Source organism: Streptomyces sp. NPDC045899, assembly GCF_056431485.1.
Genome location: NZ_JBWKKP010000003.1, coordinates 287250 through 344920 on the forward strand (window position 1 = coordinate 287250; position 57671 = coordinate 344920).

The 57671-nt window shown below is 72.6% G+C and carries 47 protein-coding genes and 1 pseudogene (2 of these 48 cut by a window edge); 23 read left to right on the top strand and 25 right to left on the bottom strand.

Translation table 11 applies throughout. The annotated features are described in order from the left end of the window. On the top strand, nucleotides 1-7 hold the end of the coding sequence (locus tag AC07FT_RS05935) for a LysE family translocator (RefSeq protein WP_479174289.1). 641 nt of this gene lie to the left of the window's left edge; only the last 7 of its 648 coding nucleotides appear in the window; the start codon falls outside the window, past its left edge; it ends in the stop codon at nucleotides 5-7. A 24-nt stretch (nucleotides 8-31) separates the two neighbouring features. Here the strand turns inward: AC07FT_RS05935 and treZ are convergent, their stop codons facing one another. The 4 genes from treZ to AC07FT_RS05955 all read right to left on the bottom strand — a co-directional run bounded on the left by treZ (nucleotide 32) and on the right by AC07FT_RS05955 (nucleotide 5182). Next, nucleotides 32-1807 carry a malto-oligosyltrehalose trehalohydrolase gene (treZ, locus tag AC07FT_RS05940; RefSeq protein ID WP_479174524.1) on the bottom strand — a complete coding sequence of 592 codons (1776 nt, stop codon included), beginning with the start codon at nucleotides 1805-1807 and terminating at the stop codon, nucleotides 32-34. 134 nt (nucleotides 1808-1941) lie between these two features. Beyond that, complete coding sequence (locus AC07FT_RS05945) at nucleotides 1942-2850, bottom strand: GNAT family N-acetyltransferase (RefSeq protein WP_479174291.1); 909 nt, start codon at nucleotides 2848-2850, stop codon at nucleotides 1942-1944. A 218-nt stretch (nucleotides 2851-3068) separates the two neighbouring features. Continuing rightward, complete coding sequence (locus AC07FT_RS05950; protein WP_479174293.1) at nucleotides 3069-3821, bottom strand: response regulator transcription factor; 753 nt, start codon at nucleotides 3819-3821, stop codon at nucleotides 3069-3071. Further along, nucleotides 3818-5182, bottom strand: coding sequence for a sensor histidine kinase (locus AC07FT_RS05955; RefSeq protein ID WP_479174295.1), 1365 nt, complete (start codon nucleotides 5180-5182; stop codon nucleotides 3818-3820). Before AC07FT_RS05955 ends, AC07FT_RS05950 begins: the two co-directional genes overlap by 4 nt. Nucleotides 5183-5306: 124 nt before the next feature. Here AC07FT_RS05955 and AC07FT_RS05960 point away from each other — a divergent pair, with 124 nt between their 5' ends. Next, nucleotides 5307-5567, top strand: coding sequence for a hypothetical protein (locus tag AC07FT_RS05960; RefSeq protein ID WP_479174297.1), 261 nt, complete (start codon nucleotides 5307-5309; stop codon nucleotides 5565-5567). A gap of 59 nt (nucleotides 5568-5626) precedes the next feature. Here AC07FT_RS05960 and AC07FT_RS05965 read toward each other — a convergent pair whose 3' ends face one another. Further along, nucleotides 5627-7126 (bottom strand): dihydrolipoyl dehydrogenase, encoded by a 1500-nt coding sequence (locus AC07FT_RS05965; RefSeq protein WP_479174299.1) that lies wholly within the window; start codon nucleotides 7124-7126, stop codon nucleotides 5627-5629. Nucleotides 7127-7215: 89 nt separating this feature from the next. Between AC07FT_RS05965 and AC07FT_RS05970 the strand changes: the two genes are divergently transcribed. After that, nucleotides 7216-8187, top strand: a complete 972-nt coding sequence (locus tag AC07FT_RS05970; RefSeq protein ID WP_479174526.1) for a LysR family transcriptional regulator — start codon at nucleotides 7216-7218, stop codon at nucleotides 8185-8187. A gap of 420 nt (nucleotides 8188-8607) precedes the next feature. On the opposite strand, the gene treY is transcribed toward AC07FT_RS05970, so the two are convergent. Together treY and glgX are read right to left on the bottom strand one after the other, a co-directional pair. Next, a complete protein-coding gene (treY, locus tag AC07FT_RS05975) occupies nucleotides 8608-11199 on the bottom strand; it encodes a malto-oligosyltrehalose synthase (protein ID WP_479174301.1) in 2592 nt (863 codons plus the stop codon). 115 nt (nucleotides 11200-11314) lie between these two features. Continuing rightward, on the bottom strand, nucleotides 11315-13453 hold the full coding sequence (gene glgX / locus AC07FT_RS05980) for a glycogen debranching protein GlgX (RefSeq protein WP_471193072.1): 2139 nt from the start codon (nucleotides 13451-13453) through the stop codon (nucleotides 11315-11317). A 242-nt stretch (nucleotides 13454-13695) separates the two neighbouring features. On the opposite strand from glgX, the gene AC07FT_RS05985 reads away from it, so the two are divergent. The 7 genes from AC07FT_RS05985 (at nucleotide 13696) to AC07FT_RS06015 (ending at nucleotide 19356) form a co-directional block, all read left to right on the top strand. After that, a complete protein-coding gene (locus AC07FT_RS05985; RefSeq protein WP_471193074.1) occupies nucleotides 13696-14490 on the top strand; it encodes a Tat pathway signal sequence domain protein in 795 nt (264 codons plus the stop codon). A 55-nt stretch (nucleotides 14491-14545) separates the two neighbouring features. Continuing rightward, on the top strand, nucleotides 14546-15868 hold the full coding sequence (locus AC07FT_RS05990; RefSeq protein WP_432586370.1) for a copper amine oxidase: 1323 nt from the start codon (nucleotides 14546-14548) through the stop codon (nucleotides 15866-15868). Nucleotides 15869-15956: 88 nt separating this feature from the next. After that, complete coding sequence (locus tag AC07FT_RS05995; protein WP_479174303.1) at nucleotides 15957-17210, top strand: SAV2148 family HEPN domain-containing protein; 1254 nt, start codon at nucleotides 15957-15959, stop codon at nucleotides 17208-17210. 69 nt (nucleotides 17211-17279) lie between these two features. Further along, entirely contained in the window at nucleotides 17280-17561 is a 282-nt protein-coding gene (locus AC07FT_RS06000; protein WP_479174305.1) for a hypothetical protein, read from the top strand. Nucleotides 17562-17651: 90 nt separating this feature from the next. Beyond that, the gene (locus tag AC07FT_RS06005) at nucleotides 17652-17951 is read left to right on the top strand and encodes a hypothetical protein (RefSeq protein ID WP_479174307.1); all 300 of its coding nucleotides are present in this window, start codon (nucleotides 17652-17654) and stop codon (nucleotides 17949-17951) included. Continuing rightward, nucleotides 17935-18657, top strand: a complete 723-nt coding sequence (locus tag AC07FT_RS06010) for an exonuclease domain-containing protein (protein WP_479174309.1) — start codon at nucleotides 17935-17937, stop codon at nucleotides 18655-18657. The genes AC07FT_RS06005 and AC07FT_RS06010 overlap by 17 nt, the downstream gene beginning before the upstream one ends. A 102-nt stretch (nucleotides 18658-18759) precedes the next feature. Beyond that, nucleotides 18760-19356 (top strand): TIGR03086 family metal-binding protein, encoded by a 597-nt coding sequence (locus AC07FT_RS06015; protein ID WP_479174311.1) that lies wholly within the window; start codon nucleotides 18760-18762, stop codon nucleotides 19354-19356. Between the two features lie 74 nt (nucleotides 19357-19430). Here the strand turns inward: AC07FT_RS06015 and AC07FT_RS06020 are convergent, their stop codons facing one another. Continuing rightward, nucleotides 19431-20342: a phosphotransferase gene (locus tag AC07FT_RS06020; RefSeq protein ID WP_479174313.1), complete on the bottom strand. Its 912-nt coding sequence runs from the start codon at nucleotides 20340-20342 to the stop codon at nucleotides 19431-19433. Nucleotides 20343-20593: 251 nt separating this feature from the next. Between AC07FT_RS06020 and AC07FT_RS06025 the strand changes: the two genes are divergently transcribed. The 5 genes and pseudogenes from AC07FT_RS06025 to AC07FT_RS06045 all read left to right on the top strand — a co-directional run. Further along, nucleotides 20594-21520: a carbohydrate ABC transporter permease gene (locus AC07FT_RS06025; protein WP_479174527.1), complete on the top strand. Its 927-nt coding sequence runs from the start codon at nucleotides 20594-20596 to the stop codon at nucleotides 21518-21520. Beyond that, nucleotides 21517-22386: a carbohydrate ABC transporter permease gene (locus AC07FT_RS06030; protein ID WP_479174315.1), complete on the top strand. Its 870-nt coding sequence runs from the start codon at nucleotides 21517-21519 to the stop codon at nucleotides 22384-22386. The genes AC07FT_RS06025 and AC07FT_RS06030 overlap by 4 nt, the downstream gene beginning before the upstream one ends. Next, the gene (locus AC07FT_RS06035) at nucleotides 22386-23684 is read left to right on the top strand and encodes an ABC transporter substrate-binding protein (protein ID WP_479174317.1); all 1299 of its coding nucleotides are present in this window, start codon (nucleotides 22386-22388) and stop codon (nucleotides 23682-23684) included. Before AC07FT_RS06030 ends, AC07FT_RS06035 begins: the two co-directional genes overlap by 1 nt. 87 nt (nucleotides 23685-23771) lie before the next feature. After that, complete coding sequence (gene mgt / locus AC07FT_RS06040; RefSeq protein WP_479174319.1) at nucleotides 23772-24992, top strand: macrolide-inactivating glycosyltransferase; 1221 nt, start codon at nucleotides 23772-23774, stop codon at nucleotides 24990-24992. 132 nt (nucleotides 24993-25124) lie between these two features. Beyond that, nucleotides 25125-26150, top strand: a pseudogene (locus AC07FT_RS06045) (CDP-alcohol phosphatidyltransferase family protein); the annotation flags it as partial. Here the strand turns inward: AC07FT_RS06045 and erm are convergent. The 3 genes from erm to AC07FT_RS06060 all read right to left on the bottom strand — a co-directional run bounded on the left by erm (nucleotide 26072) and on the right by AC07FT_RS06060 (nucleotide 29897). Further along, the gene (gene erm, locus AC07FT_RS06050) at nucleotides 26072-26989 is read right to left on the bottom strand and encodes an ErmE/ErmH/ErmO/ErmR family 23S rRNA (adenine(2058)-N(6))-methyltransferase (RefSeq protein ID WP_479174321.1); all 918 of its coding nucleotides are present in this window, start codon (nucleotides 26987-26989) and stop codon (nucleotides 26072-26074) included. The pseudogene AC07FT_RS06045 and the gene erm sit on opposite strands and share 79 nt — an antisense overlap. Before the next feature lie 223 nt (nucleotides 26990-27212). Then, nucleotides 27213-27365, bottom strand: a complete 153-nt coding sequence (locus tag AC07FT_RS06055; protein ID WP_471193092.1) for a hypothetical protein — start codon at nucleotides 27363-27365, stop codon at nucleotides 27213-27215. 243 nt (nucleotides 27366-27608) lie between these two features. Then, a complete protein-coding gene (locus AC07FT_RS06060; protein WP_479174323.1) occupies nucleotides 27609-29897 on the bottom strand; it encodes an MMPL family transporter in 2289 nt (762 codons plus the stop codon). 353 nt (nucleotides 29898-30250) lie between these two features. Here AC07FT_RS06060 and AC07FT_RS06065 point away from each other — a divergent pair, with 353 nt between their 5' ends. Next, a complete protein-coding gene (locus AC07FT_RS06065) occupies nucleotides 30251-31471 on the top strand; it encodes a S8 family peptidase (protein ID WP_479174324.1) in 1221 nt (406 codons plus the stop codon). Between the two features lie 93 nt (nucleotides 31472-31564). Here the strand turns inward: AC07FT_RS06065 and AC07FT_RS06070 are convergent, their stop codons facing one another. The 11 genes from AC07FT_RS06070 to AC07FT_RS06120 all read right to left on the bottom strand — a co-directional run bounded on the left by AC07FT_RS06070 (nucleotide 31565) and on the right by AC07FT_RS06120 (nucleotide 41853). Continuing rightward, nucleotides 31565-32323, bottom strand: a complete 759-nt coding sequence (locus tag AC07FT_RS06070; protein WP_479174326.1) for a sirohydrochlorin chelatase — start codon at nucleotides 32321-32323, stop codon at nucleotides 31565-31567. After that, nucleotides 32323-33279: an ABC transporter permease gene (locus AC07FT_RS06075; RefSeq protein ID WP_479174328.1), complete on the bottom strand. Its 957-nt coding sequence runs from the start codon at nucleotides 33277-33279 to the stop codon at nucleotides 32323-32325. The genes AC07FT_RS06070 and AC07FT_RS06075 overlap by 1 nt, the downstream gene beginning before the upstream one ends. After that, complete coding sequence (locus AC07FT_RS06080; RefSeq protein WP_471193101.1) at nucleotides 33266-34075, bottom strand: ABC transporter ATP-binding protein; 810 nt, start codon at nucleotides 34073-34075, stop codon at nucleotides 33266-33268. The genes AC07FT_RS06075 and AC07FT_RS06080 overlap by 14 nt, the downstream gene beginning before the upstream one ends. 43 nt (nucleotides 34076-34118) lie before the next feature. Further along, the gene (locus tag AC07FT_RS06085; RefSeq protein WP_479174330.1) at nucleotides 34119-35276 is read right to left on the bottom strand and encodes an ABC transporter substrate-binding protein; all 1158 of its coding nucleotides are present in this window, start codon (nucleotides 35274-35276) and stop codon (nucleotides 34119-34121) included. A gap of 211 nt (nucleotides 35277-35487) precedes the next feature. Further along, nucleotides 35488-36822: a sulfate adenylyltransferase subunit 1 gene (locus tag AC07FT_RS06090; protein WP_471193106.1), complete on the bottom strand. Its 1335-nt coding sequence runs from the start codon at nucleotides 36820-36822 to the stop codon at nucleotides 35488-35490. Nucleotides 36823-36824: 2 nt separating this feature from the next. Beyond that, entirely contained in the window at nucleotides 36825-37772 is a 948-nt protein-coding gene (gene cysD / locus AC07FT_RS06095; protein WP_479174332.1) for a sulfate adenylyltransferase subunit CysD, read from the bottom strand. Next, nucleotides 37769-38341 (bottom strand): adenylyl-sulfate kinase, encoded by a 573-nt coding sequence (gene cysC, locus AC07FT_RS06100; RefSeq protein ID WP_471193604.1) that lies wholly within the window; start codon nucleotides 38339-38341, stop codon nucleotides 37769-37771. The genes cysD and cysC overlap by 4 nt, the downstream gene beginning before the upstream one ends. Further along, the gene (locus AC07FT_RS06105; RefSeq protein ID WP_479174334.1) at nucleotides 38341-39042 is read right to left on the bottom strand and encodes a phosphoadenylyl-sulfate reductase; all 702 of its coding nucleotides are present in this window, start codon (nucleotides 39040-39042) and stop codon (nucleotides 38341-38343) included. Before AC07FT_RS06105 ends, cysC begins: the two co-directional genes overlap by 1 nt. Further along, nucleotides 39039-39224 (bottom strand): hypothetical protein, encoded by a 186-nt coding sequence (locus AC07FT_RS06110; RefSeq protein WP_254737387.1) that lies wholly within the window; start codon nucleotides 39222-39224, stop codon nucleotides 39039-39041. The genes AC07FT_RS06105 and AC07FT_RS06110 overlap by 4 nt, the downstream gene beginning before the upstream one ends. After that, on the bottom strand, nucleotides 39221-40915 hold the full coding sequence (locus AC07FT_RS06115; RefSeq protein ID WP_471193113.1) for a nitrite/sulfite reductase: 1695 nt from the start codon (nucleotides 40913-40915) through the stop codon (nucleotides 39221-39223). Before AC07FT_RS06115 ends, AC07FT_RS06110 begins: the two co-directional genes overlap by 4 nt. A gap of 404 nt (nucleotides 40916-41319) precedes the next feature. Beyond that, entirely contained in the window at nucleotides 41320-41853 is a 534-nt protein-coding gene (locus AC07FT_RS06120; RefSeq protein ID WP_479174336.1) for a GNAT family N-acetyltransferase, read from the bottom strand. Between the two features lie 252 nt (nucleotides 41854-42105). Between AC07FT_RS06120 and AC07FT_RS06125 the strand changes: the two genes are divergently transcribed. The 5 genes from AC07FT_RS06125 to AC07FT_RS06145 all read left to right on the top strand — a co-directional run bounded on the left by AC07FT_RS06125 (nucleotide 42106) and on the right by AC07FT_RS06145 (nucleotide 48338). Next, complete coding sequence (locus tag AC07FT_RS06125) at nucleotides 42106-42675, top strand: hypothetical protein (RefSeq protein ID WP_479174338.1); 570 nt, start codon at nucleotides 42106-42108, stop codon at nucleotides 42673-42675. Nucleotides 42676-42914: 239 nt separating this feature from the next. Further along, nucleotides 42915-44273, top strand: coding sequence for a YhjD/YihY/BrkB family envelope integrity protein (locus AC07FT_RS06130; RefSeq protein ID WP_479174340.1), 1359 nt, complete (start codon nucleotides 42915-42917; stop codon nucleotides 44271-44273). Nucleotides 44274-44406: 133 nt separating this feature from the next. Next, on the top strand, nucleotides 44407-45291 hold the full coding sequence (locus tag AC07FT_RS06135; RefSeq protein WP_479174342.1) for an SDR family oxidoreductase: 885 nt from the start codon (nucleotides 44407-44409) through the stop codon (nucleotides 45289-45291). Nucleotides 45292-45557: 266 nt separating this feature from the next. Then, on the top strand, nucleotides 45558-46682 hold the full coding sequence (gene rsgA, locus AC07FT_RS06140; RefSeq protein WP_479174344.1) for a ribosome small subunit-dependent GTPase A: 1125 nt from the start codon (nucleotides 45558-45560) through the stop codon (nucleotides 46680-46682). A 216-nt stretch (nucleotides 46683-46898) separates the two neighbouring features. After that, on the top strand, nucleotides 46899-48338 hold the full coding sequence (locus tag AC07FT_RS06145; RefSeq protein WP_471193124.1) for a dihydrolipoyl dehydrogenase family protein: 1440 nt from the start codon (nucleotides 46899-46901) through the stop codon (nucleotides 48336-48338). Between the two features lie 241 nt (nucleotides 48339-48579). On the opposite strand, the gene AC07FT_RS06150 is transcribed toward AC07FT_RS06145, so the two are convergent. Beyond that, on the bottom strand, nucleotides 48580-49062 hold the full coding sequence (locus AC07FT_RS06150; protein ID WP_432038356.1) for a DUF456 domain-containing protein: 483 nt from the start codon (nucleotides 49060-49062) through the stop codon (nucleotides 48580-48582). 1199 nt (nucleotides 49063-50261) lie between these two features. Here AC07FT_RS06150 and AC07FT_RS06155 point away from each other — a divergent pair. Then, complete coding sequence (locus AC07FT_RS06155) at nucleotides 50262-51197, top strand: protein phosphatase 2C domain-containing protein (protein ID WP_479174347.1); 936 nt, start codon at nucleotides 50262-50264, stop codon at nucleotides 51195-51197. A 74-nt stretch (nucleotides 51198-51271) separates the two neighbouring features. Beyond that, entirely contained in the window at nucleotides 51272-53014 is a 1743-nt protein-coding gene (locus tag AC07FT_RS06160) for a pyruvate dehydrogenase (protein WP_479174348.1), read from the top strand. Nucleotides 53015-53032: 18 nt separating this feature from the next. On the opposite strand, the gene AC07FT_RS06165 is transcribed toward AC07FT_RS06160, so the two are convergent. Then, entirely contained in the window at nucleotides 53033-54790 is a 1758-nt protein-coding gene (locus AC07FT_RS06165) for an RNA polymerase sigma factor (RefSeq protein ID WP_479174350.1), read from the bottom strand. 375 nt (nucleotides 54791-55165) lie between these two features. Further along, nucleotides 55166-57671, bottom strand: partial view of an alpha-mannosidase gene (locus AC07FT_RS06170; protein ID WP_479174352.1) — the 3' portion only. Its footprint extends 662 nt past the window's final position; only the last 2506 of its 3168 coding nucleotides appear in the window; its start codon lies off the right edge, out of view; it ends in the stop codon at nucleotides 55166-55168.

The following is a 57671-nucleotide window of genomic DNA, read 5'->3' on the forward strand; positions in this document are numbered from 1 at the left end:
GGGCTGAGAACCCCGGGCCGCGTCCGCGCGGTCAGCCGGTCGCGTGGCGCAGGACGGCCGCCGACCCGGGCGGCAGCCGCAGCACGCCGTCCGCGCCCGGGAGCTCGACCGGCCGCCAGGCGGCCACCACCTCGGTGATCCCGCCGGGTCCGGTGCCCAGCGGGATCTTGGCCGGACGGTCCTGGAGGTTGATGAGCACATGGAGGGGGCCGCGCCGGAAGCCGAACCAGCCGTCGTCCGCCGTGCCCGCCGCCGAGGCGCCGGAGGTCACCGACGTCGGCCAGCCCGGATCGGTGAGCGCCGGTTCCGCGCGGCGCAGCGCGATCAGCCGCCGGTGCCAGTCGAGCAGTTCGGCATGGGGCTCCCGCTCCGGCTCCGACCAGTCGAGACAGGACCGCAGCCGGGTGGCCGGATCCTGCGGGTCGGGGATCTCCGCCTCGGCCCAGCCGTGCGCGGCGAACTCCCGGCGGCGGCCCTGCCGTACCGCCTCGGCGAGCTCCGGGTCCTGGTGGTCGGTGAAGTACTGCCAGGGCGTACCGGCGCCCCACTCCTCGCCCATGAACAGCATCGGGGTGAACGGCGAGCACAGGACGAGGGCCGCCGCGCAGGCCAGCGGACCGGGGGACAGCCGGTGGGAGAGCCGGTCGCCGGTCGCCCGGTTGCCGATCTGGTCATGGGTCTGGGCGTAGCCGAGCAGCCGGTACGCGGGGGCGGTGAGGGTGTTCAGCGGACTGCCGTGCGCCCGGCCCCGGAAGGCCGAATGGCCGCCGTCGTGGAAGAAGCCGCCGGTCAGCGTTTTGGCCAGGGCTCCGGGACCCGCGGCGGCGAAGTCGGCGTAGTAGCCCTGGCGCTCACCCGTGAGCAGGGTGTGCAGGGCGTGATGGAAGTCGTCGTTCCACTGCGCGTGCAGTCCGAGGCCGCCGGACTCGCGCGGTGTGGTGGTGCGCGGATCGTTCAGATCGGACTCGCCGATCAGGAACAGCGGGCGGCCGGTCCGGGCGGCCAGCGCGTCCACGGCGGCGGACAGTTCGGCGAGGAAGTGGCGCGCCCGGGTGTCGTGCAGCGCGTGCACGGCGTCCAGCCGCAGCCCGTCGAGGCGGAAGTCGCGCAGCCAGGCGAGGGCGCTGCCGATGAAGTACGCGCGGACCTCGTCGGAGCCGGGGGCGTCCAGGTTGACCGCGGCGCCCCACGGGGTGTGGTGGGTGTCGGTGAAGTACGGGCCGTAGGCGGGCAGATGGTTGCCGGAGGGGCCCAGGTGGTTGTGGACCACGTCGAGGACCACACCGAGGCCGTGGCCGTGGGCGGCGTCGACGAAGCAGGCCAGGCCCTCCGGTCCGCCGTACGGCTCGTGCACGGCCCACGGTGCCACCCCGTCGTACCCCCAGCCGTGGGTCCCTGGGAACGGGCAGACAGGCATCAGCTGCACATGGCTGACGCCCAACGCGGCCAGGTGCGGCAGCCGTTCGGCCGCCGCGTCGAAGGTGCCCTCGTGGGTGAAGGTGCCGATGTGCAGCTCGTAGAGGACCGCGCCCGGCAGCGGCCGGCCGAACCACTCCCGCTCCCAGGGGAGGCGGGAGTGGTCCACGACGGCGCTCAGCCCCTCGGGGCCGTCCGGCTGGCGGCGCGAGCGCGGATCGGGCAGCGGCGGGCCGCCGTCGAGCGCGAAACCGTAGGCCGACCCGGGTCCGGCCTCGGCCTCGGTCCGCCACCAGCCCTGCCGGACGGGGTCGCGCTCCATGGGGCGCGCTACGCCGTCCACCTGGAGCCCGACCCGCCCGGCCCGCGGCGCCCACACCTCGAACAGCACTGGCGTCTCCCGTCTCACGGCCGCTCACCCCGTGCTCCGGCCCGAGGCTCCTGACCATGCTGGGGGACGCGGGGCCCGACGCGCAGCAGGACAACACCGGTCAACCGGCCGGACGCGCCGACCGGCCCAGCCGGTCACACGAGGTTGATGACCTCCTGGGTGACCGGGTAGCCCGCCCTGGCGAAGTGGGCCGCCATGGGCGCGTTGCCCTGGTCGGTCGCGGCGGCGATCCGGGTGGCGCCCCGTTCCACCAGGTCGTGGGTGCACTCCACCAGCAGGTCGTAGGCATAGCCGTGGCCGCGGTGCTCGGCCACGACCCCGATGTAGCCGACGCAGGGACCGCTCGGATTGTGCGCGGGCACCTGTATGCCGACCACGTTCCCGTCGGCATCGACGGCCAGCCGCCACCACTCGCGCGGTGACGGGCACCAGGACAGGAACTCCATCAGCTCACGGACCGCGGCCTCGGCACCGCCTTCGGCCATGGCCTTCACATCGTGTGCGTCGAGGGTGCCCGGCATGATCCGGCCGAGCACCCCGGCCACCACGGCGTCATCGGGCTCCGGCCGGAACGTCAGTCGTCCCGGCCGCTCGGGCAGCCCGTCGCCGGGCGTCCACTCGTAGCGGAACCGCTCGACCAGCGGGGTCAGACCGCCCGCCACGGCGGCGTCCACCCGGGCCTGTGCCGCGGCCCGCTCCTCGGGGCGGTCGCGCCAGCCCGGCGGGACCATCAGGGTGTACTCGGCGTGGTGGGGTGCGGTGCGCAACAACGCGGCCGCGGCTTCGTCCTCGCCGTCGGCGAAGTCGAACCAGTCCAGTGCGACGGGCTCGATGCCGTCGGGCGCGGCCCACCAGGCGGCGCGGGCCACGACGCGCCCGTCGCGCAGGGCCACCCAGGTCCAGTCGGGGCGGTACTCCCCGCCCTGGCCGATGGTGGCGTAGGTGCGGCCGAAGCGGCCCCGGCCGACGAGCTCGGGGTCCTTCAGGGTGTGGAACAGCTGGGCGTCGCCCTCGGTGAGCGCGCGGATGACCAGGTCGGTCATGTGAATCCTTCCGGAAAAGCGATGCGCTCCCGGGTCGGATACCTGATCAGACGCGGATACGCCCTGCGGACGGGGGGCGGGAGCGCGGAATGGTCGACACGATGTCCATGGCTCTCGCCTCCTTCCTGATCAAGGGCGTGTCCGCACTGTAGAGGCCGTGACGGGGCCGCGTCCAGATGTTTTCCGCGAGCCCGGTGCGGCGGGTGCGGTGTGGTGGGTCAGGGGTCGAGAAGGCCCGCGTCATGGGTCAACAGGGCCACCTGGACCCGGTTGTTGAGGCCCAGTTTGGTGAGGATCCGCGACACATGCGTCTTCACCGTGGGGACGCTCAGGAACAGCGCGGCGGCGATCTCCGCGTTGGACTTGCCCCGGCCCACGGCGACCGCCACCTCCCGCTCCCGGTCGTTCAGCCCGGTCAGCAACTCCTGCGCCCGGCCCCGCCGGGGATCCGGACCGATGCCCGCCACATGCTCGATGAGCTGCTGGGTGACCGCCGGGGACAGCACCGGATCGCCCTCCGCGACCCGCAGCACGGCCGCCACCAGCTCGGCGGGCGGGGTGTCTTTGAGGACGAAGCCCGCCGCCCCGGCGCGCAGGGCGCGCAGCACATGCTCATCCGCGTTGAAGGTGGTGAGGATGATGACCTCGGGGGACTGCGGGCGCCGCCGCAGCTCCTCGGTGGCGGCCAGTCCGTCCATGGTGGGCATCCGGATGTCCATCAGCACGACGTGCGGAGCGTACTGGTCCACCAGGGCGGCGACCTGCGAACCGTCGGACGCCTCGGCCACGATCTCGATTCCGCAGTCCCCGCCGAGCATCAGCCGCAGCCCGGCGCGGACGAGCGCGTCGTCGTCGACGAGCAGCACACGGACGGGGGCGGATCCGGGCCCGCGGCCCGCCGCGCTGGAGGAGGCGGGCGCGGTCGCGGGAGCCGGGGTGGGCGCGGAGGAGTCCGGCGGAGAAGCACTCATGCGGGCCACGGTAGCCATGCGTAGAGGCGGAAGTCGCCGCCTTCGGAGGGGCCGCTCTCCAGCCGCCCGCCGGTCAGCTCCGCGCGCTCGGCGAGCCCGATGAGCCCCCGGCCCGCACCGGGGATCGCACCGGGGGCCGCCGGGGGCGCGGCGCCGGGGCCGGGAGCGGCGAGGCCGGGGGCGGGGATGCCCACGGCGGCCAGTGCGTGTGACGTATCGTCAGATGTCCGCTTCCCGGCGGGTGTGAGCTCGAGGGAGCCGGACGCCGGCTGCGGGATTCCGGCGGCGCCCGGCGCCGATGGCGGGACGTCGGCACGGTGCAGCGGATTGCGGATCTCCACGGTCAGCCCGGCGCCCCTGCTCCCGGCCGTCACCACCGTCACCTCGGCGTACGGGGCGTGCTTACGGGCGTTGGTCAGCCCCTCCTGGACGATACGGTACGCCGTACGGCTCGTGGCGCCCGGCACCGCCTCCGCGCCCGGTGAGCCGTCGATCCGGTCCCGCAGCGTGACCCGCATCCCGGCCTGCCGCGACTCCTCGACCAGCCGCGGCAGATCGGTGAGCGCGGGCTGCGGCCGGTCGGGCGGGGACGCGTCGCCGGACTCGCCGTCCGGGGACCGCAGCACCCCGATCACCTCCCGCAGGTCCTGGAGCGCCTGATGGGCGCTGTCGCGGATCACCCCGGCGGCGCGGGCGACATCGTCGGGGGAGGCGTCCGGGCGGTACTCCAGCGCGCCCGCGTGGACGCTCAGCAGGGAGAGCCGGTGCGCCAGCACGTCGTGCATCTCCCGGGCGATCCGCTCACGGGTCAGCCGCTGGCTCCGCTCGGCGCGCAGCGCCGCCTCCGACTCCGCGCGCAGCGCGCGTTCGCGCAGCGACGCGAGCAACTGGCGGCGGGAGCGCACGAACATGCCCCAGCCGACGACCCCGCCGATCAGCAGCGCGCTCAGCAGCACCGTCTCCAGGTAGCGCAGATCCGGGTCCGGGCGGAGGGCCGGACCGGTCAGCAGATGGGCCACGGCGGCCGCGCCGACGAGCGCGAGGGTGCGCGGGGGACGGTGGACGGCGACGGTGAACAGCGCCACCAGCAACGGCCCCGCGACGTAGAACGAGATGGTGCCGAGGGCCAGCAGCGTCAGCGCGAGCCCCACCGGCCACCGGCGCCGCTGCCACAGCGCGAGGCAGGCCAGCGCCCCGGCGCTGACGTCGGCGAGCAGCGCGTCGTCCGACACCGACGGGTCCTCGGCCACCGACGCGGCGGCGAGGACCGAGAAGAACCCGGCCAGCACGATGACGGCGGGGTCGACGAACCAGTCGCGCAGGGTGCGGCGCGGCGGTTGCGCGGTGGATGAGCTGCCCATACGCACGACGGTAGCGACGGGCGCGAGCGGCGTCGCCGCTTCCGGCCGGGGAAGCGACCAAAGTCGGACGGCCCGATACCTTCGGCCGATCCGCCGTCACCGGTCCGCTGCCTAGCCTCGAGATATGAAGAAGGTACTGGAGGGGGCGGGGTCGCTCCTCGTGTTCTGGGGCCTGGCCGGTCTGGTGCACGAGCTCGTGGGCTGGTTCCGGTTCTGGGGTGTGCTGGGCCGTCTGCCCTTCGTGGACGGCCATGAGTGGGTCGCGAGTGGGGTGATCCTCGTGCTCGGTGTGTTCCTCGTGATGGTGGCCGAGGCGATGGACGGACGGCCCGCGGGCCCGGAGATATCCACGGCGGCGGAGAGCGCCGCGCAGGACAGGGCCTGAGGGGGAGACTGCCGGTCCGCGGCCAGGACCTCGGCCGGGACCGCGGACCGGGCCATCGGTCAGTGCTGGTGGAGACCCCGCCCGGCCAGCGTGAGGTAGGTCTCGCCGACGGCCTCGGAGAGGGTGGGATGCGGATGGATGTGCTGGGCCACATCGGCGGGTTCGGCGTCCCATCCCACGATGAGCTGGCTCTCCGCGATCATCTCCGAGACATGCGGGCCGACGAGATGCACGCCGAGGACCCGCCCGGCCGGAGTCGGTGTCGGTCCCGGTGCTGATACCGCTGCCGCCGATGACGGCTCCGCGGCCTGGGAGGCGGCCGTCCGCTCCGCGACGACCTTCACCATGCCGCCCTGCCCGTGCACCATGCCCTTGGCCACGGCGGTCAGCGGCATGGTGTTGACCACCACCGCGTCGTCGCCCGCGCGGCTGCGGGCCGTTGCCTCCGAGAGACCGACGGAGGCGGTCTGCGGACTGGAGTAGGTCACCCGGGGCACGGCGTCATAGTCCACCGGGCGGGGTGTGCGGCCCGCCAGAGTCTCGGCCACCAACAGGCCCTCAGCGAAGGAGGCATGGGCCAGTCCGAGGGAAGGAGGAGGCAGCAGATCACCGACGACATGGATACCCGGTACCGCGGTCTGAAGGCGCGACCAGTCGGCCGGGGCGAGGAAGCCGCGCTCATCGGTGGTGAGTCCGGCGGCGGCGAGGTCCAGCCCGTCGGTGACCGGGGTCCGGCCGACGGCCATGAGCAGCCGCTCGACGTCCAGGGTCTGGGCGGTGCCACGGGAGGTGAGGACGGTGGCACGCACTCCGGTCTCGTGCGGTTCGGCCGCCTCCAGCCGGGCGCCGGTGAGCACCTCGATACCGCGCCGTTTCAGCCCGCGGGTCAGCTGGCGGCTGACATCGGCGTCCTCCAGGGGCAGCAGCCGGTCCGCCGCCTCGACCAGGGTGACCCGTGCGCCCATGGAGCGGTGCAGCGAGGCGTATTCGACTCCGATGGCGCCTCCGCCCAGCACCAGCACGGAGGCGGGCAATCCGGGGGCGAAGAGGGCGTCATCGCTGGTGACGATGTGTCGGCCGTCCGGTGTCAGCCCTGGGAGGGTGCGCGGCCGGGAGCCGGTGGCCACCACGATGCCGCGGCGTGCGGTCCACTCGACCGGCGCACCCTGCGCGGCGGTCGCCGGGGTGACACGGACCGAGCGGGGGCCGGTCAGGGCGGCGGAGCCGTGCACCACCTGGACACCCGCCCGGGAGAGGGCGCCCGCCACCCCGCGGTGGTTGCGGTCCACGATGTCATCGCGGGTCGCGGTCAGGGCGGGCCAGTCCACCGCGTCCAGGGACGCCTTCACGCCCCAGCGCTCCCGCGCCTCCGCGATGCCGTCGACCAGTTCGGCGGCGTGCAGCATCGCCTTGCTGGGGACGCAGCCGCGGTGCAGACAGGTGCCGCCGATCAGATCGCGCTCGGCGAGCACCACTTCCAGGCCCAGGGCGGCGGCGCGCAGCGCGGTGCTGTAGCCGCCGGTGCCGCCCCCGATGACGATGACGTCGGTCTCATCCATGGGCATAAGCCTCCGCCCGGGATGGACCATGAGTCCAAGGCATAGTTTTTATGATTCCAATGGATTCTCTGCATGACATGGGGGAGCGGATGAGTCTGCGGCAGATGGAATATCTGGTCACGGTGGTCGAAGAGGACTCCTTCACCGCTGCCGCCGAACTTCTGGGGGTCAGTCAGCCGACGCTGTCGCACCAGGTCAAGGCCCTTGAGGCGGAGATCGGCGGTCCTCTGCTCGAACGGCTGTCGCGCGGGGTGCGGCTGACGGCCATGGGCCGCGCCTATCTGCCCCATGCCGAACGGGCGGTGCGCAGTGCCCGGCAGGCGCGGCGCGCGGCACGGGCCGCCGCCGGGACCGAAGGTGGCGAACTGCACATCGCCACTCTGCACGCCCTCGCCGTCGGGGTGCTGCCCGAGGTGTTCGCCCACTGGCGGCGTGAACACCCCGGTGTGCGGCTGGTGGTGCGCGAGTACGCCAACAGCGAGGAGCTCGGCGAGCACATGGAGCGCGGGGTGGCGGACCTCGCCGTCGGCCACCGGCCCGCGGGCTGGCCGGGCCCGGTGGTCCCCCTCGGCCGGGAAGAGATCGTGGTGGTCGTCCCCGATGGGGACCCGCTGGCCGGACGGGAGTCCATACGGCTGGCGGAGCTGGCCGACCACGACTGGGTGCGCTGTGCGCTGGAGCCGGTGATCGACGGGCGTCGCGTACTGGACGCGGCTTGCGAGCGGGCCGGGTTCACCCCGCGGGACGGGGTGCACACCGAACACTCCTCGACCGCGGTGCGGATGGCGTCCGCCGGTTCGGGCATCGTCGTCACCCCCGCGCATGTCGCCGCTGGGCACCGCTGCGCCGTGGTGAGCCTCGACCCGCCGTGGTCTCGCGAAGTGGTCGCGTTCTCGCGCGTGGCCCTGACCGGAGCGGCCGCCGCCTTCGTCGAGCTGCTCGGCCGCACCGCCCGCCTGGGCCGGACGGAGGCGTCCGAAGGTGAGGCGCGGGGGCAGGGGCCGGTTGAGACCTCGGCCGAGGCCGAGGAGGAGGTGGTGTCGGCGCGGACCGTGGTGTAGCGCCCGGGGCAGGCACGCCGGGCGAAGGATGCGAGACGTCGGTGGCCGTCGGCCTCGGGGGCCCGGACCCGATGTCGTCCACGGTGAATGCGACGGCGTCGTCGCGCGAGGGGACAGGGGCGTAAGGGGTGACGTAAGGAGGCCCGCCCGCCGTTGGGCCTCGGTCCGGTGGGCCGGCACCGGTGGCCGGTCCCGTCGGCCGGACGGCCCGGCGACCCGGTCCACCGGACGGCTCAGCGGTGTGGCGGCCCGGTCGCCCAGTCGGCCGGGCCGGTCGGCGGGGGATCAGTCGGCCGTGGGCCCAGTCCGTCTGCCGGACGGGCGGTCCGGGCCCAGGGTTCCGCCGCGCCGGCGGCGGCGCTCGACCGGCGTCGTCTCCGTCTGAGTCTCCGACTGGTCCGTGCCATGCCCCCCGCCCCGTCACGCCCGCATCAGCAGGGCCACCGGGAGTCGGGACAGCAGGTCGGCCAGGAGGCAGGGACCGTCGATCGTGCGGCCGGTCAGCAGATCGTGCCACGGGCCGGACGGCAGGGGGAGCCGGGTGGTGCCCCAGCCGCCCGCCGCGGCCAGCCGTCGCGACAGCCGGGTGACCACCGTGATCGCCCCACCGGCTGTGGCCCGGCCGCCGTCCCCGGACCCACTGGTCGCGTAGCCGCCTTCCGCGACGACGCCGGGGGTCCGGGCGAAGGCGACGCAGTGCGCGGCGGCCGGGCCTTCGGCCCGCAGCGGGAGATAGCCACTGCCCGCGCCGAACCACTCGGGGTGTTCACGTCGCAGCCGGAGCGCGGCCGAGGTCAGCAGCAGCTTCTCGGTGGACGGCCCGTCCGCCTCCCGCCCCGCGTCCAGGGCGACCAGCACCTCCGGACGCGGAGTGGGCGGACGGCGGTTGTCCGGGTCGACCAGGGCGCGGTAGCTGTGCTCGGTGCCCATGTAGAGATCGGGGACGCCGGGCATGGTCAGCTGCACCAGCGCGGCGCCCAGCGCGATGGCCCGGGCCGGGGCGTCGACTTCGGCGCCGAGCTCCGCCCACACCGGCGCGCCGGGGTCGCCCGGTCCCCGCACCGATTCCAGACAGCCCGTCACCGCCTCCTCATACGCCGCGTCCTGCTCCGTCCATGTGGTGCGCAGCCCGGCCTCGCGCACGCCCTTGAGTACCGCCGGGACCAGCCGGGCGGGGTCCGCGTGGCCGAGGCCGAGTGCGGTCTGCCACACCGCCCAGACCGTCCGGGCGTCGAGGGCCGCCGACCCGGCCGTCCCCGTCCCCGTCCCCGTCCCCGTCCCCGTTCCCGTCCCCGTTCCCGTCCCCGTTCCCGTCCCCGTTCCCGTCCCCGTTCCCGTCTCCGTCTCCGTCCGTGCCAGCTCCCGAGCCATCAGCCGCCCCCACCACTCCGGCGACTCGGTCAGCGCCGCGATCCGTGCCCGGACGTCCGCGCTGCGCTTGGTGTCATGCGTGGACAGCACCGTGCCGGTCGCCGGCCAGTCGCGCAGCAGCCGCGCCGCGAAGGCGTGGAACTCCTCGGCGGGGACGGCGGGGTGCCCGGGGTCGCCGCCGACCTCCGCCGCCGAGAGCAGCGGGGTGTAGCGGTAGAAGGCCGTGTCCTCCACCGACTTGGCGCGCAGCGCCGCCGCGGTCTGCGCGAAGCGTGCGCAGAAGTCCCGGTGGTGCGGACCGTCGCCGAGCCTGCCCAGTGCCGCGTCCCGCACGGTGTCCACGGCCCGCGCCTCCTCCGGCACCGCGAACGCCGCCCTGGCGCCCCGCGCGGCCTCCTCCAGCAGCACGGCGTCCCCGTCCGGCGCAGGCGTGCCCACGACCACGTACGGGCGGTAGACGGGCAGCCGTACCAGCAGTTCGCGCACGGCCGTGCGCAGCGTCCAGGGCGCGTGGTCGCGCAGCCGGGGCGAGGCCTCGCAGATCCGCTCGGCGGTCCGCACCAGCCGTTCCACCTCCGCCGCCAGCTCCCGCGTCACCACCTCATGGGCGGCGCGGCGCACGGTCGCGGCCCATTCGCCGCCCTCGTCCGCCCCGGCCGCCGTGAGGTCCTGGTAGATCACGGTCAGCGCGGCCAGCCCGCCGGGGTCGAGGAAGAGCCCGTCGATGTGGTGCAGCGCGTCATAGCCGGTGGTTCCGGCCACCGGCCAGTCATCGGGCAGCCGTTCGTCCCGGGCGAGGATCTTCTCCACGACGGTCCACCGTCCCGCGCCCCCTGTCGCCTCCCGCACCGCCCGGTCCAGCCGCCGCAGATAGCCGGCCGGGTCGGCGAGGCCGTCCGGATGGTCCACCCGGAGCCCGTCGACCACCCCGTCCCGCATCAGCTCCAGCAGCTTGGCGTGGGTCGCCGTGAACACCTCCGGATCCTCCACCCGCACCGCGATCAGCTCGTTGATGGTGAAGAAGCGCCGGTAGTTCAGTTCGGTGCGGGCCAGCCGCCACCAGCCGAGCCGGTACCACTGGGCGTCCAGCAGTTCGGGCAGCGGCAGCCCCGCGGTGCCGGGCCGCAACGGCACGGTGTGGTCGTCATAGCGCAGGACCGCCTCGTCGCCCTCGCCCTCCACCGCCAGCCGTTTGAGCTCCTCGCCGAGCGGACCGCCCAGCACCGGCAGCAGCACCTTGCCGCCGTGCTCCGCCCAGTCGATGTCGAACCAGCGCGCGTACGGCGAGGCGGGCCCCTCCCGCAGCACCTCCCACAGCGGCCGGTTGAGCCGCTCGGGCACGGGCGCGGCCATGTGGTTGGGGACGATGTCCACGATCAGCGCCAGGCCGTGCGCCCGCGCCGTACGGGCCAGCGCCCGCAGGCCGTCCTCGCCGCCCAGCTCGGCCCGGACCGCGGTGTGGTCCACCACGTCATAGCCGTGGGTGGAGCCGGGCCGGGCCTCAAGGACGGGGGAGAGATGCAGATGGGAGACGCCGAGCGAGGCCAGGTACGGCACGGTCCGCCGCGCCGCCTCGAAGGGGAAGCCGGGCTGGAGCTGTAACCGGTAGGTGGCGGTGGGCGCCATGGGGTCAGCCGTCATAGGAACGTATGTACCCAGACCGGGGGCACCATCAGAGGCCGCGCACCCATACGGGTGCTCCCACCTCCTCCGCCCGACCCGGCCGCCGGGCTCCCGCCGTCGCTCCCGCCGCCTCCTATGCGGGGCGCTGGAGCACCATCAGGCTGCGGTCCACCAGCGTCAGCCGGTCGCCCGCCGCCACCTTCGCGCCGCTGCCGGGCTCCACCCCTTCCGGTTCCGCGGTGTCCACGATGACCTGCCACGACTTGCCGTGGTCGACCGGAACCGTGAACTCCAGCGGCTCGTGGTGCGCGTTGAACAGCAGCAGGAAGGAGTCATCGGTGATCCGCTCTCCACGCACCCCAGGCTCCGAGATCGCGCTCCCGTTGAGGAAGACCGTCAGCGACTTGGCGTGGGCCGCCTGCCAGTCGCGCTGCCGCATCTCCTCGCCCTCATGGGTGAACCAGACGATGTCCGACAGCTCGTCGTGGGTGCCCTCCACCGGCCGCCCGTGGAAGAAGCGGCGGCGCCGGAAGACCGGGTGGTCACGGCGCAGCCACACCAGCGAGCGGGTGAAGCGCAGCAGTTCCAGCGCCGAGCGGTCCTCCTCGCCGCCGTCCTTGCCGGGGTTCGGCCAGGTCACCCAGGAGACCTCGTTGTCCTGGCAGTAGGCGTTGTTGTTGCCGCCCTGGGAGCGCGCGAACTCATCGCCGTGGCTGAGCATCGGCACGCCCTGCGAGAGCATCAGGGTGGCGATGAAGTTGCGCATCTGCCGCTGGCGCAGCGCCCGCACCTCGAGGTCGTCGGTCTCGCCCTCGGCCCCGCAGTTCCAGGAGCGGTTGTAGCTCTCGCCGTCCTGGTTGGACTCGCCGTTGTCCTCGTTGTGTTTCTCGTCGTAACTCACCAGGTCGCGCAGGGTGAAGCCGTCATGGCAGGTGACGAAGTTGACCGAGGCCAGCGGACGGCGGCCGTCGCCCTGGTAGAGGTCGGAGGAGCCGGTCAGCCGGGAGGCGAACTCGGCCAGGGTGCGCGGCTCCCCGCGCCACAGATCGCGCACGGTGTCCCGGAACTTCCCGTTCCACTCGGTCCACAGCGGCGGGAAGTTGCCCACCTGGTAGCCGCCCTCGCCGACGTCCCAGGGCTCCGCGATCAGCTTCACCTGGCTGACCACCGGGTCCTGCTGCACCAGGTCGAAGAACGAGGACAGCCGGTCCACCTCGTGGAACTGCCGGGCCAGGGTGGCCGCCAGGTCGAAGCGGAAGCCGTCGACATGCATCTCGGTGACCCAGTAGCGCAGCGAGTCCATGATCAGCTGAAGGACGTGCGGACTGCGCATCAGCAAGGAGTTCCCGGTGCCGGTGGTGTCCATGTAGTACCGCCGGTCGTCCGTCAGCCGGTAGTACGAGGCGTTGTCCAGCCCCCGGAAGGACAGCGTGGGGCCCAGGTGGTTGCCCTCGGCCGTGTGGTTGTAGACCACGTCGAGGATCACCTCGATCCCCGCCTGGTGCAGCGCCCGCACCGCCGATTTGAACTCCAGGACCTGCTGGCCCCGGTCGCCCCAGGAGGCGTAGGCGTTGTGCGGGGCGAAGAAGCCGATGGTGTTGTAGCCCCAGTAGTTGGCGAGCCCCATGTCGACCAGCCGGTGGTCGTTCACGAACTGGTGTACGGGCATCAGTTCGAGCGTGGTGACGCCCAGCTCCGTCAGATGCTCGATGATCGCCGGGTGCGCCAGCGCCGCATAGGTGCCCCGCAGCTCGTCCGGCAGCCGGGGGTGGCGCATCGTCAGCCCCTTGACATGGGCCTCATAGATGACGGTGCGGTGGTAGTCGGTGCGCGGCGGACGGTCGTCTGCCCAGTCGAAGTACGGGTTGACCACCACCGACGCCATGGTGTGCGGGGCGGAGTCCAGGTCATTGCGCTTGTCCGGCCGGTGGAAGTGGTAGCCGTAGACCTCCTCGCCCCAGTCGATCCGGCCGCTGATCGCCTTCGCGTAGGGGTCCAGCAGCAGCTTGGCGGAATTGCAGCGGTGGCCGAGCTGCGGTTCGTACGGGCCGTGGGCCCGGAAGCCGTAGCGCTGCCCTGGCATGATCCCCGGCAGATAGGCATGGCGCACGAACGCGTCGGTCTCGCGCAGTTCGACGGCCGTCTCCGAGCCGTCGTCGTGCAAGAGGCACAGTTCGATCCGAACCGCTGCCTCCGAGTACACCGCGAAGTTGGTTCCGGCGCCGTCGTACGTGGCGCCCAGGGGGTAAGCCTGTCCCGGCCAGACCTGCATGTGTCGACTCTTCCACTTCTCCTCCGGGGGCCGCGAGCACCCGTGGCACCGGACGGAACCGGATCGGGAGGGAATCCTTTCCCAACTCACCCGGTCTGACAGCGGTTTCGGCGGAAATTCCTCACATGGCAGGCAACCTACGGCCAGATTGGTTCGTCCTACCGGGTGACCTTCGCATACGCGATTTACCGCTATGCAAATGGATATGTCGACTGGGGGGATTGGGGGAGGATGTGCGCACGATGATCCACCGGCACCTGGGCAAGGTGGTGGCCGGTGCGGCCGTGGCGGTCACCGCCGGCGCGGCGCTGATCGCGGTCATGCTGCCGGGCAGTGCGTCCGGTGACGAGGGACCGGGTGGGGGAGGGCCGCAGGGTTCGGCGGCCGAGCAGGGCCAGGCGTCGCCGCGGCCCGGAGTGGTGGAGTCCGCGCCCGATGGGGCGAAGAAGGGCACCGGACGGGATCCGCTGACCGAGGACGAGATGAAGCGTGCCCAGTCGCTGGCGCTCAGCCGCGACTTCCGGGCCGGAAGTGAGAACGTCAAGGGGAAGACGGGCCCCCAGCACCTCTCGACCGACCTCGCGGAACTGGGGCCGGACGAGGTCGGCAAGGCTGCCCCGCCCCGGCGTGCCGAGGTCACGTACTACGACTACAAGGACGACACGTATGTGACCAAGACGGTCGACCTGGGCACCGGCAAGGTCGAGAACACCGACACCCAGCGGGGTGTCCAGCCGCCGCCCAGCCGTGGGGAGGCCGTGGAGGCCGCCCGGCTGCTGATCGGCGACAAGCTGGGCGCGGGTCTGCGGAAGGACTTCAAGGACGCCACGGGCAGGACGCTGACCGCCCCCGGCCAGCTCACCGTGACCGGCTTCGTCTACCGGGGGAGCGGGGACAGCGCGGGACCGGCCTCCGTCCAGGACTGCGGTGAGCACCGCTGCCTGCGGCTGTTCACCCGGGTCGTCAACGGTCCGTGGATCGACACCCGTCAGCTGGTGGTCGACCTGAGCGACCGTTCCGTCGCCCGGCTGGACTGACGCCGCCCGGACGCTCACCCACGCCCACTCACTTGTGAACCAACAGGAGTCCTCCATGCCTGGAAGAAGGCTCGGCCGCGCCCGGCTCAGGGTCGCGGCTGCCGTCGGCGCCACCACGCTGCTCGGCACCGTGGCGGTCGCCGCGGGCCCCGCCCAAGCGGCCCCCGCGAAGCTCCCCGCCAAGGCCCCCGCACCCACCGCGGCCTGCAGCACGCCCTACAAGATCGAGCAGACGCTGGACGGCGGCACCACCTGGCGGATGTGCTGGCACTACGAGAGCAAGGCCGGGCTCGTGCTCGACGACGTCTCGTACCAGCCCAAGGGCGAGTCCGCCCCGATCAAGGTGCTGACCTCGGCCAAGCTGGGTCAGATCCATGTGCCGTACGACGACGGCAGCAATGAGTACGACGACCTCACCGGCCAGGGCTTCTCCCAGGGTCTGATGCAGCTGGACCCGGCCGAGTGCCCCGGCGGCACCATCAAGACCGTCCGGGTGCCGGACGCCTGGGACCCCAGCCGGCCGGACGTGAAGGGTCTGTGCGCCACCACCCGCGCCCGCGGCCACGCCTACCGGATGTCGGGCGAGGGGGACAAGGTCTTCCAGCGGCAGGGCAAGGACCTGCTGCTCTACACCGTCAACCAGGTCGGCTGGTACGAGTACATCACCGAGTGGCGGTTCTCCGGTGACGGCACCATGTCCATGCAGGTCGGCGCCACCGGCACGCTCTCCCCGATGGACTACGACGCCGGTGACGGCCGGGGCTGGCCGATCGGCAAGGGCGCCAAGGACTTCGCCACCAGCCATGCCCACAACGTCTTCTGGCGGCTGAACTTCGGTCTCGACGGTTCGCCCAAGAGCAAGATCGAGCAGTACGACTCCAAGACCACCGCCACCTCCGGTCAGATCCCCAAGACCAAGACCACCCGCAAGCAGGTCACCAAGGAGCTCGCCGGGGACGCCGCGGAGGCGCGCTGGTGGCGTGTGGTGAGCACCGCGGGCAAGAACAAGGACGGCCATCCGCGGAGCTACGAGATCGTGCCCGGCCACACCACCAAGTACCAGGGCCGTAGCTACACCAAGCACGACGTGTACTTCACCGAGTACAACAAGTGTGAGCAGTTCGCCACCCACAACCTCCGCAACTGCGGCCGCGGCGCGGGCAAGTCCGTCGACAAGTGGGTCACCGGCCAGACGCTCAAACACCCGATCGTATGGGTCAACATCGGTTTCCATCACATCGCCCGTGACGAGGACCAGGAGCCGATGCCGGTCCACTGGCAGGGCTTCCAGCTCGCTCCGCGCGATGTCACCGCTATGAATCCGCTCACGCCTCCTGCACTCTCCGGTCACAACGGCCATACGGAAGAGGCCGGTTGACCGATAGGTCGATCGAGAGTGCTGCACCGCCTCCGCCCGCGCAGTAGTCTGCGGTGATCGTTGGACGGGGGCGGAAGGCGGTGCACAGGTGAGCTCGGGCGGTCTGGAGCTGCCCCCTGGTGACGGAGGTCCCGGGGGTGACGGCTCCACCGACGCACCTCCCGGCGCGGTGTCCCTGGTGCGGCCGATGGAGATCGGAGCGGAACTGGACTGGGGCGCCGACGCCTGGGCCGAGGTGCGGACGCGTGCGCGCCGGGCCGGACGTGCCTACATCTGGCTGAATCTGGTGGAACAGCGACTCCGCGCGGTCGTCGGTGCCGTTCTCCGGCCCATCTACGAACCGGTCCACGGCGATGACTGGGTCATCGCCGCGGCCGGGCCCGCCGGACAGGAGTGGGTGCAGCGCGCGGTGGCGGTCCGTGAGGTGTCCCGCCGCAAGGGCTATCTGCTCGACCCCGCCGACGACAATGTGCTGAGCTTCCTCACCCTCCCGCAGCTGCGGGAGCTGCTGGTCCAGCACTGGCCGTGCTTCGAGCCCTACCTCGACGACCGCCGTGAGGTCGAACTCGCCCTGGACGAGCTGGAAGTGGCGCGCAACGTCGTCTCCCGCAACCGGGCCCTGTCCGAGACCGTTCTCGCCCAGGCCGAGCGTGCCTCGGCCCGCCTGCTGGAGATACTCGGCAGCGGCACCGGCACCCCCTCGGCGGACCGGCTGCCCATCGACGCCGTCGAGGACCTGGTCGGCGACCGCTACGCCGATGTGGTGGGTGTCCACTCCGACCGGGTGCGGCTCCAGCGCCAGCTGCCCGCCGAGGACCTCTTCGAGGGCGCCCGTCGCCTGGACGCCGTCGGTATCGGACTCAACCTCCTGGTCCAGAACTACTCCGGCCGCCGGCTGGTGCGGCTGGCCGAGTCCGGCTGCCGGGCGCGGCTGCTCTTCCTCAACCCCGCCAGCAGCGCCGTCCGCCGCCGGGAACGCGAACTCGGCCTGAAGAAGGGCGAGATGAGCCGCTCGGTGGAGATGAACATCCTCCATATGCGGCGGGTCCGGGCCCGGCTGCGCGATCCCGGTGCCTTCGAGATCCATGTCTTCGACGAGACCCCCCGTTTCACCGCCTACCTGGTGAACGGCGACGGCGCCGACGGCCTCGCGGTCATCCAGAGCTATCTGCGCAAGGCCCGTGGGATGGAGGCCCCGGTGCTGGTGCTGCGCGGCGGCGGCCGTGGCCGCGATGTGGTGCGCGCGGGCCAGGGCGCGGGCGCCGTGGTCGACGGCGGGCTGTTCGGCACCTACCGGGAGGAATTCGAGAGCGTCTGGGCGGACTCCCGCCCGGTCTCCTGACCCGCCGCCCCGTCCGCGGAGCCTCCTGCTCCGGTCCGGGATGTCGTACCCCGTCCGTACGCTCCTGCCATGCCGAACGCGTATACGACCCTGTGGACCAATGACGTCTGCCGCTACCTCCGGCGGAAGGGGCAGGAGGGGGAGCGCCTGGTGATCCTCTTCGGAGGGCCCCATCTGTCGCTGCCCAGCTTCGTACGCGCCGGAGTGGAGGAAGGCGACCACATCTATCCGGTGCGGGCCTTCCGCAAGCGGCTGTGGGCGCTCGGCCGGATGGAGGTCGGCCGGATCCTCCCCTATGACACGGTCGGTGAGCGGACCGCCCTGGAGGACTATGTCCGGCTGCTGCGCTGAGACGGTCTGAAGGCCGGGGGCGTCAGCGAGGTCCTCCTCGGCCCGCCGGGTTCCCCGCTCCGTTTCGACCGCCCGCTGCCGCCGGACCTGTTGACGTCGCTCACCTACACCTCGCGCCGCGGTGAGCGCCGTCTGAAGCACGTGGCCGACGGGGAACTGCGCCACTCCACCGGTGTGCAGGGCATCTTCCGGCTGGCCCCGGAGTCGGCGGCGGCCATGGAGGCGCTGGTGGCCATGGAGGCGTCGGTGGCCGTCGAGGCGTCGGTGCCGGAGGGGCCGTCCCCGGACGGTGTTGTCAGTGGCCCGTGCGAAGGTGAGCGCAGTAAGGGAAAACCGGGGGAAACCGGGGGAATCATGCCAAGGGAGGGCAGCCATGGGCTGGCACCGTGAGCTTCTGATCGGATTCGATCTGGAGACGACGGGCACGGATCCGCGTACCGCGCGGATCGTGACGGCGGCCGTGATCGAGGTGAAGGGCGGGGAGCCGATCGCACGGCGGGAGTGGCTGGCCGATCCGGGAGTGCCCATTCCGGACGGTGCCGTGGCGGTGCACGGGATCACCGACGAGCGGGCGAGGGCCGAGGGGCGGCCCGCCGTGGAGGTGGTGGACGAGGTGGCGGACGCGCTGGTCGCGCACTGGCGCCGGGGCGCCCCCGTGGTGGCGTACAACGCGGCGTTCGATCTCAGCCTGCTGGCCGCCGAGTTGGGGCGGTACGGACTGCGATCGCTGAGCGAGCGGCTGGACGGCGCCGAGACCGGGCCGGTCGTCGATCCGTACACGATAGACCGGGCCGTCGACCGGTACCGCAAGGGCAAGCGGACACTGGCGGCGGTCTGCGGGGAGTACGGGGTGGCGCATGAGCGGGCCCATGAGGCCGGGGCGGACGCGCTGGCGGCGGTCCGGGTGGCCTGCGCGGTCGCCGAGCGCCACCGCGAGGTGGCCGGGCTCGGACTGTGGGACCTGCACCGTAAGCAGGTGGCCTGGTACGCCCACTGGGCCGCCGACTTCCAGTCCTGGCTGCGCCGCAAGGGCACACCTGACGCGGTGGTGGACGGCAGCTGGCCGCTGCGCGAGGTGGGGACCGCGGCGGCGTAGCGCCCTCCGGCCGGACGGGTGCTCCCCGCACCGATGAGTTTCCCGGCTCCGGCCGGTCCGTACAGGTAGAGGAAGAAACGGACCGGAATGAGGAGGACCCCCGTGACGCAACAGAGCCCGAACGTCGATCTCGGCCCCGCGGCCGGCCGGGTCACCGCGCTGCTCGGCGGTGTCTCGGACGATCAGCTGACGGCACGCACCCCCTGTTCGGAGTACGTGGTGGGGGACCTGCTGGACCACATGATGGGGCTCGCGCTCGCCTTCCAGGACGCGGCGCACAAGAAGGCGCCGGAGGACCCGGAGCGATCCGCACCCGGTCAGGGGTCCGCGGCGCGGCTGGAGCCGGGCTGGCGGGAGGAACTGCCCCGGCGGCTGGACGGCATGGCGGCCGCGTGGCGGGACCCGGCGGCCTGGCAGGGGAATGCGCAGGCCGGGGGAGTCACCATGCCCGCCGAGGTCATGGGGCTGGTCGCGCTGGACGAACTGGTGATCCACGGCTGGGATCTGGCCCGCGCGACCGGCCAGCCCTTCGACTGCGACGCCCGCAGCACCGAGGCCGTCCTCGCCCTGCTGTCGCAGTCCGCCCTGGAGGACCGCCCGAAGGAACTGTTCGGCGCGGTCGTCCCGGTGCCGGAGAGCGCCCCGCCGCTCGACCGCGCGGTAGGCCTCAGCGGCCGCGACCCCGCCTGGCGGGCGTAGGCGCCCGCGGGACGGCGCACGTCGCAGGGGCGGTGCACCGGGGGGCCGTGGTGCGCCACGTCCTGCGGGACCGTTCAGAACGCGTACCAGCGCACCGTCGCGTCGCCGTCCCGCAGGGAGGCCACCCGGCGGGTGAACTCGGTGCGTGCCGCCGGGCTGCCCGGCGCGTGCTGGGCGACCCATGCGCAGCTCGCGGTCTCCCGGGCGCCGCGCAGCACCGCGCACCCCGGCCACTCGCGTACGTCCCAGCCGTAGGCCGCCGTGAAGTCGTCGTAGGCGGCCGGGCCGAGGCCGTAGCGGTCCCGGCTCAGGGCCATCACCACCAGGTCGTGCTCGCGCAGGTCCGAGGAGAACGTCTCCAGGTCGACGAGGACCGGACCGTCCGGTCCGATGTGCACATTGCGGGGCAGCGCGTCCCCGTGGATCGGACCGGGATCGAGCCGCGGGGTGAGCTCGGCGGCCGCGGCCGCGAAGTCGTCCCGGCGGGACCGCAGATACGCCGCGTCCGCCGGATCGATCGCGTCCCCGGCCAGCCGCAGCCACCGTTCCACGCCGCCCAGCAGTTCCCGCCGCGGCAGTTCCAGCGACAGCCCGGCGGGCGGCTCCGGCAGGGCGTGCACCAGATGCAGCAGGGTGGCCAGGTCGCGGGGCCCGGCGGGCCGCACCGGTTCGGGGAGCTGCTGCCAGTACGTCACCAGATGGCCGGAGAACGGCAGCGGCTGCTCCGAGCCGTAGCGCCGGTCCGGCCGCACCGCGGGCAGCCCCTCCCGGGCGAGCCAGTCGGCCACCTTCAGCTCCCGGGCGGCCCGGTCCCACACCTCCAGGTCCCGGCTGACCCGCACCACCAGCGACAGATCGTCCACGGCGAACACGGCGTTCTCCCCGAGGGCCAGCAGCCGGGCCCCGGCCGCCCCGGCCCGGTACGGCGGCAGCGCCGCCCCCAGCACCGCCCGCGCCCGCTCCTCCGTGAACGCCCCGTCCACCACGCCGTACCCCCTTCGCCTCCCGTGAGCCACGCCTCATCATGCACCGCCGTCCGTCCGGTGATCGCCGTCGGGTGCGCCGCCCCGGACGGGGCGGGGCCAACTCCCGTACGCCGCGCCGCGGGTCGTATGCCTTGACTGCGCCCGTCCCCCTCCGCACGATGACGTGGGCTTCCCCATCGGGCCGCCCCGTACCGCTCCGTGCCACCGCCCGCACCGCCGCGCCCTCGAAGGAGCCTCCTGACGTGACACCCATGACCGCGACGGCGCGGCCGGATCGGAGAGCGGGGGCGGGGGCGTCCGGTGGGGGTGCGCCGGGGGTCCGGCGCGTCACCGGGCACGGCGCCTGGTTCCTGGTGCTGCCCGCGCTGATCCCGATCCTGCTGCTGAGCGTCGGCCCGCTGCTGTACGGGACCGCGCTCGCGTTCACCGACGCGCAGTCGGGGCGGACCGAGCCCACCGAGTGGATCGGGTTGCTCAACTTCCAGGACCTGGCGCAGGACACGCTGTTCTGGGAGTCGTTCCGGATCGGGCTGCTCTGGGCGGTCGCCGTATCGGTGCCGCAGTTCGTGCTGGCGCTCGGGCTGGCGCTCCTCCTCAACCAGAACCTCCGCTTCCGGTGGCTGGCACGGGCGTTGGCGATCGTTCCGTGGGCGATGCCGGAGGTGGTGGTCGGCATCATGTGGCGGCTGGTCTACCACCCGGAGGCGGGCATCCTCGGGGAGACGCTGGGCACCCAGCGGGACTGGCTGGGGAGTCTGGGCACGGCGCTGCCCGCGGTGGTCGTGGTCGGCATCTGGGCGCGGCTGCCGCAGGTGACGGTGGTGCTGCTGGCGGGGCTCTCCAACGTGCCGCGGGAACTGCACGAGGCCGCGGCGATGGACGGCGCGGGCGCGTGGCGGCGGTTCCGCACCGTCACCTGGCCCGCCATCCGGCCGGTCGCCCTCGCCATCGGCGCGCTCAGCTTCATCTGGAACATCAACTCCTTCGCGCTGGTGTACGTCCTGACCGGTGGCGGGCCCGGCGGACGCACCCGGCTGCCGATGCTCTTCGCCTACGAAGAGGCTTTCCGCTACGGGCAGTTCGGCTATGCGGCGGCGATGGGGTGCGTCCTGGTCGCGGTGGTCTCGGTGCTGCTCGCGGTCCAGCTCGTCGGACGGCTGAGGGGAGACGACCGATGAGCACGGCCTCACGTCCGCCGCGCGGGCTTCTCGTCCGGCGCCGCGCGGCCCGCACCGGTCAGTACCTCGCGCTGCTGGGCTATCTGGTCTTCCTCGGCTTCCCGCTGCTGTGGCTGGTGTCCACCGCGTTCAAATCGCCGCGCGAACTGGCCGGGCTGCACCCCGGCTGGATCCCGGACCACCCGACGCTCGACAATTTCCGGCAGGCGTTCGACGAGCAGCCACTGCTGCGGGCCGGAGCCAACAGTCTGCTCGCCGCGCTGGCCGCGGCCGTCATCGCGGTGGTGATCGCGACCCCGATGGCGTACGTCATGGCGCGGCACCACCGTTCCCCGCTGTCCCGGGCGGCCACCGGCTGGGTGGTGGTCAGCCAGGCGTTCCCCTTCGTACTGGTGATCATCCCGCTGTTCCTGGTGCTCAAGAACCTCCGGCTGATCGACTCCCTCGGCGGGCTGATCCTGGTCTACGTGGTGTGGTCCCTGCCGTTCGCGCTGTGGATGCTCGCGGGGTACGTCCGGGCGGTGCCGCCCGAACTGGAGGAGGCCGCCGCGGTGGACGGCGCGGGGCGGCTCCGGGCGCTGGTCTCGGTCACCATGCCGCTGCTGGCCCCGGGGATCGTGGCCACCGCCCTGTTCGCCTTCATCAACGCTTGGAACGAGTTCTTCTTCGCCCTCGTCCTGCTCAAGTCCCCCGAGAAACAGACGATGCCGGTCATCCTCACCCACTTCATCGGCGCGGAGGGCGTGGCCGACCTCGGGCCGCTGGCCGCCGCCTCGCTGCTGGCGACCCTTCCCTCCCTCGTCCTCTTCGCCGTCATCCAGCGGCGGATCACCAGCGGCACCCTGGCCGGGGCGGTGAAGCACTGATGCGCCGCCGGGGCTTCCTCGCCGGGGCGCTGGCCGCCCCCGCCGTCACCGGGCTGCTGCCGGGCTGTGCTCCGGAGCGGCGCCGCGCCACGGGCGGGAAGGTCAGGCTCCGCTTCCAGTCGCTGGCCTGGCAGAAGGAGTCGGTGGACGCGGTCAGACGGCTGGTGGGGGAGTGGAACGCGGCGCACCCGGACATCACGGTGGAGTACGTCCAGGGCAGCTGGGACAGCGTCCACGACCAGCTGCTCACCTCCTTCGAGGCCGGAGAGGCGCCGGACATCATCCACGACGCCGCCGACGACCTCGCCGACTTCGCCTACGGCGGCTATCTCGCCGATCTCGGCGGGCTGCTGCCGCGCCGGCTGAAGGACGACATCCCGGAGCACAGCTGGCGGACCACCACCTTCGGCGACGGTGTGTTCGGCGTGCCCTTCCTCCAGGAGCCACGGGTGCTGATCGCCCACCGCGCGGCGCTGGAGGAGGCACGGGTGCGCATCCCGACCGCCCGGGACCCGTGGAGCTGGGCGGAGTTCGAGGACGTGGCGCGGGAGCTGACCCGGGGTGGCCGGTACGGGGTGGCCTGGCCGCTCAAGGAGCCCGTCTCCGCGACCCTCAACCTCTCGCTGTCCACCGGCGGCAGGCTCTTCCACCGGGGCGCGGACGGCAAGGTCACCATCCGCTTCGACACGGCCGACCAGCGGGTGCCGCGCACCATCCGCGACCAGGTGGTGCGCGACCGCACGGCCTCCCGCACCACCCTCGGCATGGGCGGTTCGGACACCCTGCCCGGTTTCTTCGGCGGGAAGTACGCGATGGTCCCGCTCGGCTTCTCCTACCGCCAGCAGATCGCACAGCAGGCGCCCGAGGGGTTCGAGTGGACCGTACTGCCGTCTCCTGCGGGCCCGGGCGGCGACCAGCGGCAGGGGGTGAGCCCGCAGACACTGTCCATCGCGGAGGACAGCCCGTACCGGGAGGAGGCCATCCGCTTCCTGGACTTCCTGCTGCGGCCGTCCCCCATGGTGCGGCTCGCGCTCGGCGACTGGATGCTGCCGACCGGCGAGCGCGCCCTGCGCGATCCGGCGCTGCGCACCCGCCGGTACGGCTGGGCCACCGGTACCGCGCTGGCCGGGACGCTGCGCCCGGCGCCCGCCCAGTCGGTGCGCGGCTACCCGGAGTGGAAGGACAAGGTCGCCACACCCGCGCTCCAGGAGTACTACAGCGGGGCGATCGGGCTGGACGGACTGCGGGGCCGGCTGGTCGGGGACGGGAATCTGGTGCTGGCCCGCTACCAGCGCTAGGCCCTGTCCTGCCGCTGCGCCCGTCCGCCCCGCCGGTGCGGGAAATTCATTTCCGCGAGACGTGTCGTCTCGCTTAGCGTGAGGCACATGACCGCATCCCCGCGCCGCCACCGGCCCGCCCACATCGCCATGTTCAGCATCGCCGCCCATGGCCATGTCAACCCGAGCCTGGAGGTGATCCGCGAACTGGTGGCCCGGGGCCACCGGGTCACCTACGCCATCCCCGAGTCCTTCGCGGCCAAGGTCGCCGAGACCGGCGCCGAACCCCGGATCTACACCTCCACCCTCCCCACCGACGACGAACCCGAGGCCTGGGGCACCGAGGTCATCGACCACATCGAGCCCTTCCTCGCCGACGCCGTCCAGTCGCTGCCCCAGCTGCGACAGGCGTACCAGGGCGATGAACCCGACCTCGTCCTCCACGACATCACCGCCTATCCGGCCCCCGTGCTCGCCCGCCGCTGGGGTGTCCCGGCCATCCAGCTCTCGCCCTGTCTCGTGGCCTGGAAGGGCTACGAGGAGGAGGTCGCCGAGCCGATGATGGCCCCGATCCGCGCGACCGAGCGCGGCAGGGCGTACTACGCGCGCTACCGCGCCTGGCTGGACGAGAACGGGATGGCCGACATGGACCCCGACCGGCTCATCGGCCGCCCCGGCGAGTGCATCGTGCTGATCCCCGAGGTGCTCCAGCCCAACGCCGACCGGGTCGACCGCGGCGTCTACACCTTCGTCGGCGCCTGCCAGGGCGACCGGAGCGGTCAGGGTACCTGGCGCCGCCCCGAGGGCCTGGCGTCCGCCGACCGGATCCTGCTGGTCTCGCTCGGCTCGACCTGGACCAAGGAGCCCGCTTTCTACCGCGCCTGTCTGGAGGCGTTCGGGGATCTCGAGGGCTGGTACGTCGTCCTCCAGATCGGCAGACACGTCGACATGGCCGCGCTCGGTGAGATCCCGGCCAATGTCGAGGTGCATCGCTGGGTTCCGCAGCTCAGTGTGTTGCGCCAGGCCGACGTCTTCATCACCCACGCCGGCGCGGGCGGCAGCCAGGAGGGGCTGGCCTGCGGGGTGCCGATGGTCGCCGTACCGCAGGCCGTCGACCAGTTCGGCAACGCCGATGTGCTCCAGGGGCTCGGTGTCGCCCGCCACCTCCCCAAAGAGGAGGCGACCCCCGAGGCGCTGCGGGAGGCGGTGCTCGCCCTCGCCGACGACCCCGAGGTCGCCGCCCGGTGCGCGGCGGTCCGGGAGCGGATGGCGGGCGACGGAGGGACCCGGCGGGCGGCCGACCTCATCGAGGCCCGGCTGTCCACCTGAACCTGCCATTGACCCGTTGTACAGAGCAGACCTATACCCCCCGGGAAAGGTTGCGTTGGTCCGCTCTTGTCTCTTCTGCTACCGGCTTCTTAGCTTTGAGTAAACGCTTGTCAAACGCCAGGAAGCTGAAGAATGACCCGAGACATACCGCCGCTCGCAGAGGTCCGCAGGATCACCGAGAAGAAGCGGGACGCGTGGTGGACCGTGATGCTCGTGGACCCGGTGGCCACACCGCTGGTGCGCTGGACCGCGAAGCACACCCGCGCCACTCCCAACCAGCTCACCTGGGGCGCCTTCCTCGTGGGTCTGGTCTCCGCCGCCTGCTTCGCCCAGGGCGACTGGAGATGGCTGGTGCTCGGCGCGGTGCTGTACCACGTGAGCTTCATCTTCGACTGCATGGACGGCAAGCTGGCCCGGCTGACCGGGACCGGCTCGGTCTTCGGCGCCTGGCTGGACTTCGTCTTCGACCGGATCCGGGTCCTGGTCTGCGCGGTGGCGCTGATGGGCGGCCAGTACCAGCGCACCGGTGAGGTGCTCTACCTCTGGCTCGCGCTGGCCGTGGCCTCGCTGGACGCCCTGCGCTACATCGACTCGCTGGAGATCTTCAAGATCCGGCACGGGATGCGCAAGCAGATCAAGGCCCGGATGCGGGCCGCGCGCAAGGCCGAGAACGCGGCCGAACTCGCCTTCATGGAGGACCTGCTCCGGGACAACCCCGAGGCCGACATCGAGCAGGACCGGGTCACGGTGGCCGCCCTGGACGCGGACGGGACGACGGCCACCGGGCCGGTCGCCCTGGCCGACGCGGACGAGCCCGCCGTCCCGGACGCGGCCCCGGAAGGCGCCCCGGCGGCGCGCCGCCCCGCCGCCGTCGTCGATCTGCACCAGGAGTTCCGGCGCCGCTTCCCGTGGTGGACCCGGTGCCGGAACGTCCTGCTGCGCCACCGCATCCGCGCTCATCTCATCAGCGGTATCGAGTTCCAGATGGGCGTGTTCATCATCGGCCCGGCCCTCGACGCGGTGGTGGCGACGACCGTCGTCTCGGGTGCGCTGCTGCTCGTCTTCGAGCTGGCCATCATCTACAAACTGCTGCTGTCCACCCGGGACTTCACCCGCACCCTGGACTCCTTCGACGCTGCGGCACCCGCCGCCCCTGCCCCGGTGGCGGCGGCCGCCACCCCGGCCACCCCGGTGAGCTCCTGAGCCAGGACGAGCCACTGCGGGGGCGTGACGAAGGCGACGACCACCTCCCGCTCCAGCCCCGCCCGCGCGAACGCGGCGGACAGCCGCCGGGCGGGGCAGATCCGGCGCAGTGACGCGTACAGCGAACCACCGGCACCGGAGAAGCCCAGCTCCACCAGGCCCGCGTAGACGGCCCGTTGAGCCGCGTCCGGCAGCAGCGGCCGAGGACGGCGGATCAGCCGCATGATCCCGCCGTCCACGGCGGGCACCGGCCGGAAGGCGGTCCGCGCCACCCGGCCGCACAGCCGCCACTCCACCTCGGGCCAGGTCCGCACCGTCAGCAGGCTCCAGCGGCCGAAGTCACCGGTGCGCTTGCGGGCGTACTCGAGCTGGGTCAGCAGGGTCGCCGAGGTGGGACCCGGCGCCCGCAGCGCCCAGTCGACGATGTCCGAGGTGCGGGCGTAGGGCACATTGCCCACCAGGGCGAACGGTGCGCGCGGGGGATGCGCGGTCAGGAAGTCCCGGTGGACCACGCGTACGGACGGATACGGGGCGAGCCGCTCACGCAGCCCCGCGATCAGATGGCGGTCGACCTCATAGCTGATCAGCTCACGGCAGAGCGGCGCCAGCGCCTCGGTGAGCACGCCCTTGCCCGCGCCGACCTCGACCAGGAGGTCGCCGGGGCCGGGGCGGGCGGCGCGGACCATCCGGGCCACCGCGCCCGGGTCGGCCAGGAAGTTCTGGGAGAGGGTGCGCCGCGCCCTGTCACGAGCGGTGCGACGGGGCGCGGGGGAACGGCGTCGATTGCGGGCCACGGCCACGGTCCTTCCGGAGCCGGACGGGCGGCGGTGGCAGTGGTGGCAGCCGTGACGGCAGCACCGGACAGGCCCTGCCGCCCGTCCGGAACGAGTAGTTCCTGAACTGGCGGGGGCCCTGGCGCAGGGCATGCGGAAGCGGGCGATCGGGAACGCCGGTGGTCCGGGTACGGCACATCGCCCGGGGCGACGGGTCGTTCAGGACGACGGGCGGCTCACGGACTCAGCGGAGGCTGGGCGCGTCCGGGCCGGCCAGGGCACCGGGGCCGCGCCGCGGACGGCGGGTGAACACGGCACAGGCGCGGACACCCGTCGCCCCGGCACAGCCGGGGGTGGTGACGCGGGTGAACACGCCGATGCCGGGACTGCCGCCCATCGGTGTCCTCCTCCCGGTGCGCCGTTCGCGGGCCGTGTACGACGACACGGAACTCCGCCGTGACCCCGGCACCGTACGAACCGGCCGGGCGAGGGCGCAACGGGTTTTCCGGGGTCCGCTCCACGGGCCGGACGCCCCCGGCCCGCCCCTTCAGGAACCGGCCCGCACGCGGAACCGGCCGCGCGGCCGAAGGGCCACGCGACCGGTTGACGTCGCATGTGAGTCGCTGCGGAGGGGAGGCGGTCAGACCCTGGCGTGCCGCGGCCGGTCGCCGAGGTCGGCGCCGTGACCGTGCGCCGCGCCCACCGGGGCGGTGACGGGCGGCTGCGCGGCGACCGCCTCGTCATGGGTGAGGTCGGGCAGCCACCGCAGCCACTTGGGCAGGTACCAGTTGCGCTCGCCCAGCAGCGCCATCACCGCGGGGAGCAGCACACCGCGGATCACCGTGGCGTCGATGAGCACCGCGGCCGCGAGCCCCACGCCCATCTGCTTCATGCTCTGCATCGACAGCGTTCCGAAGATCGCGAAGACGGCGACCATGATGACGGCGGCGCTGGTGACGACGCCCGCCGTGGTGACCACACCGTGCACCACCGCGTCCTTGGTGGTGCGCCCGGCCAGCCGCGCCTCGCGGATCCGGGAGACCACGAAGACGTGGTAGTCCATGCTCAGCCCGAAGAGGATCACGAAGAGGAACAGCGGCAGCCAGGACACGATCGCGCCCACGCCCTCCGCGCCCACCAGGCCCGCGCCCCAGCCGTGCTGGAAGACCGCGGTGAGGATGCCGTACGCGGCGCCCACCGACAGCAGGTTGAGCACGATCGAGGTCACCGCGATGGTCAGCGACCGGAAGGACATCAGCATCAGCAGGAAGGCGAAGACCACGACGAAGGCGAAGACCGGCGGCGCGGCCGAGCCCAGCTTGTCGTTGAAGTCCTTGGAGGAGGCGGTGGAGCCGCCGACCGGGGCCTCCACCCCGTCCACCGCGCCGAGGGTCGACGGGCGCACCTCGTCCCGCAGGACGGCGAGGCTCTTCTCGCTCTTCGCCTCGTCGGAGCCGCCGATCAGCGGCACCTGGATGACGGCGACGTTCTCCTTCGCGTGGACGGTCACCTTGACCGGCCCCTTGGAGGCGCCCTTGGCCACCGCGTCGGCGCGGAAGCGGCTGATGGCGTCGCGCACCGGTGCGGCGCCGATGTCATCCGCCTTGACCACGACCTCGGCCGGGTCGGGGCCGCCCGGGAACGCCTCGTCGATGTGCTGGTAGGCGGCCACGACCGGCAGCCGGTCGCCGAACTCCTGGTCCATGGTGAGGTTGGCGGTGTTCATGCTCACGGCGGGCACGGCGATGGCGACCAGCGCACCGCCCGCGATCGCCAGCGACAGCTTGGGCCTGCGCAGCACCCGCGCCAGCACCGCGCGCCAGACCCGGCTCTCGCCGTTGCCCTTGCGCTTGGCGCGGGCCAGGAACGGCATCCGCCCCTTCTCCACCCGCTCACCGAGCAGGGAGAGCAGCGCGGGCAGCACGGTCACCGAGCCGACCATCGCCACCGCCACCACCATCAGGGTGGCCAGGCCCATCGCCTTGAACTCGGCGATACCGGTGAAGAGCATGCCCGCCATCGCCACGATGACCGTGACGCCGGAGACGAGGATGGCCCGGCCCGAGGTGGCGGCGGCGATCCGCAGCGCGGTCTGGGCGTCCCGTCCCGCGGCGCGCTCCTCCCGCTCCCGCCGCAGGTAGAACAGGCAGTAGTCGACGCCGACGGCCAGACCCACCAGCAGCATCACGGAGTTGGCGGTGTCGCTCATATGGACCCAGTGGCTGACCACCGCGACCAGACCGGTGGTCGCCAGGAACGCGGTCATCGCCAGCGCCACCGGCAGCAGCGCGGCCACCAGGGCACCGAAGGCGATCAGCAGGATGCCGAGGGCCACCGGCAGGGCCGAGTACTCGGCCTGCTGGAAGTCGTCGCCGAAGGCGTCGTCGAACGCCTTCTGGCCGCTCGCGTCGCCGAACTCCTCGATGAGCAGGTCCGGATGGGCGTCCTGGGCCTTGTCCACCGCGTCCACCACCGGCTGGATGCGCTCCGCCGCCTTCTCCGCGTCGCCGCGGATGTCGAACTGCACCAGCGCCGAACGCCGGTCGGCGGAGATGGTCCGGGTCTGGTACGGGGACTTCACGGCGGTGACCTCGCCGGTGCCGCGGACCGCGCCGATGACCGCGTCGACCGCCTTGTGGAACTCCGGGTCGTTCGCCGTGGTCCCGTTGGCCTTGGCCTGGATCAGGACGGTTTCACCGGCGGCTTCTTCAATGCCCGCCTCGTCGAGAATCTTCGAGACCCGCCCGGACTCGCCGGGAACCTGCTCACTGTCCGAAACATCGACCCGTCCGGCCATCGACCCGACGGCCAGGGCGAGGATGACCAGAAGTACCCATCCGCCGACCGCGGTCCACCGGTGCCGGGCGCTCCAGCTCCCTGCGCGGGCCGCTATACCGCGCGGTCTCTCCAAGCGGTCCGTATCCGCCACGACGTCCCCTTTTCCTGTGGCGGCGACCCCGTGCCGCCACCGGAGACGACGCTAGGCCGCGGGGGAGCGGGGACCCATCCTGCTGGCCGGTGAACCGGGGGGCCGCTCTCTCCACCCAGGGGAGGGGGGACAGCCCTACCCTCCCGATGCAAGCCCCTTACACGTAAAGGGATTTGGCTTGATCACCCTGATGGCCGGGAGTTGTCTGCGTCACACCTTCCGGGAGATCTTGAATTGGTCCGGTCAATCGGTCAGGGTTTCGAGTCAGCCCGGGGAGTACTAGTGATTTCCCCTGGGCGTGTGCGCACTCAGTGCGATTCCCCCCACAACCGCACGAGGAGGATTCCCTCGTCATGGCAGTACACAAAAAGCGCAGCGCGCGTCGCATCGGCCTCGCCGTCGCCGCGGCGGCCGCCGTCACCGGCGGTGCCTTCGTGGCTCTTCCGGCCGGCGCCGCCACCAACGCCCCCGCTGAGGGCAAGGTCTACGGCACCGAGTCGAAGAACGCCGTGGACGGCAGCTACATCGTCATGCTCAAGGGCGGCAAGACCATCCGGGCCGCCTCCGAGGGCAAGGACCTCGCCAAGGAGTACGGCGGCACGATGCGCCGCAGCTTCGACTCCGCGATCAACGGCTTCTCGGCGAACAGCCTGAGCGAGACCGAGGCCAAGCGGCTCGCCGCCGACCCGTCGGTCGCCAAGGTGATCCAGAACCACCGGTTCACGATCAAGGGCACCCAGGAGAACCCGCCGTCATGGGGCCTGGACCGGATCGACCAGGACGACACCAAGGGCGACAAGAAGTACGCCTACCCCGACACCGCGGGTGAGGGTGTCACCGCCTACGTCATCGACACCGGTGTGCGCACCTCGCACAAGGACTTCGACGGCCGCGCCACCTCCGGCTTCGACGCCATCGACAACGACGAGGACGCCGACGACGGCAACGGCCACGGCACCCATGTGGCGGGCACCATCGCCGGTGCCGACCACGGTGTCGCCAAGAAGGCCAAGATCGTGGCCGTGCGCGTCCTGGACAACGAGGGCTCCGGCACCACCGAGCAGGTCGTCGCGGGCATCGACTGGGTGACCGAGAACCACAAGGGCCCGTCGGTGGCCAACATGAGCCTGGGCGGCGGGGTCGACGAGGCGCTCGACGCGGCCGTGAAGAAGGCCATCGACGCCGGTGTCACCTTCGCGGTGGCGGCGGGCAACGAGTCCTCCGACGCCGGTCAGAGCTCCCCGGCCCGGGTGAAGGAAGCGATCACCGTCGCCTCCAGCACCGAGAAGGACGAGCAGTCGGACTTCTCCAACTTCGGCTCCGCGGTGGACATCTACGCCCCCGGTTCGGACATCACCTCCGCCTGGAACAACGGCGACGACGCCACCAAGACCATCTCCGGTACGTCCATGGCCAGCCCGCATGTCGCGGGTGCCGCCGCGGTCTACCTCAGCGGTCACAAGGACGCCAAGCCGGCGGACGTCGCCAAGGCCCTGACCGGCGGCGCCACCGCCGACAAGATCACCAACCCGAGCGAGGGCACGCCGAACAAGCTGCTGAAGGTCGTCAAGTAACGCCTTCGGTCCCCTGCGGCAGCCCGGCCGCCGCACCCCCGGTGGGTGCGGCGGCCGTCGGCGCGGTCCGGAGGGCCGACGCCACCCGGGCGCTCAGGCGCTGAGCAGGACCGGGACGGCGGCGCGGGATTCGTCGTAGCGGCGGAGCAGCAGACGGGCGATTTCGGGGGCGGGACCGAGGACACCGGCGAGCACATCGGCGCCCGCCTCGTGGGCGCCGTGGGCGATACGGTCCGGGAGCCGGCCCGGGGCGATGACATACGGGGCCACCGCCACCCGCCGGACACCCTCGGCACGCAGCGCGCGGACCGCGTCCTCGGTGCGGGGGAGGGAAGCGGAGGCGAACGCGGGTCGCACGGCGCACCATCCGGTGTGCCGCCACTCCCGCGCGATTTCAGCGATCACCGCGATCGCCTCCGGGTCGGTGGAGCCCGCCGAGGCCAGGACGACCCCGGTCGAGCGTCGGTCGGCCGGGCGCAGACCGGCCTCGTACAGCCGCCGCTCCAGCGCGTCGGTGAGCAGCGGGGAAGGGCCCAGCACCCCGGTCTGCCGGACGGTCAGCCGGGGGTGCCGGGCGGTGGCCTCGCGCAGCACCGCGGGGATGTCGGACTTGGCGTGGAAGGCGCGGGTGAGCAGCAGGGGGAGCGCGGCGACATCCGTCACGCCCTCGGCGGCGAGCCGGGCCAGCACCTGGCCCACGCGGGGGGCGTTGAAGTCCAGGAAGGCCGCCTCCACCCGCAGCCCCGGCCGCAGCGACCGTACCCGCGCGCAGAGCGCGCCGACGGTCGCCGCATGCCGGGGGTCGCGGCTGCCGTGGGCGATGACCAGCAGGGCCGGGGACGTGGCGGACATCAGTGGGCGCTCGCCAGCAGACCGCGGCTGCGCAGCACGCGGCGTTCGATCGGGGCGAAGACCAGCAGCTCGATGGCGATGCCGACGACCAGGATGAGGGTGATGCCGAGCAGCACCCCGGCCATATCGGAGTTGTTGCGCTGGTTCTCCAGGTACTGGCCGAGCCCCAGGCCGAGTTCGGGCGACTTGGCGATGATCTCGGCCGCCATCAGCGAACGCCAGGAGAACGCCCAGCCCTGCTTGAGCCCCGCGACATAGCCGGGCAGTGCGGCGGGCAGCAGGATGTGCCGGGCGCCGACCAGACCGCGGGCGCCCAGGGTGCGTCCGGCCCGCAGGAACAGCGGCGGTACCTGGTCGATCCCGGCCACCAGACCGTTGGCGATGGAGGGGACCGCGCCGAGCAGGATGACGGTGTACATCATCTGGTCGTTGAGGCCCAGCCAGATCACGGCGGGCGGCACCCAGGCCACCGACGGCAGCGACTGCAGTCCGGACAGGATCGGTCCCAGCGCGGCCCGGACGAACTTCACCCGGGCCACGACCAGCCCCAGCGGGGTGGCGATGGCCAGCGCGATGAGGAAGCCGAACAGCCCGCGGGAGACACTGGTCCAGACGATGTCCAGCAGCTCTCCCTGGAGCCAGAGCTCTCGCAGCGCGTCCCAGACCAGCCCCGGGTCGGGCAGCTTGTAGTCCTCGGTGACCTCGGCCACGACCAGCAGCTTCCAGATGGCCACCACCAGGGCGACGGCCACGATCGGCGGCAGCACCTTCTGCACCAGTACCTCGGTGAGCGGGGTGCGCTTGATCTGCACGGTGTCCAGGGCGTCCAGACCGGCTTCCAGGCCCTCCATGTCCCGGGCGTCCTTCTCCCGGACCGCGGTGGTGCCGGTCGTGCTCTTCTCGGTGGCGGACACGCCGTTGGCGTCGGTCGCGCCGGTGGTCTCAGGCCCGGCCATGGCGGCGGATCTCCCCACGCAGTTCTTCGGTGATCTCTATGGACAGGTCGGCGACGGCGGCGTCCTCGATCCGGCGCGGCTGCGGGATGTCCACGCTCCAGTCGCGGACCACCCGGCCGGGACGCGAGGACAGCAGCACCACGCGCTGGGCCAGCCGGACGGCCTCGCGGACGTTGTGGGTGACGAACAGGACGGAGACGCCCGTCTCGCTCCAGATCCGGGTCAGTTCGTCGTGCAGGACGTCACGGGTGATGGCGTCGAGCGCGGCGAACGGCTCGTCCATCAGCAGCACCCGGGAGTCCTGTGCCAGCGCGCGGGCCATCGCCACGCGCTGCCGCATCCCGCCGGACAGCTCGTGCACCCGCTTGCCGTAGGAGCCGCCGAGCCGCACCAGCTCCAGCAGCCGTTCCGCCTCGGGCCTGCGGTCGGCCCGGGGCACGCCGCGCAGCCGCAGCGCCAGTTCGATGTTCTTGCCCGCGGTCAGCCACGGGAACAGCGCGTGCTCCTGGAACATCAGGGCCGGCCGGCCGCCGGGGACCTCGATGGTCCCGGCGGTCGGCCTGTCCAGCTCGGCGATCAGGTTGAGCAGGGTCGACTTGCCGCAGCCGGACGCGCCCAGGATGCAGACGAACTCCCCGGGCCGCACCGTGAGGGTGATGTCGTCGAGGACGGGCTGGACGGCGCCGGCCCGGCCGAACGCCTTGTGGACGTGGTCGATGCGTACCGCCGGGTCCGCGGCGACGGTCGCGGTGGTACCCGCCGGATCGGCCTTCTCGGTGGTCAGTGCCGGGGACATCCGGTCACCTCCTGGTGGGTGCGTACGGGGAGCGGGCGGCGGACTACTGCTTGCCGAGTCCGGCGGCCGACACCGCCGGCTTGCCCTCGGCCTTGAGGACCTTGTTGAGGAGGGTGAGGTCGTAGATGCCCTTGAGGTCCGGCTCCTCCAGCAGCCCCGCCTTGACCGCGTGGTCCGCCTCGGTGTTCAGCGTCGAGGCCAGCGGGTCATCGGTGACCTGGATGCCCTTCCACGCCGGGTCGATGACCTCCGCCGGGAGCGGCTTGCCGGTCTCCGCCTTGAGCGCGGCATTGGCCGCCGCCTTCGCCTTCTCGGGCTCGGACGTGATCCAGTCGTTGGTGCGGACCGAACCGCGCAGCACGGCCTCGACGACCTTCGGGTGCTCCTCGAGGAACGACTGCTTGACGATCAGATTGGTGATGACGAACTTCTTGTCCGGCCACAGCGAGGACTCGTCGAGCAGCACCTCGGCCCCGTCGGCGACCAGCTTGGAGGCGGTCGGCTCGGGCACCCACGCACCGTCGATGGCACCGGACTTATAGGCGTCGGGCGTCACCTTGTTGTCCGAGCGGACCACCGACACATCGCCCTTGCCGCTCTGGGCGTCGACCTTCCAGCCCTTCTTGGCGATCCAGTTGAGGAACGCCACGTCCTGGGTGTTGCCCAGCTGCGGGGTGGCGATCTTCTTGCCCTTGATGTCGTCCTCGGACTTGATCTTCTTCGGGTTGACGACCAGCTTGACGCCCCCGGAGGCCGAGCCCGAGATGATCCTGAGGTTCTCGCCGTGCGACTTCACATAGCCGTTGATGGACGGCGAGGGGCCGATCCAGCCGATGTCGATGGAGCCCGCGTTGAGCGCCTCGATCTCCGAGGGCCCGGCGTTGAAGACGAAGGGCTGCACCTTGGTACCGCCCAGCGCCTGCTGGATGTGGCCGCCCTTGCGCAGCCCCACCAGGGCGGTGGCGTGGGTGAGGTTGGCGAAGTAACCGACCTTCACCTTGTCCAGACCGTCGACCTTCTTCCCGCCCGCGGCGGGGAGGGCGGCTGCCCCCTGGTCGTCGTCCTTCTTCTGGGACCCGTAGCCGCAGGCGCCGAGCGCGCCCAGCAGCAACGGGAAGACGGCGGCGGCCGCGAGGAGCCGGGTGCGGCGGCGGGAGAGCCCGGTGGGCCGGGCGGCGGCGGGGCGGTCGGTGTACGACACGGGAGGCGGTCCTCTCGCAGGGGCCGGACAGCGTCAGGTGACGCCCGGCAGGTCACGGGGTCTTCGGATCCGGTGGAGCGGGGCAGAGCACGGCATGGGGCTACGCATCAGCACACACATCGCCCGACCCCTCCCTGGCCGCTGCCACGGGCGCCGCTGCCGACGCGGCCGCCCTCCTTCGCGAAGGTCGAGAACGCTTCTCCGGCCATGATCAGAAATCCCACCCGTCGTCCTCGGACTCGTCCTTGACGGGCTCGGGGGAGGCGAACGACTCGCCGACCATGCCCGCGGTGAGCGTGGTGCCGTCGCTGGGGTCGATGAGGATGAAGGAGCCGGTGCGGCGCGAGTCGGCGTAGGAGTCAACCGGCAGCGGTTCGGCGGTGCGGATCTTCACCCGGCCGATGTCATTGGCGACCAGCTGTCCCGGGTGCGGGTGCAGGGACAGGTCGGACAGCGTGAGCCGGGACGGGATGTCCTTGACGATCGCCTTGACCGTGCGGGTCCCGTGCTTGAGCAGTACCCGGTGGCCGACGGTCAGCGCCTGGTCGGCGACGTGGCACACGGTCGCCTCGATGTCCTGCGTGGTCGCCGGGGCGTCCTTGCTGGGCACGATCAGATCGCCGCGCGAGATGTCGATGTCGTCCTCCAGCAGGAGGGTCACCGACTGTGTGGTCCAGGCGACGTCGACCGGCTCGCCCAGCAGCTCGATACCGGAGATCCGCGACGCGCGGCCGGACGGCAGCACCGTCACCGCCTCGCCGACGCGGAAGGAACCGGCGGCGATCTGGCCCGCGTAGCCCCGGTAGTCCGGTTGCTCGGCGGTCTGCGGCCGGATCACGAACTGCACGGGCAGGCGCGCGTGGCAGTGGCTCAGATCGTGGCTGACCGGGATCGTCTCCAGGTGCTCCAGGACGGTCGGGCCGCCGTACCAGTCCATGGTGGCGGACGGCTCCACCACGTTGTCGCCGGCGAGCGCGGAGATCGGGATGGCGGTGACCTCGGGGACGCCCAGCTCGGTCGCGTACGCCGTGAACTCCTTCGCGATCGCGGCGAAGACGGGCTCCTTGTAGTCCACCAGGTCCATCTTGTTGACGGCCAGCACCACGTGCGGCACCCGGAGCAGGGCCGCGATGGCGGCGTGCCGGCGGGTCTGCTCGACGACGCCGTTGCGGGCGTCGACGAGGATCACCGTCAGCTCGGCGGTGGAGGCACCGGTGACCATGTTGCGGGTGTACTGCACATGGCCCGGGGTGTCGGCGAGGATGAACCGCCTGCGCGGGGTGGCGAAGTAGCGGTAGGCCACGTCGATGGTGATGCCCTGCTCGCGTTCGGCGCGCAGGCCGTCCGTCAGCAGCGCGAGGTCCGGGGCCTCCTGGCCGCGGTTGCGGGAGGCGTGCTCCACGGCCTCCAGCTGGTCGGCGAGGACCGACTTGGAGTCGTGCAGCAGCCGGCCCACCAGGGTCGACTTGCCGTCGTCGACGGAGCCGGCCGTGGCGAACCGCAGCAGGGTGGTGGCCGAGAGCTCCTCGGTCGTGATCGTGCTCATGCTTAGAAGTACCCCTCGCGCTTGCGGTCTTCCATCGCGGCCTCGGAGAGCTTGTCGTCGGCGCGCGTCGCGCCGCGCTCGGTCAGCCGGGACGCGGCGATCTCGGTGATGACCTGCTCCAGGGTCACCGCGTCGGAGTCGACGGCACCGGTGCAGGACATATCGCCGACGGTGCGGTAGCGCACCTGCCGCTTCTCGACGGTCTCGTCGTCCTTGGGCCCGCCCCACTCGCCGGCCGTCAGCCACATCCCGCCGCGCTGGAACACCTCGCGCTCATGCGCGAAGTAGATCTCCGGGAGCTCGATGCCCTCGCGGGCGATGTACTGCCACACGTCCAGCTCGGTCCAGTTGGAGAGCGGGAAGACACGGACGTGCTCACCGGGTGCGTGCCGGCCGTTGTAGAGGTTCCACAGCTCGGGACGCTGGCGGCGCGGGTCCCACTGCGAGAACTCGTCGCGGAGGCTGAACACCCGCTCCTTCGCGCGGGCCTTCTCCTCGTCGCGCCGTCCGCCGCCGAAGACCGCGTCGAACCGCTCCGCCTGGATCTTCTCGGTCAGCGGCAGCGTCTGCAGCGGGTTGCGGGTGCCGTCCGGGCGCTCCTTGAGCACACCGCGGTCGATGTAGTCCTGCACCGACGCGATGTGCAGCCGAAGGCCGTGCTCGGCGACGGTGCGGTCCCGGTAGTCGATGACCTCGGGGAAGTTGTGCCCGGTGTCCACATGGAGCAGGGAGAAGGGCACCGCCGCCGGGGTGAACGCCTTCAGCGCCAGGTGCAGCATGAGGATGGAGTCCTTGCCACCGGAGAACAGGATCACCGGCCGCTCGAACTCGCCCGCCACCTCGCGGAAGATGTGCACCGCCTCGGACTCCAGCGCGTCCAGGTGCGACAGCGCGTAGGGGTCGCCGTCGGCGGCCCCGGTGCCGTTGATCGCAGCCGCGGTCGTCGTCATGCCAGTCCCCTCTCGCCGAGCAGCGCTCGGAGCGCCGCGGCGGATTCCAGTACGCCCTGCTGATGTGCCTCGATGCGCAGGTCCGGGTCGGCCGGGGCCTCGTACGGGTCGTCGACCCCGGTGAGCCCGGTGAGCTCGCCCGCCGCCTGCTTGGCGTAGAGCCCCTTGACGTCCCGTTCCGAGCACACCTCGACCGGCGTGGCCACGTGCACCTCCAGATACGCGGTGCCCTCCTTCTGGTGACGCTCGCGCACCGCCTCGCGGCTGTCCGCGTACGGGGCGATCACCGGGACCAGCGCCTTCACCCCCTGGGAGGCCAGCAGTTCGGCGACGAAGCCGATCCGCTGGACGTTGGTGTGCCGGTCCTCGCGGGAGAAGCCGAGCCCCGCGGAGAGGAACTCCCGGATCTCGTCGCCGTCGAGCACCTCCACCCGGTGGCCCTCACCGCGCAGCCGCTCGGCCAGGGCGTAGGCGATCGTGGTCTTCCCGGCGCTGGGCAGACCGGTCAGCCACACGGTGGCTCCGGTGTGCAGGGGCGCGCTCATCTCGTTCTCCTGGTCGACAGCCATCAGCCGTGCAGCCCGCATTCGGTCTTGGTGCTCCCGGCCCAGCGGCCGGAACGTGCGTCCTCGCCCTCCAGCACCCGCCGGGTGCAGGGCGCGCAGCCGACCGACGGATAGCCGTCCATCAGCAGCGGGTTGGTGAGCACACCGTGCTCGGCGACGTAACGGTCCACGTCGGCCTGCGTCCAGCGGGCGATCGGGGAGACCTTCACCTTCTGCCGCCTGGCGTCCCAGCCGACGACCGGGGTGCCGGCCCGGGTCGGGGACTCGTCGCGGCGCAGCCCGGTGGCCCAGGCGTCGTACTCCCGCAGCCCCTCCTCCAGCGGCGCGACCTTGCGCAGCGCGCAGCACCGGTCGGGGTCGCGGTCGTGCAGCCGCGGACCGTACTCGGCGTCCTGCTCGGCCACCGTCCGGCGCGGGGTGAGCGTGATGACGTTGACGTCCATCACCGCCGCCACCGCGTCCCGGGTGCCGATGGTCTCGGGGAAGTGGTAGCCGGTGTCGAGGAAGACCACGTCGACTCCGGGGAAGGCGCGGGAGGCCAGATGGGCCACCACCGCGTCCTCCATCGAGGAGGTGACGCAGAACCGCGCACCGAAGGTGTCGGCCGCCCAGCGCAGGATGTCCAGCGCCGGGGCGTCCTCCAGATCACGGCCCGCCCGCTCGGCGAGCGTCGCCAGATCGTCTGTCCGCTGGATCCCGGTCATGTCGTGGTGCCCCCTTCTCCGCCCGGATCGCGCCGCAGGCCCTTGGCCAGCAGCCCGAGGAACGACAGGCGGAACGCGCGGTTGCAGGAGGCGCATTCCCAGGCGCCGTGGCCCTCCTCGGAGGGGCGCAGGTCCTCGTCCCCGCAGTACGGGCAGTAGAACGGCGCGGCGCGCTCACTCATGACAGCGCCTCCTCGTCGGCCCGCGCGGCCCAGGTGGCGAACCGCTCGCCGTCCTGGCGCTCCTTCTCGAAGCGGCGCAGCACCCGCTCGACGTAGTCGGGCAGTTCATCGGCGGTGACCTTCAGGCCGCGCACCTTGCGGCCGAAACCGGGCTCCAGGCCCAGCGCGCCGCCCAGGTGCACCTGATAGCCCTCGACCTGGTTGCCGTTATCGTCCATGACCAGCTGGCCCTTGAGACCGATGTCGGCGACCTGGATCCGGGCGCAGGCGTTGGGGCAGCCGTTGAGGTTGATGGTGATCGGCTGGTCGAACTCGGGCAGCCGGCGCTCGAGTTCATCGATCAGCGTGGAGCCGCGGCCCTTGGTCTCGACGATGGCCAGCTTGCAGAACTCGATCCCGGTGCAGGCCATGGTGCCGCGCCGGAACGGGGACGGCTTGACCTGGAGGTCCAGCGCCTCCAGTCCGGAGACCAGCGACTCCACCTGGTCCTCGGCCACATCGAGCACGATCATCTTCTGCTCGACGGTGGTGGTCAGCCGGCCGGAGCCATGGGCCTCGGCCAGGTCGGCGATCTTGGTGAGGGTGGCTCCGTCGACCCGGCCCACACGCGGGGCGAAGCCGATGTAGAAGCGGCCGTCGCGCTGGCGGTGGACACCGATGTGGTCGCGCCACTGCTGAACGGGCTGCTCGGGCGCGGGGCCGTCGGCCAGTGCGCGGCCCAGGTACTCGTCCTGCAGCACCTGCCGGAACCTCGCGGGACCCCAGTCGGCGACCAGGAACTTCAGCCGGGCGCGGTTGCGCAGCCGCCGGTAGCCGTAGTCGCGGAAGATGGAGACGACCCCGGCCCAGACCTCGGGTACGTCCTCCAGCGGGACCCAGGCGCCGAGCCGGACGCCGATCTTGGGGTTGGTGGACAGACCGCCGCCGACCCACAGGTCGAAGCCGGGTCCGTGCTCGGGGTGGCGCACCCCGACGAACGCCACATCGTTGATCTCGTGGACGACGTCGAGGACCGGGGAGCCGGAGACCGCGGTCTTGAACTTCCGCGGCAGGTTGGAGAACTCCTTGCTGCCGATGTAGCGGCGGTGGATCTCGTCGATGGCGGGGGTGCCGTCGATGATCTCGTCCTCGGCGATCCCGGCGACCGGGGAGCCGACGATCACGCGCGGGGTGTCACCGCACGCCTCGGTGGTGGACAGCCCGACGGCCTCCAGCCGCTTCCAGATCTCGGGTACGTCCTCGATCCGGATCCAGTGGTACTGGACGTTCTGCCGGTCGGTGATGTCCGCGGTGCCGCGCGCGAACTCCTGCGAGATCTCGCCGATGACACGCAGCTGCTCGGTGGTCAGCCGTCCGCCGTCCACCCGGACCCGCATCATGAAGTGCGTGTCGTCGAGCTCCTCGGGCTCCAGCACGGCGGTCTTGCCGCCGTCGATCCCGGGCTTGCGCTGGGTGTACAGACCCCACCAGCGCATCCGGCCGCGCAGGTCGGCGCTGTCGATCGAGTCGAATCCGCGCTGTGCGTAGATCGTCTCAATGCGTGTCCGCACATTGAGACCGTCGTCGTCCTTCTTGAACTGCTCATTGCCGTTGAGCGGAGTGAAGTGCCCCGCGGCCCACTGGCCTTCGCCGCGGTGGCGTCCGGCCTTGCGGCGGGGTGATGCGCTTGCGCGTTCCGGGGTGGCGGCCATGGCGGTGTGTCCTTCTGAGCGGCTCGGTGCGGCGGATGGTGCTCGCGCGCACCCTCTGACCTGCGATTCTGTGCAGGCGGGCACGGCGCTTCGGCGGTACCGGGTGCGATGGTGCGGCGGGGGAGGTCCCACGGCCGCGCCCGCCCGCGTCGTCGGGGGCGGTGGTCGGGGGCGTCGGGGACGGTGAGGTGCTGCCCGGGGCCTCGGGGGGCCCTGAAGAGGTGCGGGTCAGCCCGCCGGACAGATCGCGCTGGACATGCGGCCGAGGTCGACGTGGCGTCGACTCACCAAGGCAATTCCAGCTCGAGACATGGAGGAAGCGTGGCACGGTGGTCTCGGGGGAGTCCACCGCCATCCACTATCTGGACGTTGATGTCTTGCATGGCGAGACGTTGTGGTGTGGGTCACCCCTCCGTCTCGGTGGTGACGTCGAAGACCCGGAAGCCGCGCCGCTGGTAGTTGTCCAGCGCGTACGGCCCGTCCTTGCTGCAGGTGTGCACCCACACCCGCTTGGTCGGCGGCTGCCCCGGCAGCCGCTCGCCCTGGTCCCAGGCGCGGCGGATGCCCCAGGTCAGCAGATGGCCGCCGATCCGCCGGCCGCGGAAGGCGGGCAGCAGCCCGAAGTAGAGGATCTCGACCACGCCGTCGTCCTGGCGCTCCAGCTCGATGTACCCGGCCGGGGTGCCGTGCTCGTACGCCACCCAGGTCTCCACACCGGGCCGGTCCAGATGCTCCTGCCAGCGCTCGTGCGACCACACCAGCCGGTCGGTCCAGGAGACGTCGGCGCCGACGGAGGTGTAGAGGAAGCGGCTGAACTCCGGGCTCGGCACCTCCGCCCGGACGATCCGCACCCCCGCCCCGGCCGCGGGCTCCCGCGCCGGACCGAGGTCGGCGGGCGAGGTCTGCTCCAAGGACCACGTGGTCACTGTGATGCTCATGGTGGACAGACAACCACGGACCGGGGGACGGCCGGGAGCCGGGCGGTGGCCGCGGCAAGCGGTTGCCCGGAACCGGTGGACGGCGGGCCGTTCCATGGGCCACCGTGGGAGCGCTCTTTTGACATGTCTCGCACAGACGGCACGCACCCCGCCGCCGGTGCCGGAGGAACAGCGCCGCGTCCCGGGGAGGTCCACGGTCCGCCCCGGTGATCCCACTGATCCGGCTGATCCGACGACGAGGGAGATCACTCCATGATCCGCACCCGCACCGGCACCCGGGCCGCCGCGCTGTTCGGTGGCGCGCTCCTCGCGGCCACCGGTCTCGTCACCGCCCAGGGCGCGGTGGCCGCTCCCGCCCCGGTGGCCGCCACCGCGCCGACGGCCGCCACCGCCCCGGGCGCCGCGGCCGTCGCCAAGCTCAGCCACGCCGACGCGACCGCGCGCCTGCGCGCCGCGGGGGTCAGCTGGACCTCCAGCGGCGGCTGCTCGGACCGCAACAGGCCGACCTGTACCTCGTTCGAGCAGGTCAACCTGGCCACCATCCAGGGCGCGACCACCCTCAAGCAGGCCAGCGGCTGTGCCCTCACCATCACCGGTGGCACCGAGACCGGACACGCCTCCGGCACCTACAGCCACTGGAACGGCTACAAGCTGGACTTCAGCCCCACCAGCTGCCTCAGCGGCTACATCACCCGCACCTTCACCAGCATCGGCCCGCGGCCGGGCGACGGGGCCCAGCAGTACCGCTCCGGCGCGGGCAACATCTACGCCCGCGAGAGCAACCACTGGGACGTGCTCTTCCACAACTGCGGCGGCTGCTGATACCGGCCCGCGTGTCGGCCCGGCTGCAACGCGGCGCAACCTTTGCGCCCGTCCGTACCCGGGCCGGACAGTGGGCCCGGCGGGCGGAGGGCGGTGCCGAGTCGGCGCGGCATCCCCTCCGCCGTCGCACGGGCGGACACCCTGATGGCCCCTGCGCGCGGACCCGCGCGGGGTGCGCCGCGGGCGCGCGGGCCGGTCGCCGGGTGAGCCGGGGTGAAACCGCCCGATACGGTGAGAAGGTGCAGCCAGCGAAAGAACTGTCCAAGCCGTCCGGCCGGCTCCACAAGGCCCGTGCCCTCTACCGCAATGTCTCCAAGCGCAGGATGGTCTGGCTGCTGCTCAAGGACACCGTCAACTCCTGCATGGAGCACCGGGTCACCGGGCTGGCGGCCGAGGCGGCCTTCTTCACGCTGCTGTCCCTGCCGCCGCTGCTCCTGGGCCTGATCGGGCTGCTCGGCTACTTCGACGCCTGGACCGCCACCGAGACGGTGGCGACCATCCGGCAGAACATCCTGGACGCCTCCGGGACCGTCCTGTCCGACCAGGGCGTCAAGCAGATCGCCCGGCCGCTGCTGGACGACGTCATCGAGGGCGGCCGCCCCGACGTGATCTCGCTCGGCTTCGCCATCGCCCTGTGGTCCGGCTCCCGCGCGGTGAACGTCTTCGTGGACACCATCACCATCATGTACGGGCTGGAGGGGCGCCGCGGGATCGTCAGGACCCGGCTGCTGGCCTTCCTCCTCTACCTGGTCGCGCTGGTCGTCGGAGCGGTGGCGCTGCCGCTGATGGTCATCGGGCCGGAGGCGGTGGTGGACCTCCTCCCGGCCAGCGGCGGTCTGGTCCGGATCCTGTACTGGCCCGTGGTGATCCTGCTGTCGGTCGCCTTCCTCACCACGCTGTACCACGTGTCGGTGCCGGTCCGTTCGCCCTGGCGCGAGGACGTCCCCGGCGCTCTGGTGGCCCTCACCATGTGGGTGCTCGGCAGCTTCCTGCTGCGCATCTACCTGGTGCACACCGTGGAGGGCCCGACGATCTACGGCTCGCTGGCCGCGCCGGTCGCCGTACTGCTGTGGATCGGGGTGTCCGCCTTCGCGGTGCTGGTGGGGGCGGCCGTCAACGCCGCGATCGACCGGGTCTGGCCGTCCGTGGCCACCGCCGCGGGGCGCGCCGAGCAGGCCGCCCGGGTCCGGAAGCAGACGGCCCGGCTGCGCGCCAGGGACCAGCGCACCGCGGACGACGGCGCGGCCGAGATCACCCCACCGTCGGAGTTCCCCGAGCGCTGGGCCCAGTTCCTGCCGCACGATGATCTCCGGGCGCGGCTGCACGGCAGACGGGAGGCGGGGGAGCGGACCGGGAACGGCGCCGCGAAGCCCAGGGGGAAGCGCGCGGGGGATCCCGCCGAGAAGCCCGCCGAGAAGCCCGCCGGGCGGGCAGCCGGGAACGGCGCCGAGCGGGCGGCGCGTACGGAGAAGCCCGGACGCGCGCCCCGGCAGGGGCCGCGGCGGCCCGAGGCCGACACCTCGGCGGACGGATCCGCGGAGACCACGCCGGAGAGCACCGCGGAGGGCGGCCGGCGCGCCGGAACGCCGCCGTCCTAGCCCCATCCCCAGCGGACGAGACGTTCCGTCTTGCCAATGCGGCACACCCTGGGTAGGGTTCACGATATCGACGCGAGACGGACCGTATCGTTTCGCTTCATCATCGCCGAGAAACCCGAGGAGCCGCATCTCCATGACCGCCACCCCCGCCGCAGGCCGCGTCTGGTTCATCACCGGTGCGAGCCGGGGACTGGGCCGGGCCTTCACCGAGGCCGCCCTCGCGGCGGGCGACCGCGTCGTCGCCGTCGCCCGCACGCTTACCGCCCTCGAGCCGCTGGCCGCCGAGCACGGCGACCGGCTGCTCACCCTCCCGCTGGACGTCACCGACCGCGCGGCCGTCCACACCACGGTCGATACCGCCGTCCGCCACTTCGGCCGTCTGGACATCGTCGTGAACAACGCCGGGTTCCTCGCCATGGGGATGGTCGAGGAGTTCGGCGAGGCCGAGGCCCGCGCCCAGATGGACACCAACTTCTTCGGCGCCCTGTGGGTCAGCCAGGCCGTCCTGCCCACCCTGCGCGCCCAGGGCAGCGGTCATCTCGTCCAGATCTCCAGCGTCGGCGCGCTGGGCGGCCATCCCCTCACCGGGCTCTACAGCGCCAGCAAGTTCGCCCTGGAGGGGATGAGCGAGGCGCTGGCGGCCGAGGTCGCGCCCTTCGGCGTCAAGGTCACCCTCGTCGAGCCCGGCGGCTACTGGACCGACCTCTACACCACCGGTCTGGCCGCCACCGAGCCGATGGACGTCTACGCGCCGCTGCGCGCCGATTTGGAGAAGCGGTTCGCCGAATCCTCGATCGACAGCCTGCCCCACCTGGCGGCCGAGGCCGTGCTGAAGCTGGTGGACAGCGATGACCCGCCGCTGCGGCTGCTGCTCGGCAGCGCCGTCTACGACCTGGCCTTCGACCTCTCCCAACGCCGCATGGACACCTGGGCGGCCTGGGAGGAGACCAGCCGCGCCGCCGAACGCGCCGTCGAGGCGCCCGAGGGCTACGGGGCTCCCGCCGCCGGGGCGATCTGATCGGTTCCGGGGGCGCGCGGAAAAACCCGTGGTGCCGATCCGGCCGCCCGACTACAGTGATGCCGACCCGATCCGGTGGCCGTCCGGCCACCGCGGTCCGATACGAGACGTGCGAGAAGGAGGTGTGACCGATGGCTGTCTTTGCGCTGGGCGCTGCCCGCAATCAGGAGTTCATCACGTCCACCTCCGTGGCCTCCGGCTGATCCCACGTCATTCCTCCGCGCCGAGCGGCGCGTGCCGGGGCCACCCTTGTGAAGGGTCACCCCTTGTCATCCTCTTTCGCTTCACCGTCTTCCCTCCTGGGCATCTCCGAGGACCCGCTCGCCCCGTACGGCTGGGACGAGGACTGGGAGGCCGTGTTCGCCCCGTACGCCGAGCAGGGACTGCTGCCCGGCCGGGTCATCCGTGTGGACCGCGGCCAGTGCGACGTCATCACCCGCTCGGGCACCGTGCGGGCCGACACCGAACTGGTCACGCCCCACGACCCGATGCGGATCGTGTGCACCGGTGACTGGGCCGCCGTCGACTCCGGCGGCGACCCGCGCTATGTGCGGACGCTGCTGCCGCGGCGCACCGCCCTGGTGCGCTCCACCTCCTCCAAGCGGTCGGACGGCCAGGTGCTGGCCGCCAATGTGGACCACGCCGTGATCGCCGTCTCCCTCGCCAACGAGTTCGACCTGGGCCGCCTGGAGCGGTTCGTGGCCCTGGCCTGGGAGAGCGGCGCCCAGCCGCTGGTCGTCCTCACCAAGGCCGACCTGGTGCCCGACCCCGCCACGCTCGGCCATCTGGTCGAGGACGCCGAGACGGCTGCCCCCGGTGTCCAGGTGCTGCCCGTCAGCTCCGCCACGGGAGAGGGGCTGGACGTGCTGTCCGCCGTGCTCTCCTCCGGCACCGCGGTACTGCTCGGCCAGTCAGGTGCGGGCAAGTCCACCCTGGCCAACGCGCTGATCGGGGAGTCCGTCCAGGAAGTGCAGGAGATCCGGGACAGCGACGGCAAGGGCCGTCACACCACGACCACCCGCGATCTGCTGCCGCTGCCCTGGGGCGGTGCGCTCATCGACACCCCGGGGCTGCGCGGGGTGGGGCTGTGGGACGCCGGAAGCGGTGTCTCCCAGGCGTTCGCCGAGATCGAGGCGCTCGCCGAGGAGTGCCGCTTCCACGACTGCGCCCACCGCACGGAACCCGGGTGCGCGGTGCTCACCGCGGTCGAGGACGGCTCGCTGCCGGACCGGCGGCTGGAGAGCTACCGCAAGCTGCTGCGGGAGAACGAACGCCTCGCGGCCCGGACCGACGCCCGGCTTCGGGCCGAGATCCGGCGGGACTGGAAGCAGAAGCAGGCGTTCGGACGGCATCTGGCGGAGATCAAGCGCGGACCGCTGCGCAAGCCGTAGCGGGTGGCGGAAGACATCGGCACCGGCCCCGCGCCCCTTCCGGGGGCGCGGGGCCTTCGCCGTCGCCCGCCGCCGTGTCATGCCGGAACGGCGCGGGATGCCGATTCGGGTGGCTCCGCGCGGTAACTCGACACCAGGATGTCCCCAGGGGCACCCGGGGGTGCGGGGTGCCACACGGTCGATCACACCGCCGGATCCGGCAGAGAGCGGGTTGCGATGAACGACGCCATGGACGAGTACGACGTCGTGGTCCTGGGCGCGGGCCCGGTCGGCGAGAACCTGGCGGACCGCAGCCGCGCCGCCGGGCTCTCCACGGCCATCGTGGAGAGCGAACTGGTCGGCGGCGAATGCTCGTACTGGGCCTGCATCCCCAGCAAGGCGCTGCTGCGCCCGGTCATCGCCCGCGCCGACGCGCGCCGCGCGCCCGGGCTGCGCCAGGCGGTGGGCGGTCCGCTGGACGACGCCGCGGTCTTCGCCCACCGTGACTACTTCGTCTCCGACTGGAAGGACGACGGCCAGATCGGCTGGCTGGACTCGGCCGGCATCGACCTGCTCCGCGGCCACGGGAGGCTGACCGGTCCGCGCCAGGTCACGGTCACCGGCCCGGACGGGCAGCGGCGCGTCGTCACCGCGCGGCACGCGGTCGGCCTGTGCACCGGCAGCAGGGCCGCCCTGCCGGACATCCCCGGACTCGCCGAGGCCCGCCCCTGGACCAGCCGTGAGGCGACGAGCTCGTCCACGGTGCCGCGGCGGCTGGCCGTGGTGGGCGGCGGGGTGGTGGCCGTCGAGATGGCCACCGCGTGGAACGCCTTCGGCTCCGAGGTGACCCTGCTGATCCGCGGCACCGGGCTGCTGGAGCGGATGGAGCCGTTCGCGGGCGAGCAGGTGGCAGAGGCGCTGACCGAGGCCGGGGTGAAGATCCGCACTGGTACGTCGGTGACGGGCGTACGGCGCGACGGTACGGACGGGCCGGTCACGCTCACCCTCGAGGGCGGCGAGAGCGTCGAGGCGGACGAGGTGCTGTTCGCCACCGGCCGGGCGCCGCGCACCGACGACGTGGGCCTGGAGACCATCGGGCTGCGGCCCGGCAGCTGGCTGGACGTGGACGACACCCTCCGGGTGCGCGATGTGCCCGGCGGCTGGCTGTACGCCGTGGGCGATGTGAACCACCGTGCGCTCCTCACCCACCAGGGCAAGTACCAGGCCAGGATCGCGGGCGCGGCGATCGGCGCACGGGCGCAGGGCGTTCCGCTGCTGGAGACCGACCGCTGGGGCGCGCACGCGGCGACCGCGGACACCGCGGCCGTACCGCAGGTGGTCTTCACCGACCCCGAGGTCGGCGCGGTCGGGCTGACCGCGGCCGAGGCCGAGGCGCAGGGGCGCAGCGTCCGGGTCGTCGACTACGACATGGGCCAGGTGTCGGGCGCGGCCCTCTACGCGGACGGCTACCGGGGCCGGGCGCGGATGATCGTGGACCTGGACCGGGGCCATCTCATCGGCGTCACCTTCGTGGGCCCGGGCGTGGGGGAGCTGGTGCACTCGGCCACGGTGGCGGTGGCGGGCGAGGTCCCGGTGGAACGGCTGTGGCACGCGGTTCCGTCGTTCCCGACGATGAGCGAGATCTGGCTGCGGCTGCTCGAGGCGTATCGCGGCTAGCCGCGTCGGCCGGGGTTCGCCCCGCCGGCCCGCTGTGAGGCCGGTCCGGCGCCGTGCGGTCGACCGCAACTTCGGCGCCCCGCTACCCGTGGCTGATGCGACATGGCTGTGGCCTGGTGGCGCAGTGGTGCGGTGGGGGCTGGTGGTTCTCACCGCACCATATGGGGCGCGCGGGGGCGCCCGGCTTCACTCCGGTGCGCCCCCGGCCGTTCCCCGCGGTGCCCTCGGCGGCCCTGGCGGGTCAGTGCACGACGACCATCGCCAGCCAGCCGCCCGCGACCAGCAGGCACGCGAACAGCTCGACCAGCACGCTGGTGCCGATCGCCCGCATCACCGTCCGCGTCGACACCCATGCCTCCCCGTGTCCGCCCAGCCGGTGTCGCTCCGCGCCGTAGATCCCGGCCACGAAGCCGATGGGCGCGCCGATAACCGGGAGTACGAAGAAGCCGACGATGCCCGCGATCCCGGCCAGCAGGAACGTCCTCCGGGTGATGCCCGCCCCGCGCATCCGGCGGGCGGGCAGCAGCCATTTCACGGCCTGCTCGAGCAGCAGCAGCGCGGTGGCCCCGGCCAGAAAGGCCCAGGCCGGGCCGGTCTTCTCGGTGAGTGACCACCACAGCGCCGCGGCCCACACGATGACCGGGCCGGGCAGTCCCGGTACGACCACGCCGACCAGGCCCAGCAGCATGACCAGGCCGCACAGGACCAGCTGCCACGTCGCCATGTCACCAGGCTGCCGGACGCGACGGCCGAACGCCCACGGGCAGCGGCATGGTGTTGCCGTGAAGCCTTGCTGTGGACAATGTGGGGATGAGCCAGCAGGGGGACAAGCGCGGTCACGAGGACGACTGGTGGGGCGAGTTGTACGACCCGCGTCGGGCCGACGCGGGACCCGCCGCGGCGACGGACTCCGTCGACGACCGGTTCGACTCGGCCGCCCGCACACTCGGCTGCCGCCCCGGCGGCACCGGGACGCGGCCCGCCGCGGGGGCTCCGTGGGGGTCGCGGGAGGAGCGGGGCGGTGCCGCACCGGGGCCGGACGCCGCCGAGGGAGGTGGCCCGCAGGGGTGGCGATCTCCCCGCGGTGAAGGCCCCGGCGCCGCACCGCCCCCCGACCCCGCCCCGGCCGCGTCCGCCCCCAGCGACACTGCGGACTCCGTCGCCCGCGACGACCGGGATACCGCCGCTCGGCCCGCCCCGGACCGGTCCGCCCGCAACGGTGATCCGGGATCCACGCCCGGCCGTCCCGCTGCCACCGGCGGGGACGCTTCCGCTCGGCCGGACCGAGACGTCTCCGAGCCGCCTGGCCCGGGCTTGTCCGCCGGCAGCGGCACTCCGGACTCCGCCGCCCGGCGCGGCCAGGGCTCTGCCCCCGACGGCCGACGGACTTCCGGGCGGTCCGACCTGGCCCCGTCAGCTCGAGGCAGGGGTCCCGGCTCCGCGCCGCACGGGCATGCCCCTGCTGGCCGAGACTCCGCGGCCCGCGAAGGCCAAGGCTCTGCCAAGGGGGCCGCCCCGGCCCCGTCGGCCGATAGCGGCAGTCCGGACTCTGCCGCCCGGCCGGATCCGGGCGCGTCTGACGGGCCCTCCGCCGCTCCTGACGGCCGAGGTGCTGCCGGTCTCTCCGGTTCCGCCTCGTCCATCCGCAACGGTGGTCCGGGGTCCACATCCGAGCCGCCGGGCCGGGACCCGTCCGCCCGTAGCGGCGGGACAGGCTCCGGCGGCCGGAATGCCTCCGCCCGGAGCGACTCGGGCGCGGCGGGCCGCGGTCCGGGTGCCGCATGGCCCCGTCCGGGCGCTTCCGCCCCCGCCGGGGCCCACGGCACCGGTACCGCCTCGCCGCGGGCGTCCGCTGCCCGGTCGTCGGGTCGCCCGCCGGGCGGGACCGCGGCGCGGCCGTGGCGGGCGGCTGAGGTCGGGTTCGTGGGGAGCGGGCCGCCGACCTACGAGGGCGAGCCGACGACCCTGCCCGTCGCCGATCCCGAGGAGCTCGGCGAGCTGGTGCCCGACACCGTGCTGGACGGCGCCCGCTACGGCACGTTCACCCTCCGCGCCGCCTCGTTGCGCGGCGATTCGGCCCGCTACCGCGGGGAGCCCCGCCGGGACGCGCTGCTGACGGCGCGGTTCGGGACCGGCGACAGCGCCCTGGTGCTGGTCGTCGTGGCCGGTGGGGTGCGCGCGGCGCCCCGGTCACAGCACGCCGCGCGCGAGATGTGCGAGTGGATCGGCGGCGCGGTCGGCCGCAGCCGCGTCCGGCTGGCCGACGATCTGCACACCGCCGACCGCGGCGCCCTCAAGTCCGGGCTGCACCGGCTGACCGCGCGCGGCTACGGCAGGCTGCGCGCCCGCGCCACCACGCTCGGCCTGGACCCGGCCGAGTACACCGCCTCGGTGCGCTGTCTGCTGCTGCCCGCCCATCCGGCCTGCCGCACCCGGGTGTTCTTCGGTGTCGGCGGGGGAGGGGCGTTCCGGCTGCGCGCGGGCGGCTGGCAGGACCTGGAGCCCGTGCCGGGGGAGCCGGACACCATGAGCGGCCCGCTCCAGGCGCCGCCCCCGGAGCCGGACATCCCGGCCACGTCCCCGCAGGACCCGGCATCCGCCCACGACATCACGCCCGGCACCCCCGTCGGCGGACCGTTCCTCTTCCGCGCCTCCGTCGCCCGTCCGGGCGACACCCTGCTGCTCTGCGGTGAGGGCCTCGCCGGACCCCTGCGCGGCGAGGCGGCGCTCGCCGACCACTTGGCCGAACGCTGGGCAGGGCCGGAGCCGCCGGGGCTCGCCGCCTATCTCGCCGATGCCCAGACACGGGTGAAGGGCTACGCCGACGACCGTACGGCGGTGGCCGTCTGGGAGGCGTGAGCGCGTCGTCCGTGGGTTGATGGACGGGGGCGGACGGACCCCGGCGGCCCGGGACGGAAGGGATGAGGCGCGCGATGGCCAAGCAGACGGTGGCGGAGCAATGCGTGGACATCCTGGTCCGCGCCGGGGTGCGACGGCTGTACGGGGTGGTCGGCGACAGCCTCAACCCCGTGGTGGACGCGGTCCGCCGCAACGCCGCCATCGACTGGATCCAGGTGCGCCACGAGGAGACCGCCGCCTTCGCCGCGGGCGCCGAGGCGCAGCTCACCGGAACCCTCGCCGCCTGCGCGGGCTCCTGCGGCCCCGGAAACCTCCACCTGATCAACGGCCTCTATGACGCCCACCGCTCGATGGCACCGGTACTGGCCCTCGCCTCCCACATCCCCAGCAGTGAGATCGGTACCGGCTACTTCCAGGAGACCCATCCGGACCAGCTGTTCCGCGAGTGCAGCCACTACTGCGAGCTGATCTCCAGCCCCCAGCAGATGCCGCGGGTCCTGCAGACCGCCGTCCAGCACGCGATCGGCCGCGGCGGGGTCAGTGTGGTCACCCTGCCCGGTGACATCGCCGCCCGTCCGGCCCCCGAGCGTGCCGAGGAACACGCCCTGGTCACCTCGCGGCCCACGGTACGGCCCGGCGACGCGGAGATCGACGAGCTGGCGCGCATGGTGGACGCGGCGGACCGGATCACGCTCTTCTGCGGCAGCGGCACCGCCGGGGCGCATGACGAGGTGATGGAGTTCGCCGAACGGGTGAAGGCGCCGGTGGGCCACGCCCTGCGCGGCAAGGAGTGGATTCAGTACCAGAACCCCTTCGACGTGGGCATGAGCGGACTGCTCGGCTACGGCGCGGCCTACGAGGCCACCCACGAATGCGATCTGCTGATGCTGCTGGGCACCGACTTCCCCTACGGCGCCTTCCTCCCGGACGATGTGACCACCGTGCAGGTCGATGTACGCCCCGAACACCTGGGCCGCCGCTCCAAACTGGACCTCGCGGTGTGGGGCGACGTCCGCGAGACACTGCGCTGTCTGACGCCGAAGGTACGTCCCAAGACGGACAGCCGCTTCCTGGAGCGGATGCTGAAGAAGCACGCGGAGGCGCTGGAGGGCGTGGTCCGGGCGTACACCCGCAAGGTCGAGAAGCACGTCCCGATCCACCCGGAGTACGTGGCCTCGGTGCTGGACGAGGAGGCCGCGGACGACGCGGTCTTCACCGTCGACACCGGGATGTGCAACGTCTGGGCGGCCCGTTACCTCACTCCCAACGGCCGCCGCCGGGTGATCGGTTCGTTCACCCACGGCTCGATGGCCAACGCGCTGCCGCAGGCCATCGGCGCCCAGTTCCTGGACCGCCGCCGCCAGGTGGTGTCGATGTCCGGGGACGGCGGATTCACCATGCTGATGGGCGACTTCCTCACCCTCGTCCAGTACGACCTGCCGGTGAAGGTGGTCCTGTTCAACAACTCCTCGCTGGGCATGGTCGAGCTGGAGATGCTGGTGTCGGGGCTGCCCGCCTACGGCACCGGCAACCACAACCCCGACTTCGCCGCCCTCGCCGAGGCGGCCGGGGTCCACGCCGTGCGGGTGGAGAAGCCCAAGCACCTGCGGTCGGCGCTGCGCGACGTCCTGCGGCACAAGGGGCCCGCGCTCGTGGACGTGGTGACCGACCCCAACGCGCTGTCCATCCCGCCGAAGATCAGGGCCGAGATGGTGACCGGGTTCGCGCTGTCCGCCAGCAAGATGGTGCTGGACGGCGGCGTCGGCAGGATGGTGCAGATGGCCCGCTCCAATCTGCGCAACGTGCCGCGTCCCTGACCGCCCGTACGGCATGGCCTAGGCGGGACGCTCCCCCCACTGCGGTGTCGGCGGCTCCCCGGCGGGCCGGGTGATGGGCCTGCCCTCGGCCCAGTCGCGATAGCCGACCGTGAACGGATCGTGGTCGTACCTCGCCAGGTAGCCGGTGTGCCGGACCGGGATGTCGAAGGTCATCTCCACGGGGAGGTAGGAGCGGTCGGTGGTGAGGGTGAAGGTGACCGTGGCGTCCGCGGGCGCCTTGGTGAGGTAGGGCCGGTAGAAGAAGCCCCCGGCCGGGTCGTCGGCGAGGGCGCTCAGCGGGGCCCGGCCGGTCAGCACACGGGTTCCGGCGGTCTCCCGCTCCCGGAAGTCGCGTGCCCGGCCCAGCAGTTGCGCGATATTCGCGGGCGAGGCGATCCAGCGGGTCTGGAGGGCGTTGCCGACCTGGGTGTCCTGGCTGGCGGACGCCCGGTCGACGACGGTCGTGGGCCCGTAGGCCGAAGGGCCGGTCTCGGCCGGGGTGTTGTCGGGGGTGATCCAGGCGCGGTCGCCGATCACCACCACATCGGGCGGGAACCACGGGTCCTCACCGGGTTCGTAGAGCACATGCGTCGCCGCGGACACGGTGCCGTCGGCCGACATGTCGATACGGCCGCTCCCGTTGAACTGCGCGGGGTCGCTGAGGTTGCGGGCCTTGATATCGAAGGTCACGAGCCTCTTGCCGGTCATCGCCCGGGTGACGGAGGCGGCCACCCGGTCCTGGGCGCGGGCCGGTGGCGCGTCGTCACCGGTGGACCAGGCCCGCAGCGCGAGCAGCGCGACGACGCCCACGGTGGCGGCGACGGCCGCGGCGCCGATGCGGAGTGTTCGCGACCGCCGCGCGGCACCTGGTGCGCCACTCGGCGGCGGGCCCGGGGGAGGTGGCGGGAGCGGGCTGTCCGAGGGGAGGGAGGCGGAGGCGTTGGCGGTGCGGATCCGGGTCTCGACGCGGTCGCGCAGGGCCATTCCGGCGGCCACCGGCAGCAGGACGGGCGCGTAGGGGCGGATCAGCCGGGTCTTCGTCGCACGGCAGACGGCACAGTCGTCGCAGGTCTTGCAGGTGTCCATATGGCGCAGGATGCGCAGGCGCAGCACCTTGGTGAAGTTCTCGCCGTCCCAGGCGGCCTGATCCAGCAGCCGGGCCAGTTCGGGACAGTGCGGTCTGCCGTCCTTGGCCAGTACATAGGCGCCGAACCCCTTGGTCAGCCGCTGTTTGTTCTCCCAGGTGTCGTCGTTGGCCTCCTTCTCGCTGACGCCGAGGGCCGCGGCCAGGGCCTTGCCGCGGAGGTGCTGACGGGTGCTGAGCTGGAAGATCCGCCGCTGGGGCTCGGTGAAACTGGCGGCGACCACGTCCAGGATGCGGTCGACCTCGGCGAGCCGCGCCCGGCTCACCGACTCCCAGGTGTCGTCCGCCACCTCCGCCGGTAACCCGGGGCCGGCCGGGCCGCGGCGACGCAGCTCCTCGGAGCAGCGGTGCCGGGCGATGCCGTACAGCCAGGCGCGCAGCTTGTGCGGCTCCCGTGGCGGCCGCCCCGCGTTCAGATCGTGGTACGCCGCGGTGAGGGCCGCCGCGGCGGCCGACTCGGCGGCGTCCGGATCGTCGGGCAGCAGCGACGCGCACCGGTACAGCACGGCGTCCGCGTGCCGTTCGTGGATCCGGGTGAACGCGGCCTCCCGGGCGGCGGTTCCGCGCGCCTCCAGGAAGGCCCGCACCAGCTCCGCGTCGCTCGCCCGGTCCGTGGCTCCGGTGTGCTCCACAACGTCCTCCCCCACTTTTCGGGGGAGATTCCGCGCCCTCTCGCCCCAACCCTCCACACGGCGCCAGCCATGGGAGGAACATGAACGTCCGTCGCCTCGCCGCCCCGGTCGCGGCGCTCCCCGCCGCGGTGGGGCTGGTGCTCCGGCGCGCACCGGAGCTGCCACGGCTGTACCGGACGCGTCACTTCACACGCCGGGTCACGGACGGTGTCGCGCGTGCCACCGGCGCGCGGGGCACCGGTGTCCCACCGTCCCCGTCGCCGAACGGCGCGCCGCCGACGACGAGGAACATAGCGTGAGATGAAAGGGCAAGACAGGTATTCGGCCGATGTGGGGGAGATCGACCGTCTGGGCGGCTCCCCCCGCTGCGGAGCCTTACCCGGACACCGGCCGCAGCCGCAGGGTGAGGATCTGGTGCGGACGCAGGGCCAGACTCAGCCCGGCGGCACCGGCCGCGGCGGGCCGCAGCGGCCGCTCCAGCAGATCGGTCACCTCCGCCCGGGTCACCGGGAACCCGGTGACCAGCGTGCCCGCCGCCCGGCCGCCGTGCGACTCGTACAGCCGCACCACCACATCGCCGCTGCGGTCCTCGGCCAGTTTGACCGACTCCACCGTGATCGCCGGGTTGTCCACCGAGACCAGCGGCGCCAGCGCCGCGGGACCGGAGGGCAGCGGGCGCAGCGGCAGGTTGAGCGCCAGCCCCCCGGCCACCGCGTCCCCCACGTCCGCGCCCGGCAGCAGGGCGTAGCGGAACCGGTGGGTGCCGAGGTCGGTCTCCGGGTCCGGGCTGTGGGGGCTGCGCAGCAGCGTCAGCCGTACGGTCGTGCCCAGCACCTCCTGCCCGTCACCGTCCGCCGCCTCGCCCTCCTCCCCGTCCGGCACCCGGTGCGCGGTGCGGGTCACATCGTGGCCGTACGTCGAGTCGTTGAGCAGCGCCGCCCCGTACCCGGGCTCGGCCACCCGCAGCCAGCGGTGGGCACAGATCTCGAAACGGGCCGCGTCCCAGCCGGTGTTGGTGTGGGTCGCGCGGTCCACATGGCCGAACTGGATCTCCGCGGTGGACACCCGGGCGTGCACATCCAGCGGGAACGCGGCCTTGAGTACCTTCTCCGACTCCTGCCAGTCCACCTCGGTGGCGATGTCGAGACGGCGGCTGCCCGCGGCCAGGGTGAGGTCCTGGACCACCCGTGAGGCGCCGAAGGAGCGCACCACGCGCACCGTGGCCCGCAGCGGTCCGGACTCGGTCAGCTCGACGTGCTCGGCGTCGGTGAGGTCGGTGCGGGTGCGGCGGTAGTGCCGGTCGATGTCCCAGGCGTCCCACTGGTTGGGGTGGTCGGGGTGGAGCTGGAGGAGGTTGCCACGGGCGCCGGGCGCCAGCACCTCACGGCCCGCGTCCAGGTCCAGTACGGACGTCAGCAGCCCGTCGGCGTCGATGGTCACCCGCAGCCGGTCGTTGTCGAGCACGATGCTGTGGCCGTCGCTCAGCGCGGTCACCCCGGGCTCGCCCGGGGTGGCGGCGGCCGGGAGCGCCGCGACGCCCAGCCCGGCCACCCGCACCGGCACCGCCGTCCGCCCCCCGCCCAGCGCCTGGGAGGGGGTCTCCGGCGGGAGTGCCGAAGCGGTCCGCGCGTCCACCACGGCCACCTCCTCGCGTTCGTACGGCGAGGCGTTGAGCACCGCGGGGCCGCCGCCGCCCAGCGCCGCCACCGCCGTGGCGACGATCCCCTCCAGCTCCGCGAAGACCCGCTCATAGGTCTCCCGGGCCTCGCGGTGCACCCAGGCGATCGACGAGCCCGGCAGGATGTCGTGGAACTGGTGCAGCAGCACCGTCTTCCAGATCCGGTCCAGGTCGTCGTACGGATAGGCGTAGCCGGGGGCGTGCAGCGCGGCCGTGGTGGCCCACAACTCCGCCTCGCGCAGCAGGTGTTCACCGCGCCGGTTGCCCTGCTTGGTCTTGGCCTGTGTGGTGTACGTGGCCCGGTGCAGTTCCAGGTACAGCTCCCCGGACCACACCGGGGCCTTGGCTCCGTACTCCCGCTCGGCCTCGGTGAAGAACACCGACGGCTTGTGGATCTCCACCCGGGGCGAACCCTCCAGCGAGCCCAGCCGCCGCGCCTTCTCCAGCATCTCGCGGGTGGGCCCGCCACCGCCGTCGCCCCAGCCGAACGGCACCAGGGAGCGGGTGGCGAGGCCCTTGTCGGCGAAGTTGCGCTCGGCGTGCGCCAGTTCGCCCGCGTGGAACTGGGCGTTGTAGGTGTCCACCGGCGGGAAGTGGGTGAAGACCCGGGTGCCGTCGATGCCCTCCCACCAGAAGGTGTGGTGCGGCATCTTGTTGGTCTGGTTCCACGACAGCTTCTGGGTGAGGAACCACTTGACCCCCGCCAGCTTCGCCAGCTGCGGGAAGGCGGCCGTGTAGCCGAAGGAGTCCGGCAGCCAGATCTCCTCGGTCTCCACCCCCAGCTCCTCCAGGAAGAACCGCTTGCCGTGCACGATCTGCCGGGCCAGCGCCTCCCCGCCGGGCATATTGGCGTCCGACTCCACCCACATCGAGCCGACCGGCGCCCAGTTGCCGTCCGCCACCGCCTTCTTGATGCGCTCCCAGATCTGCGGCTGGTGCTCCTTGACCCATGCGTACTGCTGCGCCTGGGAACAGGCGAAGACCAGCTCGGGGTAGTCGCCCGCGAGCGCGGTGACATTGGCGAAGGTGCGGGACGCCTTGCGCACGGTCTCGCGCAGCGGCCACAGCCACGCCGAGTCGATATGGGCGTGTCCGGTGGCCGAGACCCGGTGGGCGCTGGCGTGCGCGGGACGGCTGAGCGCGTCGGCCAGTTCGGCGCGGGCGGCTGCCGCGGTGCCCGGTACGTCGTGCAGATCGAGGGCG

Coding starts and splice junctions, on each gene's coding strand:
- AC07FT_RS06070 (WP_479174326.1), bottom strand. CDS start 32,323: ATGTCCGCCACGTCCCCGGCCCTGCTGGTCATCGCCCACGGCAGCCGC.
- AC07FT_RS05960 (WP_479174297.1), top strand. CDS start 5,307: ATGAAGAAGGTACTGGAGGGGGCGGGGTCGCTCCTCGTGTTCTGGGGC.
- cysD (WP_479174332.1), bottom strand. CDS start 37,772: ATGACGACGACCGCGGCTGCGATCAACGGCACCGGGGCCGCCGACGGC.
- AC07FT_RS06080 (WP_471193101.1), bottom strand. CDS start 34,075: ATGTCCCCGGCACTGACCACCGAGAAGGCCGATCCGGCGGGTACCACC.
- AC07FT_RS05970 (WP_479174526.1), top strand. CDS start 7,216: ATGAGTCTGCGGCAGATGGAATATCTGGTCACGGTGGTCGAAGAGGAC.
- AC07FT_RS06115 (WP_471193113.1), bottom strand. CDS start 40,915: ATGGCCGCCACCCCGGAACGCGCAAGCGCATCACCCCGCCGCAAGGCC.
- AC07FT_RS06110 (WP_254737387.1), bottom strand. CDS start 39,224: ATGAGTGAGCGCGCCGCGCCGTTCTACTGCCCGTACTGCGGGGACGAG.
- AC07FT_RS05965 (WP_479174299.1), bottom strand. CDS start 7,126: ATGGATGAGACCGACGTCATCGTCATCGGGGGCGGCACCGGCGGCTAC.
- AC07FT_RS06030 (WP_479174315.1), top strand. CDS start 21,517: ATGAGCACGGCCTCACGTCCGCCGCGCGGGCTTCTCGTCCGGCGCCGC.
- AC07FT_RS06120 (WP_479174336.1), bottom strand. CDS start 41,853: ATGAGCATCACAGTGACCACGTGGTCCTTGGAGCAGACCTCGCCCGCC.
- AC07FT_RS06090 (WP_471193106.1), bottom strand. CDS start 36,822: ATGAGCACGATCACGACCGAGGAGCTCTCGGCCACCACCCTGCTGCGG.
- AC07FT_RS05950 (WP_479174293.1), bottom strand. CDS start 3,821: ATGAGTGCTTCTCCGCCGGACTCCTCCGCGCCCACCCCGGCTCCCGCG.
- AC07FT_RS06010 (WP_479174309.1), top strand. CDS start 17,935: ATGGGCTGGCACCGTGAGCTTCTGATCGGATTCGATCTGGAGACGACG.
- glgX (WP_471193072.1), bottom strand. CDS start 13,453: ATGCAGGTCTGGCCGGGACAGGCTTACCCCCTGGGCGCCACGTACGAC.
- AC07FT_RS06135 (WP_479174342.1), top strand. CDS start 44,407: ATGACCGCCACCCCCGCCGCAGGCCGCGTCTGGTTCATCACCGGTGCG.
- AC07FT_RS06105 (WP_479174334.1), bottom strand. CDS start 39,042: ATGACCGGGATCCAGCGGACAGACGATCTGGCGACGCTCGCCGAGCGG.
- AC07FT_RS06035 (WP_479174317.1), top strand. CDS start 22,386: ATGCGCCGCCGGGGCTTCCTCGCCGGGGCGCTGGCCGCCCCCGCCGTC.
- AC07FT_RS06145 (WP_471193124.1), top strand. CDS start 46,899: ATGAACGACGCCATGGACGAGTACGACGTCGTGGTCCTGGGCGCGGGC.
- AC07FT_RS06125 (WP_479174338.1), top strand. CDS start 42,106: ATGATCCGCACCCGCACCGGCACCCGGGCCGCCGCGCTGTTCGGTGGC.
- AC07FT_RS05985 (WP_471193074.1), top strand. CDS start 13,696: ATGATCCACCGGCACCTGGGCAAGGTGGTGGCCGGTGCGGCCGTGGCG.
- AC07FT_RS05990 (WP_432586370.1), top strand. CDS start 14,546: ATGCCTGGAAGAAGGCTCGGCCGCGCCCGGCTCAGGGTCGCGGCTGCC.
- AC07FT_RS06000 (WP_479174305.1), top strand. CDS start 17,280: ATGCCGAACGCGTATACGACCCTGTGGACCAATGACGTCTGCCGCTAC.
- AC07FT_RS06055 (WP_471193092.1), bottom strand. CDS start 27,365: ATGGGCGGCAGTCCCGGCATCGGCGTGTTCACCCGCGTCACCACCCCC.
- AC07FT_RS05945 (WP_479174291.1), bottom strand. CDS start 2,850: ATGACCGACCTGGTCATCCGCGCGCTCACCGAGGGCGACGCCCAGCTG.
- AC07FT_RS06065 (WP_479174324.1), top strand. CDS start 30,251: ATGGCAGTACACAAAAAGCGCAGCGCGCGTCGCATCGGCCTCGCCGTC.
- treY (WP_479174301.1), bottom strand. CDS start 11,199: ATGACGGCTGACCCCATGGCGCCCACCGCCACCTACCGGTTACAGCTC.
- cysC (WP_471193604.1), bottom strand. CDS start 38,341: ATGGCTGTCGACCAGGAGAACGAGATGAGCGCGCCCCTGCACACCGGA.
- AC07FT_RS06025 (WP_479174527.1), top strand. CDS start 20,594: ATGACCGCGACGGCGCGGCCGGATCGGAGAGCGGGGGCGGGGGCGTCC.
- mgt (WP_479174319.1), top strand. CDS start 23,772: ATGACCGCATCCCCGCGCCGCCACCGGCCCGCCCACATCGCCATGTTC.
- AC07FT_RS05955 (WP_479174295.1), bottom strand. CDS start 5,182: ATGGGCAGCTCATCCACCGCGCAACCGCCGCGCCGCACCCTGCGCGAC.
- AC07FT_RS06150 (WP_432038356.1), bottom strand. CDS start 49,062: ATGGCGACGTGGCAGCTGGTCCTGTGCGGCCTGGTCATGCTGCTGGGC.
- AC07FT_RS06075 (WP_479174328.1), bottom strand. CDS start 33,279: ATGGCCGGGCCTGAGACCACCGGCGCGACCGACGCCAACGGCGTGTCC.
- AC07FT_RS06160 (WP_479174348.1), top strand. CDS start 51,272: ATGGCCAAGCAGACGGTGGCGGAGCAATGCGTGGACATCCTGGTCCGC.